The organism is Pseudolactococcus chungangensis CAU 28 = DSM 22330, from assembly GCF_002441885.1.
Lineage (GTDB): Bacteria > Bacillota > Bacilli > Lactobacillales > Streptococcaceae > Pseudolactococcus > Pseudolactococcus chungangensis.
The window spans coordinates 171,795-228,709 of record NZ_JXJT01000001.1 but is presented as its reverse complement, the minus strand read 5'-3'; the positions used below and the strand labels follow the sequence as shown (position 1 = coordinate 228,709).

The window sequence follows — 56,915 nt, the reverse complement described above, 5'->3', positions numbered from 1 at the left end:
AAATGGATAATGCCCATCTGGATGTTCTGGGTGAATAATGGCGTAGGCATCCGGTAACGTTTCTGGTAGTGAATGGTGGTCGGTGATGATGACATCACAGCCACTTTCCTGGGCGTAAGCTACCGCTTCATGACCGGCAACACCATTATCCACCGTAATAATCAGGCCAATCCCTTCATTTTCAATGAAATACTTATAAACATCTAAATTTGGGCCATAGCCGTCGGTAAAACGATTAGGTAAATAAACCAGACTTTCAGCACCAATTTCATCTAGTGCTGTTTTCATAATACTCGCACTTGTCATGCCATCCGCATCATAGTCACCATAAATCAAGATAATTTCTTGATTGGCAACTGCTTGACGGATGCGTTCAACCGCTCGGCTCATGCTATAAAATAAGAATGGGTCATGCAAATTATCAAGTGACGGATTTAAAAAAGTCGTTAAGTCTTCTTCTGTTCGAATTTGACGTTTCCAGAGCAATCTAGCTGAAAGGTCATCTAGTTTTTGTTTTTTGACTAACTTGACAAATTCATCTGACGGTTCATCCGTATTGACTTGCCAATCATAGGTAGGTGTAATCATTTTAGATTAAAAAACCTCCGAGTTATTTTATCTGCTAGACTTGGAAAATTCATTGAAAAAATGCGGGCCAAGTTTAGCTGCCAAGGTAAATTTAATTCTCGCTTATTAGATCCGAGATGATAAACGATTTTTTTCGCAACAACTGTTGCAGTCACCGCATTTTTCCCAACTTTTTCCAGATACTCAGGATTTGCGGCATGAAACTTAGTTAAGACAGGACCAGTATTGACAACTAGCACCTTAATATTGGCATCAGCGACTTCTTGACGTAGTGCATTTGAAAAGCCACGAACAGCAAACTTCGTTGCGGCATAAGTGGTCGTTTTAGCTGTCGCCATGTAGCTTGCAATAGAGGCAATGTTAATAATCTGACCCGATTTCTGGGCTATCATATCTGGTAGAAAAGCACGTATGAGACGCATCGTAGCTAAGACATTAATGTCAAACATTTGACGAACATCATCAGTATGGTCAGACAAAAATGGCTTAAAATAACCATATCCCGCATTGTTAATCAGAACATCAACCGCACCAAACTGCTCTGAAATATGTTGACATGTCGCCATCACAGCCACTTCATCCGATATATCAACTTGATACAGGTACTCAGAAATATCTGTTAGACTGCTGACATCTCGTGATAATAAAATTAAGCGATAGCCTTGAACCTGTTTGGCAATTTCGCGCGCAATATCACCTGTCGCACCTGTTATCAATAAATTTTTCATGACTGAATCACTTCTTCATACAAGTCTTTGACAACATAACTATTCTCAAAAGTCTGTTTTGCCTCTTGAACAAGCTGTGTCACTAAAGGACCGACATAACGTGCTGAGATGTGTGTCAGTAACAAGCGCTTGACATGTGCTTGTTTGGCGACTTCAGCAGCCTGTTTTGTCGTCGAATGTCCATGACTTCTAGCAACTTTAGCCTCACCAGCTTCGTAAGTCGCTTCATGTACGAGCACATCACTACCGATTGCCAAGCGAATCGCTTGGTCTGTCTGGCGTGTGTCCCCTAGTATCGTCACCACACGGCCTTTTTTATCTGGGCCTATAAAATCTGCTGCTTTAATCAATTCACCATTGACTTCAATATCTTGACCATTTTTTATCTTCCCAAAAAGTGGACCAAAAGGCACACCCGCTGCTTTGAGTGCTTGTGCATCTAGCTCGCCTTTTTTGTCTTTTTCGACGATGCGGTAACCCATACAATAAATCGTGTGGTCGAGTGTCGCCATGTGGACTTCAAAGGTCTCATCTGAGTAAATTTTCCCAGCATGACTGGCGTCTAGCTCATGAAAATTAATCCGATAGCTGAGTTTACTGCCTGATAGTCTGAGAGAGGTCATGACATAGTTTTTGATGCCGACTGGCCCATAAATATCTAAATTTTGCGGTTGATCAGCTGAGGAAGATGTCTGAAAGCTTCGACTAGACAAAAAACCAGGCAACCCAAAAATATGGTCGCCATGCATATGCGTGATAAAAATTTTAGTAATTTTTCGCGGGCGAATACTCGTCTCTAAAACCTGGTGTTGGGTTGCTTCACCACAATCAAATAGCCAGATTTCATTACGCTCAGCAAGTAATTTCAGCGCAATTGAGGTCACATTTCGTTGCTTGGCTGGTTGCCCAGCGCCCGTTCCCAAAAATTGTATTTCCATGGTTTCCTTTCGCTCTTCAAGCTTATGACACCTTTAAAAATATAGCTTTAACACTTTGCAAACATTTCTAGAGATGCCTTTATAAAAGAAAAAAATCCGTCCTGAGGGAATCGAACCCCCATCTCAAGAACCGGAATCTTACGTGATATCCATTACACTAAGGACGGAATTTCTGTTTGACAACTACTATAGTTTAACAAATTTTTCGCTAAAAGGCAAAAAAACTTCTCCGTTTGGGAGAAGTTTTTCTAATTTAACAATTGATGACAAACTGCGACTATACTTCTACGCTTTCAGAATTAACCTTTAGCTTGTAGTGCTGTCAAAATTTGTGTACGAATATCTTCGATACCATCAGGTTGACTTGGTAAGAAAACTGACGAATTACCATTATTAGCAAATTGGTTCAAGGTATCCAAATATTGGTTGGTCAAAAGAATCGACATGATTTGATCTTCTGAAATATCCACACCCGTATCTTTCATTTCCTTGATTGAAAGTGCTAAACCGTCAACAATCGCTTTACGTTGCTCAGCAATCCCGACCCCGTGAAGGCGGTCTTTTTCAGCATCGGCTTGAGCTGCTGTCACGATTTTAATTTTGTCCGCATTGGCAAGTTCTTGCGCTGCCACACGTTTCCGTTGTGCCGCATTGATTTCATTCATCGATTGTTTCACTTCAGCGTCTGGTTCAACTTTAGTAATCAAAGTTTTCACGATGATATAGCCATAAGTTGACATTTCTTCAGCCACTTGACGTTGCACTTCGAGGGCAATTTCATCTTTTTTCTCAAAAAGCTCGTCCAAGGTCAATTTAGGCACACTTGACCGCAAAGCATCTTCAATGTAAGACTTAATTTGCTCACCTGGATTCATCAGCTTGTAATAAGCGTCTGTCACGTTCTGCTCATTTACCCGATACTGCGTCGCCACCGTCATTTGGACGAAAACATTATCTTGTGTTTTCGTTTCAACATTCATATCGTTTTGGAGCAAACGGAGTTGTACGCGTGCTGCAATTCGGTCAATGCCAAAAGGTAATTTAAAGTGGAAACCTGAGTTTGCAATCGTCGTAAACTTACCAAAGCGCTCAATAATAACAACGCTTTGTTGTTTCACGACATAAAACAAGCTCGAAAGACTCGCCAAAACCACAATGATAATGATGAGTAGAAAAATAAGGAATACTGCTGTCATTTTAAGCCTACTTTCTGGATATAAAGTGAAAATGTTCTATGACTGAATTGTACCATTTTTCGCTGACTAATGCTATGATTTACCAGTTTATCGTACTGTGCCAAGCCATCTGCAATATTCAAGGCAGTTATTTTAATATATGATTCATTTTCAGACTTAGTTGTCAGTTCATCCAGAGCAATCACCTCATCAAACTCACCAAAGTCATGTGTCGCCATCGTTAATTGGTCTTGCTCTAAACAAATGATATACTGTGGGAAAAGCTGAGCAATTTCAAATAACAGCTCATCTGTCATTGCTTCATCAGGATTTTCACTAAAGACAATCGCTTGCCCATCAGCATTTTCATAGGCAAAACCAAAAGATTTACCCAATAAATTCAAACGAATAAAGCGAAAAGTCGGGGCATGACTCGCACCTTCTAAGTCAAAACTAGGTGTCGCTGAAAAACTCTTAAAGGTCGTTGACAACTCTAAAAAGTAGTCTGTCGCAACTCCTGGTCCTTGTTTTTGATACAGCTCAGCAAAATAAGCATTAATCACGCTTGCCGGCGGACAAATATAAGCTAACTTCTCCTGCTCCGTTTCTAAAGTTGCCAACCGATTGGTTAACAAGACGCGATCCATAGCCATAAAACCGCCTGATTTAATCGCTAACTCAACATAATCCATCTTCTGTTAACCTCCATTTTTCTCGCTCAGAAATACTACCTGACACATAGTAAGTCTCAGTCTCATCTTCTGCAACAACCGTATCAATTAAAGCAATTTTTCTAAGTATTGGTAATTGATACGCTGCCTCATAAGGTAACGTCAGTTCAAAAGGTACAAACAGTTCCTTAATTTTAGCAATAATAGCCTGTCGCAGTTGCTGAACTCCCGCTTCTGATTTAATTGAAATCTGAACATTCGGCAAAATAGTTGGCGCAAAATCATCCGCCAAATCCAATTTATTATAAACAGTCAAAACCGGAATATCTGACATTTCCAAATCTTTCATGATGCTCTCAACAACATCCTCATGAATCTTATGATTGGCATCTGACGCATCAATCACATGTAGCAATAAATCCACATTTTTCGACTCCTCAAGTGTCGATTTAAAGGCCTGCACTAGCTCCGTCGGTAAATCCTGAATAAACCCAACCGTATCGGTCAATGTGACTGTAAATTCATCTTGTAGTGAAAAGTCCTTGGTCGTTGCATCCAAAGTCGCAAATAATTCATCTTGTTCATACTGAATTTTTTGCGTTAAGGCATTAAAGACTGAGGATTTTCCTGCATTGGTATAGCCAATTAATCCCAATTTAAAGACATTTGATTGATTGCGTTTTTGACGGCTATTTTCTTGGACTTTCTCAGCCTTTTTAAGCTGTGCTTCAATGATTTCAAGGCGGTGACGAATATGTCTGCGGTCTGTTTCTAATTGACTTTCACCTGCACCGCGCGAGCCAATACCACCCGCTTGACGACTGAGTTCTAATCCCTTACTTCCCGACAAACGTGGCAGCAAATATTTCAACTGTGCCAATTCAACCTGTAGCATGCCGACGTGCGACCTCGCTCTAAGGGCAAAAATATCTAAAATCAACTGCATCCTATCGATAACTTTAACACCTAGAAAGCCTTCTAGATTTACATTTTGTCGCGGTGTCAATTTTTCATTAAAAATGACCATGTCGGCTTCATCAGCTTCTAAGTTATCTTTGATTTCTTGCAATTTGCCAATTCCGACTAAGTATTTCCCGTCTAGTCGTTCTTTCTTTTGCGTGAAAATTGTCGTTACTACCGCACCAGCTGTCGCTGCTAAACTAGCTAATTCTGTCATAGATGCTTCGAAGGTTTGATGATTATCAAATGTTTCAACACCAACTAGGACAACTTTTTCTTGCATTTTCTCAGTTTTTATCATCTAAAAACCTTTCTATTTTTCGCTCAACCTGTTCTTTAAAATCTGGTGCCAAAATATCCTGAAAATCAACAGCCATCCGATTTTTGAACCAAGTAATTTGCCGCTTGCTGTATCGTCTCGAATTTTGCTTAACAGCCTCAACCGCAGTCTGTAACGTGATTTGTCCATCAAAATAAGGGAAAAATTCCTTATAACCGATAGCACGCGCCACTTGTGCCTCTCTAAAGTGCTCATAGAGCATTTTAGCCTCATCGAGTAGTCCTGCTGCCATCATCAGTTCAACACGGTGATTAATCCGCTCATACAAAACTTGGCGTTCCGTGTTTAACCCGATAATTAGATAATCATAATCTGATTTTTGATTTTTTAGCTCCTCACCAAATTGGGCAATTTCTAAAGCTCTAATTGCACGACGACGATTCAATTCTGGGATCTCAATCTGATGTGCATCAAGTCTTTCAAATAGTTGTTCATCTGTTAATAACTCTAGTCCTTCACGCAAGGCTCGCATCTCCTCATGATGCCCCGCACCACCTAAATGATAACCTTCTATCAGGCTTTGCAAGTATAAACCTGTACCACCCACAATAATCGGTAATTTGTCACGTGATACTATATCGGCAATTGCTACATTGGCTTTTCTTACAAAATCATATGCACTGAATGATTCTGTAAGTTCACGCATATCAATTAAATGGTGACGTACAGCAGCTTGTTCACTTTTTGTCGCCTTTGCAGTTCCAATATGAACTTCTTGATAAACTTGTTGACTATCGCCATTAATAATCTCGCCGTTATACTTTTTGGCAATATCAATTGACAAGGCAGTTTTACCTACTGCTGTCGGTCCTGCAATGATTAAAATTTTATTTTTTGTCAAATTTTTCACTTTTTTCATTTTTTTTGTTATGATTAAATTATAGCATATAACTGAGGAGGATTTTCAAATGAAGAAATTTAGTAAAGGTATCATTACTGGCGTTATCGGAACTCTCGTTGCAACTGCTGCAGGCGTTTTCGCTGTCAAGAAAACAATCATTGACCCTGAACTCAGAAAAGAAGCATTCATTAACGAAAATCGTCGTAAAGCTGCACGTAAACGTGTGTCACATTAATTTATATTAACTTGGCTAGCTTTTGAGCTAGTTAGGGTGATACGTCTCGGCTACATTAAACTAACCAATTAAAAAAAGAGCTGTCAAAATCTTTTGACAGCTCTTTTTTGTTAGCTTATTTTAGTCAGCCAATTTGTCAGAAACTTTATCTGCAGCTTCACCAACCTGAGTCGCTGTCTTAGAAACTAACTTGTCTGCTTTGGCAGAAATTTCATCTGCTTTTTTGACCAAGTCTTCTTGCTCTAATTCCAATTCAAACTCGTCTTCTACTTCTTCTGTCTGTTCAGCAACTGTAGCTGAAAGTTCACTAACTTTATCAGCAATTTTTTCCTTTGTCAGCGCTAGGAAATCTAGTACTTTTTCTTTTGACAATTCACCTGAGTCGATTTTAGCTTTAATATCATCTTTTTTTGCGACTAAAAAATCTTTTGCTTTTTCAGCTGAAATGTCGCCATTATCAAATTTTTCTCTGATGTCATTATATTTCTCAGTTGAAAAATCAACCAATTGACCAGATTTTTCATCATAAAAATTAGCTGCTGTATCTTTGACTTCATCAAATTTAGCTTTAGGATCTTCTTTATAATCTCGATAAAAATCTTTAACGTCTTGACGTAATTTTTTACCTTCTTTTGGTGCTGTCGCCAATGCTGCTGCTGCACCAGCCAAAGCTCCTAAGATTGCGCCTACCAAAAAACCTGTTTTCTTAGCCATTATTTTTCTCCTTTTTGAAATTTCACAAAGTCAAGTCTTAAAACTTGACCTTCGTTGTCATGTCGCCTAAACGGCATCATTTACAAATTTCATCCACTCAAAGTCTTTAAGATGTATACTCCAAGTTAAACTAGCATTATGCTCTGCTTTTTTTTCGATTAAAGAATTTACCGGCACTACGTCCCAAGGTAACGATAGCTGTTGCTTTACCTGCATTGGCTGCCTTTCCTTTAAATCTGGTTGCAAAGTCGTTACCAGAGCGATTCATTTTAGAGACGCTTTCAGATAAATCTGCAACAGCTGTAAAAAGTGGGTCAATTGTGGCGATTTTTCTATTCATATCGTCAAGCAGGGTGTTCGTCTTAGCCATTAACGTATCTGCTTGTTTAAGTAGAATGTCTGTATCTTGTGTCACAACTGCAATCGTTCGATTCATTTCATCAACCGTTTTCATGAACTTGACAATTAAAACGACCAAAAATATCACTAAGACTGCTGCAGCAACAGCGATAATAATCAATGCTATCTCTCCCATACCTACCTCTTTCTATATATGTTACTTTCGTTTTCTTGATACTAATAACAGCTTAATCTCGCTAAGCCACGACCATTATCCAAAACGACGATACTTCTACTTGAATTATAACAAATTACTGCTTATTAAGGAAATATTTGCTTATTTTATGATTGACTAAAACTAGGATGATGCCACCTACGACAAGGACTAGCGATAGGGCTTGTGAGATGCGGATTGGGCCTAGCATGAGGCTATCGGTTCGCATCCCTTCAATCACGAATCGTCCGATGCCATACCATACAAGGTAGAAGGCTACGATATCTCCTGATTTTAATCCTTTAAGTCGATGGCGTAGACTCATGACGAGAATGAACCCGATGAGATTCCATGAGGATTCATAGAGGAATGTTGGAGTTCGGTAGCTGTTGTCAATATACATTTGTTTTTTTATAAAGCTAGGTAGGTAGTCTAATGAGTTGACTGCTTTACCGAATGCTTCTTGATTAAAGAAATTGCCCCAACGTCCCATGGCTTGTGCAACTAAGACACCCGGCACGGCAATATCCAGAAAATCAAGAGGTGCAATCATTTTGTAGTATGAAAAAATGAATAGTGTGGCAGCCCCTGCAATCAAGCCACCATAAATAGCGAGTCCACCATGCCAGATGACAAAAATCTCAGCCGGATTCTGACGATAAGTGTCAAAATCAAACAAGACATAGTAGAGGCGTGCGCCAATTATTGAGACTGGAAAAGCAATCAAAATAAAATCTAAAATATCATCTGGCTTAATTTTTTGACGTGGTGCTTCTTTCATTGCCAACCAAACAGCCACTACAACACCTGTCACAATACACAAGGCATACCAACGAATTTCAAATGGTCCAAGTTTAAGTGCGATTGGACTAATCGCTAAAAATAATTGTCCCATTATGAATTCTTCGCAATCAGATTAGATAGACGTTCTTCAAACATCTTTGTTGCATCAAAGCCCATATTTTTTGCACGGAAATTCATGACCGCTGCCTCAATAATGACTGACACGTTTCGACCAGTTGTAACTGGAATTTTAACTTGTGGCACAGGAACACCTGAAAAATCAATAGTCGTCTCTCCGTTACCGAGACGATCATAAGTATTACCTTTTTCAAATTTTTCCAAGTAAACGCTCAAATCAATTTGCGAGCTATCCATGACAGCTCCAGCACCAAAAAGACTCATCACATCAATAATACCAACACCACGTAGTTCAATCAAATGCCGAAGGATTTCGGCAGGTTCACCCATGACTGTAAATTCATCTTTTTGGTAAACATCAACACGGTCGTCTGCGACTAAACGATGACCGCGCTTGATAAGCTCCAAACCAGTTTCAGATTTCCCGATGCCAGATGACCCTTGAATGAGCACACCCACCCCAAAAATATCCATGAGCACACCATGGACGGTTGTCCGAGTTGACAGTTTTTCATCTAGAAAGGCTGTTATCGCGCCATTCAGTCGACTTGTTGGTTCTGTTGATTGTAAAAGAACAGTATCACGTTTTTTAGCCACGCTAATCATTTCATCTGGAATCGGTAAGCCTCTTGCAACGATAATGGCAGGTGTTGCATCTGTCACCACATTTTTTAGTAAATCATAGCGATTATCACCAATGACATTTTGAATATAAGACCATTCTTTCATCCCAAAAAGTTGAATCCGTTCTGGCGTATAGTATTCTAAATAACCCGTCATTTCTAAGCCTGGACGAGTCACATCAGAAGTCGTTATTTCTTTTTTCAATGCGTCTTCCGACGTATAAATCACATCAAATTTAATTTTTTCAATTAATTCAGCGACTGTTATCACCATAATATTTCCCTTTCTGCGCATTCATTTTGATGAATGCTTGAAACTTGATCTACGCTATTGCTACATCCAAGGGGGGCATTCGCGAACTCTGTCCGCTCAAAGTCTTTCTGCGCATTATTCTAGTAAATGCTTGAAACTTGACCTACGCTGTCGCTATATCCAAGTGGCACATTCCTTTTTAAAGGCATTTCCCATCATTCTTTATCTGAACAGATAAAATAAGATTGACTTGTTTTTATTATATCAAAAATTATAGAAAAACGTTCCATCTGTGGTCAGATGAAACGTTATTTCTGCTGATATGTTCGCCTTTAGAATTGTGACCAATCGTCATCATCATCAAAAGGTGTCACATCTTTCTTTTTATTTTTTTGTGTTGGCTTGTCTCCAGGCCATTGTGAAAATCCAGAAAAATCCTGTTTATTTTTCCATTCATTTCGAGTTGGTTGCGGCATGACAATTGCTGCGACAATATAAATTAGTAGGAGAGAGCCAAAGCTTGTCAAAGCTAAAACAGCATAGACAATCCGAACGATAGTAATGACATCGGAACTCCAACCAAAATACTCACCAATGCCACCAATCACACCTGAAACTTTTTTATTGGTTCTTGATTTTGTCAATTGTTTACTCATGGTTTTGCTTCACCTCACTTTCATCATCTGGTTTGTTTTCTAAAATTGTATCAAATTTTGAGTTATCAACTTCTGGAACAACCGTTGGCTCAGATTGTTCAATTTTTTCTGGTATTGTTGTTTCTGGTGTTTCAGTTACCTGTCCCGATTTCGTTTCCTCAGTTTGAACTGGTGTGACAGGTGCTGTTGCAGTCTCTTGATACGCTACCTCACCATCTTTTAACCAGATACTACCCGTATTGGTTGCAATATCTAGGGTCAAACTGTTGGTCGCTGTTCTGATTAGAGCAGCCCCATTTTTGGTAATTTCAAGTGGGTTATCAAGTGCAATACGTGTTTTATACTTGCCAAATGTTGTTTTAACATAACCAACAACACCAATGTTGTTAGGTACTGAGATTTTGACATCTCCGTTAACATTTTTAACTTTGAGATTTTCAGCAGACATTGATGTTGCTGTCACTAAAATCTCACCATTGACGCTGTTAATATCAGCTGTATCAAAGTTCGTGACCAATTTGAGTTCACCATTGACTGCTTTAACAGTCACGTGCTCAAAATTACCACCTAAAATGCTCAAATCACCATTTGCTTTTTTAATATTGAGGTCTTGTGCGACAAGGTCTTTAATAATCGTCGTACCATTAACTACATCAAACTTAGCATCTTCAATTTGACTAGCAGCGAGTGTAATTGTCATTTCAACAACAATCCGTTTGCTCTTAACGTTGACAACTAATTCACCTTGATCAAGTTCAATAATGACATTATCACGTAAGAAATCTTCCAAGGCATCTTCTGTCACACCACCGTATACTTTGTAAGTTGTTTCGATAATCGTTTTGTCGATATCTTTTGTGATAACTGTCACATCACCAGATGTTGCTGAAACTGTGATATCTTTAATGTCCCCTTCAAATGCCTTGAAATCTGATTTTGAGACATATTTAAGGCTTGGAAAACCGTTACTGAAATCCACATTATTATCGACAGATTTTTTAGCGGATTGGAAAAGACTTTTCACAAGAGAACCTGCTTGATTGACAAACTGTTTAACCGCTTCTGATGATTCTGTTTGATAACCATCTTTATCAGTTTTTTGTCCTGTCTCATCGCCAGATACTGTTTCTTGATTTAACCCAGCTTTTTCTAGCAATTCTATTGCTTCACTTTCGGTAATGATGCCTTTACGCATCAAATCCATGATTCTTTCTTTTTGATTATTCATATCGTCACACTTTCTTTTGAGTTGTTATTGTATCAGATGTCACATTTTTTAGTCTGTTGTCCATCGTGATACATTAATTTACATGAGTTAATTCTGTAGATACCCTTATCTACACTCTTATTATCGCATTATCAAACTCAAAAAAAATCAGGCGTAAGTCTGATTTTTTTTTGCAACATTATTTCACTTCAAACCCCTCAGCAACTGCATCAGGAAATTCTGTAGCAACAATGCTCGCACAATGATCACAAAATTCTGCTAAGTGTGGGTGAGCATTTGTGCCAACTGTTTCATCAATTCGACGACAACGTTGACAAACTTCACCACTAGCATGTGCAACCGTAAGTGCTGTATCTCCTACTTTTACAGCATTTTCAGGTGCTGCTTGATGAGAGACGATAAATTCTGAGACGATCAGTAGTGTTGCAACATTTTCTGTCTCTGCAACACTTGCTAATAAGACGCGCGTCGCTTCATCTGGATAGACCGTCACGCTAGCCTCCAAAGATTTACCGATGACTTTCTCATCACGTGCCATTTCCAGGGCCTTGTGTACACTCGTACGGAATTCCAAGAATGCTGACCAGAAATCAAGCATTTCCGCTGCATCTGGGATAAGCTCAGCAGATGGCATCTCAGTCAAGTAAGCGTAGGCTTCCTCTTCTTGCTCAAGGTAAGTCCAAATCTCCTCAGCAGTATGCGGTATAATGGGCACCAATAATTTTGTCAATTTGACTAAAATAGCATACATGACTGTCTGCATACGTCTGCGCTCAGTTGAATTTGCTGTTTCAATGTAGACAATGTCTTTGGCAAAATCGAGATAGAAAGCTGATAAATCATTCGTCAAGAAGTTAAAAATTGTCCGGTAAACTTCCATGAAATTATAACGGTCATAGGCTTCACGAACAGCTTGGATAACTTGGTTCAATCTCACGAGTAAGTATTTATCTGAACCTTTTAAATCTTCAAATGCAACTGCATCTTTTGTTTTATCAAAGTCTGATGTGTTGGCAATCAAGAAACGAAGGGTATTTCTGATTTTACGGTAGGCTTCTGATGTTTGCCCAATCAAATCCATTGAGACACGCACGTCAGATGTGTTATCAACACTAGCCACCCAAAGGCGAAGAATATCTGCGCCGTATTGTTTTGTGACATCTTTTGGTGCAATCCCATTACCTAATGATTTAGAGAATTTGCGACCTTTAGCATCTTGGACAAAGCCTTGTGACAAGACGGCTTTATAGGGTGCAATGCCGTTAACCGCAACGGAGGTTGTAATTGATGAATTAAACCAACCCCGATATTGGTCAGAACCTTCTAGGTAGAGGTCAGCAGGATAGGTCAACTCTGGACGAGCATTCAAAACACCGTTCCAAGATGAACCACTATCAAACCAGACATCCATGATATCCGTTTCTTTAGTAAATTCACCGTTTGGTGAGCCTGGGTGTGTAAAGCCTACCGGCAACAGGTCTTTCGCATCACGCTCCCACCAAATGATAGAACCATGTTCAGCGAAAAGCTGGGCAATGTGTTCGGTCGTTTCAGACGTAATGATGGCCGTTCCGTCTTCAGCATAGAAGATTGGTAGTGGCACACCCCATGCGCGCTGACGGCTGATCACCCAGTCGCCACGGTCACGAATCATGTTGTAAAGACGTGTTTTACCCCATGGCACAATCCAGTCAACGTTTTCAACTTCGCTCAAGATATTTTCGCGGAATTTGTCAATTGAGGCGAACCATTGTGGTGTGGCCCGGAAAATCACTGGTTTTTTCGTACGCCAGTCATGTGGGTAGCTGTGGGTGAAGAATTCAAGTTTCAATAGTGCCTTGTTTTCTTCCAGCCACTCTGTGACTTTTTTATTACCTTCATCGTAGAAGAGCCCTTCAAGTCCTGGTGCTTCATCTGTATAGTAGCCACGGTCATCAATTGGTGATAAGACACCAAGTTTGTATTTACGACTGAAGAAATAGTCATCTTCACCATGACCTGGTGCGACATGGACAAGTCCCGTACCAGAATCAAGGGTCACATATTCTGCGTTCATAACTAAGGTATCACGGTCGTAGAAAGGATGTTTGGCAACCATACCATCGAGCTCTGAACCTTTGATTGTTTGTAGGACTTTATAATCTGTCCACTCTAGTTTTTCAGCAACTGTGTTCAATAGTTCTGAGGCAATGACAAATTGACGGTCATTAACTACAACAAGAACGTAATCATAATCAGGATGTGCAAAGATACCCAAGTTTGATGGAATTGTCCATGGTGTTGTTGTCCAGATGACGAATTCCACACCTTCAGGCAAAAGTCCTTTGGTATCTGTTGCCTTAAAAGCGACATAAATCGATGCAGAACGAACATCTTGATATTCAATTTCTGCTTCTGCAAGCGAACTTTCAGATGATGGTGACCAGTAGATTGGTTTAGCACCTTTATAAATATAGCCGTTGTCAGACATTTGACCAAAAACGCGAATTTGCGCTGCTTCAAATTCCGGCTGCAAAGTGACATAAGGATTTTCCCAATCGCCTAAAACGCCCAAAGACTTGAAACCTTTGCGTTGCAAGTCTACTTGCGTCAAGGCATAATCGCGACACATCCGAAGATATTCAGCACGATCAAGTTCCTTACGTTTAATCCCTTTTTTCGTCAACACTTGCTCGATAGGTAGACCGTGTGTGTCCCAACCTGGTACGTAAGGCGCACGGAATCCAGCCATATTTTTATAACGAATGATGATGTCTTTAGAAATTTTGTTCATCGCATGGCCGACATGGATATCACCATTAGCATAGGGAGGGCCATCATGAAGGACAAACGATGGTTTCCCTTCGTTTTCCTTCAAGCGATAAGCATAAAGATTAGCTTCATCCCAAGCTTCTTGCATTTTTGGCTCTTTGTTAGGCAAACCAGCACGCATTGGAAAAGCTGTTTTTCCTAGATTCAAGGTTTCTTTAATTTTCATATTCAGTTATGAGCTAACCGTGATAATTTCACAAATTAGCGCAACGCCTCACTTTCTTTTATTTTTAATTTATAGTTTACGTAAACTAGCAGCTGTGGTACTTTTCAGTAGTTATAAGATGAAATCTACCGAAATCTCCGCATATTATAACTTATAACCAGTTTTTAATTTTTGGCTCGAGAACAAGGCAGATGAAGCGACGCAACCTTGGGGTTGGGAGCTGAAAGCTAACGCAGTTATCGCGCCAAAAAAACAAAAAAGCCCTTCGCAAGGGACGAAAAGCCGTGATACCACCCTAATTCACCTGATGACTCAAGCCTCAAAAGTCAGATAAAGTAGACCAAACTATTATTTTCTCTCAAACTAGACTTTCCTGCTAAATAGCTAAGCAAGCATGAGTTGTAAACAAGGTGATATTCAAAAACGAAGGGATTGCAAGGCTTCCACCATCTCTTGCTCGCTGGACATATTCGTTTATGAACTGTGCTTGTTTTTTAAACTTCAGAATCTGTTGTTTCTTTTTCTGAATCACCTGAGTCAACCGCTTCGACTGTTTCTGGTGTTTCTATCCTTGTTTCATTTTCTTCTGCATCAAGAATATCTGAAACTTGACTAACGGTGTGACTAATTTGCACCGTATTTCCTTCATGGCTCTCAATAATTTCTTTCAATTTCTCTTCACCATCTCCGATATAAGTCGCGGTTGGTTTAAGAATTTCTTCCCATTCGTGAGATTTGATACCTTCGAGTTGTGCTTCTACCATCAGCATCATACGTTGGTGGTAAATACGCATTTTCCGTTTTAATTCATCGGTTTCTTTAACCAAACGACGGGCATCGTCTGAGGCTGAATTGAGAATAACGCCAGCTTCTTTTTTAGCAGATTCCAAAATATATTGTGCTTTTTGACCCGCTTCAGATGTCACGCCATTTGCCTCGTTGATTGCTTGTTCTTTCAAATTATCTGCGGCACTTTGTGCAACAACGATTGACTTATTCAACGATTCTTTCATACCTTCAAAGTATTCTACACGTTCGCGTAGACTTTTCAATTCACGTTCTTGGTCTTTTATCTTTTCGGCAAATGTGTCATAGTCTCGAATAATTAAATCGAGAAAGTCGTCAACGTCAGCTTTATTGTAGCCACGCATCTTGGTTGGAAACGTTTTATTTTGAACATCTAAACTATTTAAAGTCATAGGTGCTACCTCCTATTATCATTCATTTTTGTTACCTTAAAATTTGTGACTCAATATCAAAACAAATTTTAATGAGATACGTCACACATCGTCAAAAGTCAATTTACTTTTTGTTTGAGATGAATTGGACTTCAACTCTGACTTTATCTTTTTTCGTTAACCCGAGTGTTTGTCCGATTTCTATTCGGCCAAGACCTCGAATACTAACCAAATCACCAGCAACTAGCTCAAAATCATTTCGCAAGACTTCTGTATAATTGACTTTAGCTTTATTTGATTGTATCAAATTTTGTGCTAAATTGCGAGACATATTGAAGACACTTGCAATGGCTTTATCTAATCGCAAACTTGATAAGGTAACAGTTTTCGTAACAGCTTGTTCAGTTGTGCTCACGAATTTTGTCACGTCAATTTCTCGAATTTTAACACCGCTGCGCGCAATTTTATGAATGCTGTCCGTTATCAATGTTGCTAATTTAGCATCCATAAAAACTTGCGCAAAAGTGTCATGAACGACGATATCGCCAATTTTAGAGCGTTCAAGTCCCGTCTCACCTAATAAGGTGCCAAGGATTTGTGAATGTTTGAGTGTGACAAATTTACTGGCAAAGTCAATCTGTAGGCAAGCCATCTCAAAATCAGCTTTCTCCAGTTGATAATAAGTCGGTGCTAAAATCACCTTCACATACTCTGTTTCAGCGATAATTGAACTAGTGAACATCTGAATGTTCGACGCATGTTGCCCCTGCACCAAAGTCGTTAAAATAAAGACTTGTCTCGGATTTAAAAAATCTGTGGTAACTAAGCTATAGCTGTCAATTACGCTCGTAAGCCAGTCAGAGGCTTTATCAATAAAAGCTCGTTCTGTGGATCGAAAGTGTTGATAAATTGCTTGTGTCATCAGAAAATCATCAACAACAAACGTTGGATACAGTTCAGGGCGATAACGGCAACGACAATTGTAAAGTCGAGCCCGGCAAATTGAAGGGGTAAACGGTCAAAAATCGACAAAAACGGACGAGATAACTGTCCGATGATTCTGCCAACTTGACTATTTCTTAAATCCGGTGCCCAACTCAGTAAAGCATAGATAATCAAAAGCCATTCATAAACTGTGATGAGGCGATACAATAAATATATAATCATCAGTATGTATCCAAACCTTCAAAGTTGCGACCTGCAAGAATGCTTAATTCTTTCTCCGCATCTACTGTCATACCATTTGGTGTGAGTAAGAAAATTTGACCCCCAACATTTTGGATATCGCCATCAAGTGTGAAAACAACACCTGTTAGAAAGTCAATTGAGCGACGTGCTTGTTGATCACCCATGTTTTTAAAGTTGACCAAGACACTCTCACCATTTCGAATCACGCGTGCTGATTCCATAATGTTATCATAAGCAGCCGGTTCTTTAATAGCAATCGTTGGTACGATGCTAGAAGAAACTGGGCGTTGCTGTGATGTTTGACGTGTTGTATTTGCAGCAATGTCAGACTGACGACTTTGCTTACGTTCTGATTTTATTTCTGCTTTAGGTGAAACGTTTGTCACAACTTGCGGGCGGGCTTGCGCTTGCGGTTGTGCTGATGCCTGATTAGGCACCACTTGTGGACGAGCGGCTGGTGCCGACTCTTCCTCTTCTCCTAAATTAAAATAATCTTTTGCTTTCTCAATGTAATCTTTTAAAGCCATTAATTTCTACCTACTTATTTTAGTCATCTCTAACATTTAGAGGCGTTCTTTATTTAAAAAACTTGCTACCAATTCTAACAAAAGTTGCACCGTGCAAAATCGCCTGCTGATAATCCTGACTCATCCCCATTGATAATTCTGTGCATGGGATACGAGCTAAATTTTGACTGGCAATCTCTACTTGTAAACTTTTTGCCTTGTCAAAAATTTCAATCAGCTCTGTCTCACTCGCATCAATCGGTGCCATTGTCATTAAGCCAACAATTTTAACTTTTGATAAGTTAGAAATTTCCGGCAAAACATCTGCTAATTCATCTGGAGAAAAACCATGTTTACTAGTTTCTCCTGAAACATTTACCTGTAAGAAACATTTGATGACATGATCTGCACGTTTGTCAATTTCATAGGCTAACTTAATCGAGTCTAGCGCATGGAAATAATCTACATGGTTAATGACATCTTTGACCTTGCGACGCTGTAAGGTGCCAATTAAATGCCAAGTAATTGGTAAATCAGACACTTTCTCCTGTTTGTCCAGAAAAAGTTCCGTCCGATTTTCTGCGATATGTGTGATACCAGCTTCAACCAATTCTCTAGCTTTGTCTGCATCAACGTATTTAGTCACACCAATAACGGTTGTCTTGTGCCCTGATTTGTTTTCAGCGGTGATAACATGATCCAGAACAGCTGCAACATTTTCAGAAATTGTCATCGCTTAACGTTTCAAAAATGGCGGGATATCAAGGTCTTCATCGTTTGATGAAGTTGTTGTCCCCCCAAAGCTGCTAACACCAGTTGTACTTGTTGGCTCTGACGGTGTTTGACGAACTGTGTTTTCTTTACGAATATCCCAGTTACCAAACGCTGACTCAGGAGCTGAACTTTCAGGTGCTGCTGTTTTTTGACGTGTCGCAAAATTATTATTTGACAAATCAAGGTTTGATGAGCCTAATACACGACGACGAGGTTGTTCAGCAACTGGCGCTGCTGTTTGTGTTTGACGTGTAGCTGTTTGTTGCAAGTCATCTTCAGAAACGCCAGTCGCAACAACTGTTACACGGATTTCATCTTTAAGTGACTCATCAATAGATGTTCCCAAAAGAATGTTGACATCATTACCTGCTGCTTGGATAACTAACTCTGACGCATCTTGTGCTTCAGTCAAGCTCATATCCATACCACCTGTCACATTTAGAAGGACATTTTCAGCACCTTCGATTGTTGTTTCAAGTAATGGCGAGTAGATAGCTTTACGTGTTGCTTCAATGACACGGTCTTCACCAGAGGCAGTACCGATGCCCATAAGCGCATCACCTTTATTTGCCATAACTGTTTTCACATCCGCAAAGTCAAGGTTAATCATACCAGGATTTGTAATCAAATCAGTGACACCTTGCACACCTTGGCGTAACACGTTATCGGCTTCTTGCAAAGCTTCTTTCAAAGGTGTTTTCTTGTCAACGATTTCAAGCAAGTTATTATTTGAGATGATTAGTAAAGTATCTACAGAGGCTTTAAGTAATTCAATACCTTCTGAGGCAAAGTAACCACGTTTTGACCCTTCAAAACCAAATGGGCGTGTGACAACACCCACTGTCAAAGCGCCTAAATCACGAGAAATTTGCGCAATCACTGGTGCAGCACCGGTACCAGTGCCGCCCCCCATACCAGCAGTGATGAAGACCATATCTGCACCTTCAAGTGCTTGTTGGATGGTTTCAGCTGATTCTTCCGCAGCCTTTTGACCAACTTCTGGTTTTGAGCCTGCACCCAAACCACGTGTTAATTTTGGTCCAAGCTGAATCACTGTATCTGCTTTTGAAGCACGAAGTGCTTGAACATCTGTATTTGCTGCGATGAACTCAACGCCTGAAACACTTTCTTCAACCATTCGGTTGATGGCATTGCCACCTGCACCACCGATACCGATAACTTTTATAACTGCGCCTTGCGTGAGCGCTTCATCAAATGAAAATTCCATTGTTTTATATCTCCAAATTCATTTTTTACCATAACGAGTCATAAAGTTTTAGACTTGACTGCTAAAACTCTTTAAACCAAACCCTCAACGGCTCTGTTGAGCAAGATTAAGCAAGCTTATTTTATGTTGTTAACATCTACTTAATCAAACATACTACCAAACATATTGCGAACCTTATCAACAAGACCCTCTTTTGGTTCAGTGTCTTGGACTGGTGCACTCGATTGTGGTTGTGGTGTAGGCACTACATAACCCATGTCCTCAGTTGCTTGCGGATAAACATTATCTGCAAAAGTTGCAACAGCAGGCTCATGATATGTCTCAACGATTGGTTCTGTGAAGACAGCATTACCTGCTGCTGCTGACGTCACCAAAACTTCAATGTCCGAACGGCTGCCAACATAATCCACAATTGAAATCACTTGTGCAAAAGTTGGGTTGCGAAGTCCCATTTCATTTGGGACATATAGGCGAACATTGGCACCGATAATTTTTGTTGCCAACTCTGTTACACCTGGCATCGCAGCAGCACCGCCTAGTAAAACAATACCACCAGGCAGTTCAAGGCCACGTGAGCGTTCTAAGTCTTGACGAACACGTGAAAAAATTTGCGTCAGGCGTGCTTCAATAACTTGTGATAAATAAAACTCTGTGATTTCAACTGGTTCTGTGTGTCCAACCACATCTACGGGGAATTTTTCTTCCTTGCTAGCGCGTTCTGTAGAGGCTTCGCCATAGTTAAGTTTTAAATTATTAGCTTGCTCAAGAGATGTATTTAAAACTGTTGAAATATCTTTTGTGATATAGTCGCCACCTTCAGGAATGATATGAGCAAACTGTAATTCTTGGTCACGAACTGCGATAACAGTCGTTTGACCCGCACCTAAATCGATGACAACAGTCCCAAATTCACGTTCTCCTTCATTTAACACATGATGTGCTAAAGCAAGTGGCGCTATCACGATGTTATCAACTTTAAGTCCTGCACGTTCAACTGCACGACGAATATTGTGTACTAATGTTTTAGGACCAGTATAAACTAGTCCTTTCATTTCAAGGCGCACACCAAACATACCACGCGGATCTGAGATACCAGAAAAACCGTCAACTGTGAACTCTTTTGGTTCGACAGCGATGATTTCTCTTTCAGGCATCATGCCACGCATGAGGGCGCTAGCAACGACTTGGCTGATGTCGCTTTCTACGACCTCTTTTGAGTCGCTATTAATTGTCACCATACCCTGACAGGCATCAACTTCAAGACGATTAGCTGGAACTGCGACATTCAACCCTGTAATTTGGATGCCTGCACGTTCTTCAGCTGCATTTACAGCTTTGCGAATCGCTTGCGCAACTTTCTCAATATCAACAATTGTACCGTTTTTTAAACCGTCAGATTTTGCATTTCCGACGCCGATTATATTCATTTCACCAGAGACGTATTCGGCTACCAACACTTTGATCGTGCTAGTTCCAATATCCAATCCCGTATAAAGTCCACTTTTGGCCATTAAAGTGACTCCTTCCATTATCCATTCATCATTTTCAATTTTAATTATGTAAAAAGTTGCCTAATATCCGATTATCGGCATAAACACTCTTTTTTATTTTAACACAAAATCACAGCAAAACAAGATATTTGCTGTGATTTTCGTTATTTATGCATATTCTTTTAGAGACGCTGTGTTCTTCCTATTGAAAATATAGCAATCGTACCAGTCCCTGTATGTGTAGCAATCGTTGGTCCTAAAGGCGTTAGAGTCACTTCCGTAATCAAATTTGATTGCAGTAATTCTGCTTTCACCTCTTCGGCAACATCAGGCTCTCCAGAATACCCAACCATGACATGAGGATAAGCCGGGTCAAAATCAGTCAGGGTATTTGTCACTAAGGTTTTCAAGGCTTTTTTCTTGCCTCGGATTTTGCCAACCTGACGCAGTTGACCTTCTGGGTCAACATCAATAATCGGCTTGATATTAACTAGAGTACCTACGGTAGCTGCAGTTTTAGAAATTCTACCACCACGCGCCAAGTGATATAAGTCATCAGCCATCACCCAGCTACGCAAACGCGGTATCAAATCTTGCATCGCTGCCACAACTTCATCTAAACTCGCACCATTATCCCTAAGTTTAACTGCTTCTTTGACCAAATAGCCTTCGCCTGATGCTGCTGCTAAAGTATCAACTGTCGTAATACGGGCTGAAGGGATTTCATCTAAAACAAGTTGTTTAGCCATTTCAGCACTTTGATAGGTCCCTGACAAGCCTGATGAAAATCCAAGATAAAGCACATCATTTCCAGAATGGATAACTGATTTAAAAGTCTCTGAAAACTGTCCGACATTAATTTGCGAGGTAACAGGTTTAGCACCTGCTGCCATTTTTTCAAGCAAAACATCACTCGTGAGGCGATCAAGCCCGACGGTTTGATAAGTCGTTTCATCAAGCGTTACGGTCAAACCTAACATTACAACATCATGTGCTGCCATATAAGCATCCGATAAATCTGTCGTCGAATCTGTGATGATTTTATAAGTCATGATCACTCCAATTTGTTTAGTATCTATGCGTTATCTCCGCATCTTGTGTCACTCAATTTCAAACATTAATTTTTTGAGCTCATCTAACTGAGCATCCGCCCAAGAAGTACGTGGTTTTTGCGTTGTCATTGTCGTGGCATGTCGCGTCAAATCTTGTTTTCTGAGATTCACACGTTCTTCAAGTTCACGCGCCGGGATTCGCATTGCACCTTGTGAAAAAATTACCCATTGCTCAGCCAAATCACTCGTCGCAACATAAACCGTTGTCAAAGCATTATGACATTTACCAGCCAACTTTTCAATGTAACTATCTGCTGTTTCATCTTCTTTTGTAAAAATCACAAGCACATTATGCACCTGAAATTTACTCGTCACGCCTGGCACAAATTGGGCATCAAATACACAGATAATTTCTAGTCCCTCAAAGCCAGCATAATCTGACAACTTTTTTAGTAGCAAATCACGCGCTTGTTCCAACTCATTATTTTGAAAAAGCCGATGTGTCTCTTGCCAAGCGCCTATCATGTTATAGCCGTCAACAATTAAAAGTTGTTTTTTCATAGCTGTCTGCCTTTAACTAGTTTGATTGCCCGAAATTTCTGGCCCACTCATACATCAAAATCCCCGCAGCAACACCAGCATTTAAACTCTGAACATGCCCCTTCATAGGAATCGTAATCATCTCATCAACTTGCTTTTTAATGTTTGACGTAATGCCAGCACCCTCAGCACCGATAATCAAAGCAACCTTCCCTTGCGTTTGCCATTTCGCATGCGGCGTCCCATTCATATCCGTACCAAAGACCCAAAAACCAGCAGCCTTCAGCTTATCCAAGGTTTGCGATAAATTCGTCACCCGAGCGATTGGAATATGGTTAATGGCACCAGTAGATGTTTTGACAACAACCGGCGTCACGCCGACCGAGCGATGCTTGGGGATAATAACGCCCGAAACTCCAGTCGCGTCTGCTGTTCTAAGAATACTACCCAAATTATGAGGGTCAGTTAAACCATCAATCACGATTAACAAAGGATTTTCAGCATCTTCTGTTAACGCCAATAAGTCTGACAATTCTTTATAGGCATAAGCACTTGTTTTGAGAACAAACCCTTGGTGAACACCGCCATCTGACATCTCTTTTAACTTTTCTTTGCTAACAAAAGAAATACCGACTTTTTTCTCACTTGCCAGCGCCTTGATTTTATCAACATTTTTACCGCGTAAATCGTCTTGAATATAAAGTTTATTGCCTAAATTTTCTGTCAACGAATCTACGACAGCGTGAACGCCGTAAATTGTGTCATTAATGTTTTCTGTCTCGTTAAAGTTTTCCTGATTTTTTTTCATAGTTCTATTATAGCAAATATTAAGCCACAATGTTTAATACACCCTTTATCAACTTAAAAATCCGACGATAATATAGCCCTCATGACGCGATTAACGCTTTCTATTTATCTTAATTTAATTTATAATAAATTAAACCAAAAAAGTGAGGGGTAGAAAATGAAAAACATAAGTAATCATTTTGGTGTGTATGGCGTTTTTGTCAAGGATGATAAACTACTCTGCATTAACAAAACAGCTGGCCCTTATCAAAATAGATATGATTTACCTGGTGGTAGCCAAGAGGTGGGGGAAAGTTTATCCGAAACACTTGTAAGAGAAGTCAAAGAAGAAACTGGTTTCCCTGTGATAGGTTATGACAACAATAGAGTTTACGATGCCTTCGTCAAACCATATAATGATGTAAAGACAGTACACCATATTTTTGCTGTTTACGATATCGAATTAGATTTTGAAAATCCAACAACCATTCCAAGTCAAGTCATAGATGGCGACAACGACTCTGATGGTACAGCTTTTATTGCATTTGATACGATTAATAAAACTAATGCTTCACCATTAATTTTAAAAATTGTAGATGAAATTCATAAAAAAGAAGGGTATTTAGACAGAAGTGATTTTCTAGATTGGCATATCAAAGCTTAAATACTTCAAACTAATAAAGTCGCTTAAAATTAAACCTAACAGTTTAAATTTAAGCGACTTTTCAGAATGTGCTTTAAAATGGGGATATCCTTTTTTACCTTACTTTGTTCTAATTCCATACCTATTTAAAATTATTGTCGTCAAAATTAGCATCCAACCACTACATAAAATTCTGCGGTTCATTATCAATGATAATCCGCAATTTTTTATTTTCAGGCACTTGTGTCAAATCCAAAACTTGATTCAGTGCCTGCTCTAAGTTGGCCTCAAAACGATATTTAATCAGCAGTTGATAGTGATATAAATTATGCGTCCGAGCGATGGGTTTTGGAATAGGACCCAAAATGCGTGCTTGCTCTGATAAATTTGCCTTGAGCAAGGCCATGATTTCATAGGATTTTTTGACGACTTCGTCTTCATCTTGATGCGATATGACGAGCTGTACGGTATAAAAATAAGGAGGATAATTCAACTTCCGTCTAAAGTCCATCTCTAGCTGATAAAAGTCTTCATAATCTTGCGCTTGCGCTAAACGAATGGCGTAATGATCTGGGTTAAAGGTCTGAATCAAGACTTCGCCTTTTTTATCTGCACGACCTGCACGACCTGCTACCTGAGTCAGTAATTGGAAGGTGCGTTCAGATGAGCGAAAATCGGGTAAGTTCAGAGCTGTATCAGCATTAATCACGCCAACCAAAGTAACGTTTGGAAAATCAAGGCCTTTGGCAATCATCTGCGTCCCTAGAAGAATGTCTGCTTCACCTGCACCAAAGCTTGACAAAATGCGCTCATGGGCGCCTTTTTTCTTAGTGGTATCAACATCCATCCGTAAAATTCTGGCTTCAGGCATGAGTTCTGACAATTCCTCTTCAACTTTTTGCGTGCCACTACCGTAATACCTAATTTTCTTGCTTTGACAATTGGGGCAAGTATGAGGAATACCTGTCGTATGCCCACAATAATGACAATTCAAGGTTTTAGTATCCATGTGAAGGGTTAACGAAATGTCGCAGTTTGGACATTCTGGTACAAAGCCACAATCCCGGCACATGATAAAAGAAGAATAGCCTCGCCGATTAAGCATGAGCACAACTTGTTCTCGTTTCGCTATTTTCTCAGCAATTTTATCAAGCAAGGCTTCTGAAAAAGAGGCCGACTTGTCGTTCAAGTGCTTGCGCATATCGAGAATTCTAACTTCAGGGATTTCAGCCTGATTGTTGGCACGTTGCGTTAGACGCAGGAGTTGATACACATTTTTCTGCGCTCGTGCACGCGTTTCAAGGCTAGGTGTCGCAGAGCCTAAGACCAACGCCGCACCATGGTACTGCGCACGCCATATCGCAACATCTCGCGCATGGTAGCGGGGATTGCTATCTTGTTTATAACTGGTTTCGTGCTCTTCGTCGATAATAATCGCACCGATGTTGTGCAAAGGTGCAAAAATTGCGGATCTTGCCCCAACAACAACCTTAGCTTTTCCAGATTTGATTTTACGCCATTCATCATACTTTTCGCCATCGGATAAGCCCGAGTGCATGATTGCCACATGCTCACCGAAACGCGCGATAAAACGATTGGTCATAAGCGGTGTCAGAGAAATCTCCGGCACTAACATAATCGCCGTTTTGCCTTGTTCAATCATGTGTGCAATGACTTGTAAATAAACCTCTGTTTTACCAGATCCGGTCACACCTTCTAAAAGAAATGGTTTATCTTGTCTGTCAATAATCGTCTCATAAGCGGCTGCCTGTTCAGCATTTAAAAGCTTGTGTTCATCTGAGACAATAGCATCAAAATAAGCTTGAGCACGAGAAACTTCAACTTCTGATAAGCTTAAAACGCCCTCTGATATGAAAAATTTAACAGCTTCTCGTGAAAAAGTCTTGACCAAATCTGTGTAATCCCAGATACTTTGTGCGACATGGTTTTGTTCTTGTAGAAACGTTTGTAGCGCCAAGCGCTTTTTAGCACGAGCAGAAATTGACAACTCGTCTAACTTTTGCTTGTCAACCAGCGTTAACCGTTTCTTAGTCTTAACGGTTTCTTTAGACTGGGCGACATACTCAACTGAAATTTTACCTTCACGATGAAGTTTCATCATGACAGCCTGTTCACGTTCATCCAAACTAGAGAAATGTAAAGCCTGATTGTCATAAAAATACTGCTTAGCGATGTTTTCATCTTCTGTCGTCAAAATTTTATCATAAGATGAGTTAAGTAGATTGGGTAACATAGCTTTAAGTATCGATATTTTATACGAAAAAACCGTTTCTCGCATGGTATCAGCTAAAGCAAGTTGTTCAGCATCCAACACAGGCTCAAAATCTAAGATCTCGGCAATTGTTTTCAGTTCTTGCTCAGCCGATTCCTGTGATGTTTCAACTTCAAAGCCAACAACAAAACCTTGCATCAAGCGGTTACCTCGCCCAAATGGCACATGAACACGCATGCCTATCTGGATTAGGGTGGCAAGTTCTTCTGGTATCCTATAAGAAAAGGGCTTATCTGTTTGCATTGTCGGTACGTCGACAACCACTTGCGCGATGTTTTGAGACATAGCAACTCCTTTATTGCATTTTAATGCGGCAGTATTTGACTATCACAATGTTTAGCGCCGTCTGCTTGGTTTGCGTAAAATAAAAAACTGCCAAAGCAGTTTTTATTTTACTCAGCATCAGCGTCTACTTCAACCGCAGCAGGTGCCTCAGGTGTTTCTACTACCGCTACAACTGGCGTTCCAGCAGTAACTTTTTCAGTAACACCCTTATCTTTACGTTGTTTTGCTTCTTCTTCTGCTTGTTCTTTAGCGATTTGCTCTTTGATTTTACGTTCTTCATCAATTTTACGCAAACGTTCTAATTCACGTTTTTCTTTCAAAGCTGTACGCTTTGCTTCAGGTGCTGGGTGAATGCTAACATTACCTTCTGCCAATTCTTCCAAGGCTTGCAAAGTTGGTTTTACAGATGAAAATGATTGCGTCGCAGCTTCACCATCACGTAATTCATGCGCACGTTTTGCTTCTAAAACAACAAGTGAGTATTTTGAATCGACTTTGTCTAACAAGACATCGATTGACGGTTTTAACATCATAATTTGATAACCTCTTTATCATTTATAATTCTAGTTTCTCAAGTTAACTGGCTCTATTCGATAGCTAACGGAGTCACAACAGTTCAGGATTTAATTTTTAACTTGCAGATAAGCTTACGTCTTATAGGTAATCCAAACACAATCACTTGTCTACACGAATACCATTATTTAATTTTTTGTGTTGCAGCATCCAGCATTGCTTGATAGCGACCAATCACACGGTCCACACGGAAGTGTTCTGCCTCTACGATTTTTTTCACGCGTTCAACAGCAAGTGGTACTTCATCGTTAACAACAGCGTAATCATATTCACTCATGAGTTTGATTTCTTCACGCGCTTTTGCCATACGCTCATTAATCACTTCAAGACTATCTGTACCACGACCACTTAGACGGTCACGTAATTCATCCAAATCTGGCGGAGTCAAGAAGATAAAAACACCATCTGGCACTTTTTCCTTGACTTGTAAAGCACCTTGCACTTCAATTTCAAGAAATACATCCTTACCTTCATCCAAGGTTTTATTGACATATTCTAAAGGCGTACCGTAATAGTTGCCTACATATTCCGCATATTCCAGCATCTGACCGGCCTTGATTTTCTCTTCAAACGCCTCACGCGTACTAAAAAAGTAATCTTTACCGTCAATTTCACCCGGACGTTGTTTCCGTGTCGTCATTGACACTGAATATTCAAATTGATGTTGGCTTGATTCAAAAATCGCTGCCCTGACAGTTCCTTTTCCGACCCCAGAAGGCCCAGAAAAAACAATTAATAATCCACGTTCTGGCATGTTTGCACTCTTTCTTTCAGAGAATCACACAAAAAAATTAACACTTTTCGTGCGTTCATTTAGTTATTTTTACATTTTACCATAATATCTTTAATTTGAAAAGGTGCTTGAGTGATTGAAACGACTAAACTGTGATTTTAAAAATGATATCTTATCACCTGCTAATCGCCACTCAGTCACGCAATGCCATTCCTCAGTCATCAAAAAAGCGCCACCTCACAGGTGACACTTTTTTATTTGGCATAGTCAATCGCGCGAGTTTCACGGATAACGGTTACCTTGATATTTCCTGGGTAGTCCATATCATTTTCGATTTTTTCTTTGATGTCATGTGCCAGAACTGTCATTTTATCATCTGACAATTTAGCTGGATTAACCATGACACGAATTTCACGACCAGCCTGTAGTGCAAATGATGTGTCAACACCATCAAAGCCATTTGAAATTTCTTCCAAGTTTTGTAGGCGTTTGATATAGTTTTCAATTGATTCACGACGAGCACCCGGACGGGCAGCAGATAAAGCATCCGCTGCTGCCACCAATACTGAGATGTTATTGGTTGGCTCAGTATCACCGTGGTGACTGGCAATTGCATTAATCACAACTGGATTTTCCTTATACTTCTTGGCTAATTCGGTTCCAATCTCAACGTGACTACCTTCAATTTCATGGTCTAGTGCTTTACCGATATCATGTAAGAAACCGGCACGCTTAGCCAAGGTAACATTTTCACCCATCTCGCCAGCAAGATTACCAGCAAGGTTAGCCACTTCAATCGAATGGTTTAGAACATTTTGACCATAAGAGGTTCTAAAATGTAAACGACCCATGATTTTCATGAGGTCAGGGTGCAACGTGTGTGCTCCGACTTCAAAAGCAGCTTGCTCACCATACTCACGAATTTTCCGATCCAAATCTTTCCGATTTTTTTCGACCAATTCTTCAATACGTGCTGGATGAATACGACCATCTTGGACCAATTGTTCCAGGGTTAAGCGGGCAATTTCACGACGAATCGGGTCAAAGCCTGATAAGATAACCGCTTCTGGTGTGTCATCGATAATCACATCAATACCTGTCAAAGCTTCAAAAGTACGGATGTTACGGCCTTCACGACCAATAATCCGCCCCTTCATGCCATCATCAGGTAGTGTCACGACACTAACCGTCTGCTCACTCACGAAATCTCCTGATACCCGTTGCATTGCCAATGTGATGATATCTTTGGCTTTTTTATCTGCCTCGGCCATCGCTTTATCTTCGCTCGTACGAATCAACTGTGCCATTTCTTTTGACAACGATTCTTTAGTTTGACTCAGCACAATATCTTTTGCTTCATCATGGCTCAGACTTGCAATCCGTGCAAGCTCCGCAGCCTTTTCTGCTTCAATTTGCGACAATGCTTCTTCGCGCTTGTTGAGCGTGTTAGTTTTGTTTGATAGATTTTCTTCTTTTGAATCCAAAGATTGTTCTTTACGCGTTAAAGTATCATCCTTACGATCAAGGATTTCTTCACGTTGTTTCAAACGTTTCTCAGTTTCTTTTAACTCAATACGAGTTTCTGCAAATTCATTTTCTATCGACTCACGACGTTTTTGACCCTCTTCTTTCAGCTCTAAAATCTTTTCTTTTTTCAGATTTTCAGCTTCTTTTTTCAGGTTTTCAGCCTCGGCCTTAGCCTGTCTTGTGAGTTCATTCGCCTTATTTTCAGCATGTTCAATTAAACTCTGACTATCTGCCTGAGCACTCTTTAATTGCGCATTGCGGAAAATAAAACCAATTCCTAATCCAATCAACAAGGCAATGATGATGCCAGCAACTAATGCTACAACCATTGTTTACCTCATTATTCTAATATCAGATCATCGTTAAAACCTCTATCTTATAAAGAATGTTTAAAATTCAATTTATCAATCAGCCTGCTAGTTTAAAATATCCTTCAAACCCTTGCTAAACCTGATTTATTATAAATTTCTAAACATCTTCGTTACCATATCAGCTTTAGGGATGTCTAAAAAAATTCGTAGTTTTAAGCAATAGCTTAACACATACGAATTCATTATATCACATTATAAGATATTTCACAAAAGCGAACGCAGAATATCAACTTTATCTAATTTTTCCCATGGTAATACTACATCAGTTCTACCAAAATGCCCATACGCAGCCGTCTGACGATAAATTGGGCGCTTGAGATCTAACATTTTAATAATCCCAGCAGGACGAAGATCAAAATTTTCACGGATGGCTGTGATTAAGCGCTCTGAAGAGACTTTCCCAGTGCCAAATGTCTCCACATGAATCGAAATCGGGTGTGCAACACCAATCGCATAGCTAAGCTGAATCTCAGCTTTTTCAGCAAGACCTGCAGCCACGATATTTTTGGCAATGTAGCGTGCCGCATAAGATGCCGAGCGGTCAACTTTCGTCGCATCTTTACCTGAGAAAGCACCGCCACCATGATGCGCATAGCCACCATAAGTGTCAACAATAATCTTACGGCCTGTCAAACCTGAATCCCCTTGGGGACCACCGATCACAAAACGACCAGTCGGATTGATGAAATATTTGGTTTTATCATCTAATAGCTCAGCAGGAATCACTGCTTTAATAACTTTTTCGATGACATCCGCATGAATTTGATCATTGGTCGCCTCGGGTGCATGCTGTGTTGAGATGACAATAGTATCAATGCGTTTTGCTCTCATCTTTTCATCATATTCAACCGTAACTTGACTTTTAGCATCTGGACGCAGGTAAGCAATCTCACCTGCTTTACGCAAGTCAGCCAATTTTTTAACCAACTTGTGGGACAAGGAAATGGCAAGTGGCATATACTCTGGCGTTTCCTTGCTGGCAAACCCAAACATCAGGCCTTGATCACCTGCACCGATTAAATCAAATTCGTCTACTTGCTCACCTTTTCGCACCTCAATCGCTTCATTAACGCCTTGTGCAATATCTGGTGATTGCTCAACAATAGACGGATGAACGCCAACTGTTTTGTAGTCAAAGCCAAAGTTAGCATCGGTGTAGCCGATTTCTTTGATCGTATTTCTGACAATTTCGTCAATATTGACATAAGCTGTCGTTGAAATTTCACCAAACACATGAACAGAACCCGTGTAAACCACGGTTTCAGCTGCCACATGGGCATCTGGATCTTGAGCGAGAATGGCATCTAATATGGCATCTGAAATCTGATCGGCGATCTTATCTGGATGACCTTCTGAGACGCTTTCGCTGGTAAATAGAATTTTTTCTGACATCATTTTTTCCCCTACTTTTCTAGTTTTTCGGTTACAGGAAACGGTTTTTGGAAATTTAAGGGTACCTCTATCAACTGCTTTTACACCTTTTGAGATAAAAATAGTCGGTACAAGGCAGAGCGACAAGACATTTCTGTACACGGCACGGAGCACTATCGAAATAACCGAGTATTTTAACCAAAAGATGTGAAACTTATTTTTTAGAGATAGCCTTATAAACCACCTTCGGAAAGTAACACTCCTATTCTACCACGTCCAACTTTTTTTCGCCATCATTTCTGGCTAATTCCGTGATATAATTTAAGCATGATTAAAAGAGAAATGATTCTAGCCCAAAATCCTTGGCTAACAGACGTATCCGTCGTAGCTGAAACTACCTCAACACAAATTGATGCCAAAAATGACCTAGTCGACAAAAAATTATTCATCGCAGATATGCAGACACAAACACGTGGTCGCTTTGGTCGGCAATATTTTGCCTCCAATGGTGATGGCATCTATATGTCGCTTGTCCTTAAAATATCGGAAGACGTCAAAGACTATACCATATTAACAGCAGCTGCCGTCCTTACAGCAATAGAAAATTTAACGACAAAAAAACCACTCGTCAAATGGGTCAACGATATTTATTTAGATAATAAAAAAATCTGTGGCATCCTCGTCGAGCATCTACTATCAAGCAACTCAATTATCATCGGTGTTGGCCTAAATTTTAATATTGAAAGCTTCCCTATTGCGTTAAGAGAAAAAGCAGGCTCTCTCTTTACAAATGAAACACCTACCATCACACGTGATATATTAATTGCTGAAATCTGGTCACAATTTCACCAGTTAAGTAGCAGTCAAGACTTTTTCAACATCTATAAATCACATTCTTTCATCCTCGGCAAAACGGTCGAATTCGAAGAAAACGGCCACACAATTATCGGTACTGCGACTGATTTAACAGAAACTGGCGAGCTAATTGTCAATTCTGACGGCCTAGTCAAAGTCCTATCTTCTGGCGAAATTTCTCTAAAAAAATGGCTCTGATACCTATCAATGGTGTCAGAGCTTTTTCAAGGCATCACAAAACTGCGATTATATCTCTTGTTATTTACTTTTACTGTTCAAACGTATCCAGCGATCTGCGCGATAAGCAAATCTTAATTTTCTGAATAACAAAAAGCTCCAAAATCCTAACAAAAAGAGGCGGCCTGTCAATAAAGCATCCGCAAAAAACCAAGCATAGATAATTGTTCCGAATATAAACACGTAAAATTGTTCTTTTATCATATAGGTCTATTCTAACAAAATCCCGTAAAATTTCAATTCCGAAGTATCTTACAAAAATTAAAATCAAACTGAACAGCATAATTGCACCTGATAAAAGGTTGACAAATAGTTATTTTTTAGTCTGAGTCAAAATGCTTGCACTATTTTCTGAAATAGTTTATCATTAACTCATCATTAGAGTTTACAAACGTAAACGATGTATAATTTAACTGATTTTTAATTTGAGGTTTTAAAAAAAAAAAAGGAGCTTGTTACCATGAAAGATTCAACCATTAAAATTGACGACCGTTACCCACTTGGTGGTATTCACCATGTCACTGCTATTAGTTCTAGCGCCCAACATATTTATGATTTCTTTACCAACATCTTGGGCTTACGCCTTGCTAAATTAACCGTCAACCAGGATGATTATGAAACTTATCACCTCTATTTTACCGATGAAGATGGTAATGCGGGTACTGATATGACCTTCTTTGACTTCCCAGGTATCCCTAAGGGAACTAAAGGCACTAACAATATTGACCGCGCCTCTTTCCGTGTCCCTTCTGATGACTCCTTAACATACTGGTTGACACGTTTTGAACAGGCAGAAGTCATTCATGGTGAAATTAAAACACGTTTTGGTAAGAAATTTGTCGAATTTGAAGACTTTGATGGTCAACAATATCAACTCATTTCAGACGAAACAAATGTTGGTGTCCCAGCAGGACAACCTTGGCAATTATCAAATGTACCTGATGAGCACGCCATCGTAGGCCTTGGCCCAGTCTTTGTTAAAGTTGCCAACTATGAACATATGGATTTAGTGTTGGATAAAGTCTTAGGTTTCCGTAAAACAGGTGATGAAGGTGCCTTTCATCAATACGAACTCGCTGAAGGTGGCAATGGTGCAACATTAATAATTGAAGATGCCCCAAATGAAGGTGTTGCTTGGCAAGGTTTTGGAAATATTCATCATTTAGCACTTCGCGTGAAAGACCCTGAAAGTCTTAGCTATTGGATTGAGCGTATCAAATCTTTCCGTTTCCCTGATTCTGGATTGGTTGACCGTTTCTACTTCTCAAGTGAATATTTCCGCGTCGCACCACAAGTATTGTTTGAATTAGCGACAGACACACCAGGAATTGGTGCCCTTGATATGGCTAAATCTGGGGCAGGTAAAGTTGATTCTTACGAAGAAGCTTTGATGACAAGCGGTTTCTGGATTGACGAAACGAAAGAAGAAGCTGGTCTCGACCTCAGCTTACCACCACATCTTTTCCCTGGTGATGAAGCGGTTAAAGCAGCAACTGTCGCTCGCCTACGCCCACTAGATACATCAGATGCTCATGACAAACGTGATGACAATGACATCTGGACGATTTCACGGGTCTTGGCGCACAATCCGCAAGCCATCCATAACGATAAATAAATCAAGTAGATTTTGAAAATGACGACTCATGTCGTCGTTTTCATTAGCAAAGGACAATTTTATGAAAAATTTCACGACTGATGAACTTAATCGTCACAATCCTTATCTAGCTTATAAACTACTTTCAGGTAGTGTCATCCCACGACCTATTGCTTGGGTGACGACACAATCAGCCAATGGCGTTGTTAATGCTGCACCTTTCAGTTTCTTCAACGTTGTAAGTAGCCAACCACCATTGGTCAGCATCTCAATGTTAGGACAAAAAGATTCAGTCAATAATTTGCTAGCAACGAAAGAGGCTGTGATTCACTTCATCTCACCGGATAACGTTGAAGAGATGAATCAAACTGCAGCCAGCCTACCAAGTCAAATGAGTGAGGTTAGGACTTTCGACATTCCAACTGAGCCGTCTCGAACAGTTAGCGTCCCGTCTATTATCAATGCGCCAATCCGATTTGAAGCGAAGTTATTCAAACATATACCAATTGAATCCAATGGCTATGTTGTCAGCAATCTCATGCTACTTGAAATCACCAATTTTGCTTTCTCTGATGCTGTATTTGACGCTGAAAAATTCTATGTCAAACCTGATGCCTTTCAACCCATTGCAAGACTTGCCGGCAATACCTATGCTGAATTAGGTGATTTGTTTGATTTAGAAAGACCTCAATAAAATGACAGACAAAAACGATGCCAATTTCACTGATTGACATCGTTTTTTCTTATCTTTTTTTAGGCACCTATATGCTCTTTTTCATCCTCCAACCAGTGTTCCAATAATTCCGCAAAGTTTTCATACATAATGTGTTTGGTTTGGGCAATTTCAGCACGGTGAAATTCTTGATTGCCAATAAAAATTTCAGCAATTTTAGCTTGATTATGTCCGAGTTGCTTGAGTTTGTAGACCATTTGTTCTTTGTTCATACTCTTGCTCCATTCTTTTGATAATTATATTTGTAAGCGTTTTCTATGCATTTATTATAACATAAAAACGCCCAAATGAGCGTTTAAAGTATTGCCTCGATATCTTTTGCGATATTTTCAGGTTTTTTAGCTGACCCATAGCGTTTCACGACTTTACCAGTTTTATCGACTAGGAATTTCGTAAAGTTCCATTTGATGTCAGATGACACAGCACCGCCTTGCTCATCCTTTAAGTAAGTATAAAGCGGCTCAGCGTTTTCACCATTGACATCAATTTTCGCAAATTGTGGAAATGTCGTGTGATAGCGCAATTCACAAAATTCAGCGATTTCTTCTGAGCTACCAGGAGCTTGTCCGCCAAATTGATTAGAAGGAAAATCTAAAATCGTGAATCCTTGCGCCTTGTAAGTATCGTAAAGGGCTTGAAGCCCTTTGTATTGTGGGGTAAAACCGCAACCTGTCGCCGTATTGACGATTAGAAGAGCCTGACCCTCATAGTCAGATAGAGAGACAATCTCTCCTTTATTGTTGGTTACTTTAAAATTATAAATTGTCATAGTTTTATTATACGCTTATTTCGTCAAATCGATGCGTTTCGAGACTTGAGAAATAATTACCGCACCAACCAAAAGTGATAGCAACTCTCCTAAGCCACTTGTCAACCACGTGAAGAAAAAGGGTACTTGGAACATGATGGCAAGCTCGGCAGCAATTGTGACCATTGAGAGAGAAAAAAAGATAGCAAAGTAGATAAAGGCTTTGTTGGTAAGACCTTTGAGTACCTCTTCGTTCAGATATTTTTTGAAAAGATAGACACCTAAGCTGACGAAAACGAGAGTGGATAAGCCACCAACGATGACATCGACAATCCCAAAGACCATATAATTTGAAATCATACAACCAATGGTGACAGCCCAGATGTATTTTCTATTGTAGAAGGCAAGAAAGTTAAATAATTCCGATAGCCTAAATTGTACGGCACCAGAACCTAATGGTCCTAAAACGACCGTAATAATAACATAGAGGGCGATGACGATGGCAATTTGCACCATGTCAATCACTTTAAAATTTTTCATGAAAGTCTCCTTTATCGCATTTGCGAGTATGATACGCTCTGTCAAAGTGAGAAAGTACAGAGGGCTTGTTTTCTAGCAAGTATAAGTATAGCAGATTTATCCTAAAAATGATATACTTCTAGTATGAAAATAACACTGAAAAAAATCATTGCTAACCAAGTTTTTAAGTATCTCGTTGCAGGTGTCGCAGCAACTCTCATTTTTTTTATATTTAAAATGCTGACATTTTCTATCTTTCAAAACGGTGTGGCATCAGAAATTATCGCTCAAACCATTTCTATCATTTTTGCTTTTGTGAGTAACAAATTTTGGGTCTTTGAACGGACAACAAATTCACTTCTACACGAATTTATTAAGTTTGTGACTAGCCGTATCTTTGTAATGCTCCTATCCGTTATGGCGAACTGGTATCTCATTGACACGTATCCGGGTATCATCACGAATGCTTTTCATATCTCCCTCACTCAAAGTGTCTTCTTACTGACACTATTCCTCCAAGTCTTAACCATCGTCTTAAACTATATCTTCTCTAAATTTTTGATTTTTACAAACCAATAATGATGATAAATAGAGACATCCCTAACGTCTATACTGTTCCTGAATTTGCGCCACTATCTTGAGCACCACCCAATGGATGCCTTCATTTTCACTGATATTGTTAGCAACAATGTCGTTTTTTAGGCTGTTAAAGACTTTCTCTGCTAGTTATCAGGCGATTAACAATCCCTTTTCCAAACAAAAAAGACAAGGTTTCATTACCTTGTCCCATTACTTAGCCAAATCAATTTGATTTGGTTTTTTCTTCTGATTTTTTACTATTTACATTTTTGATAATAGCGACGATTTCACCTCGTCTGGTTTCAATGTCATCATGGCGTTTCAGATAAACTGCATTTAAAATGGCACCGAAAATGAGTACTTTGGCGATAAAGATAAACCAAAGCATCAAGGCGAATATCACCAAACTTCCGACGATTTTCAAGTCTGCCATGGCATCTGTTGTTCTGCCGATGTATTTCCCTAGGACATTGGTCAAGAAAACTAAGACAAAGGTTGAAAAAATAGCACCAGGTAAGACGTACTTGATTTTGCGAATTTTAACATTCGGCATAATAAAATAAAGTAGGGCTAAGGCGCAAAACACTGTGATGGTGACTGCGGGTATCGTCATATTATGCAAAGTGGCATAGAGTTGTGGGTCAAACTTGATATACTTGTAAATTTTAGCTAGTACAGTCTGCCCAAATGTCGACAGGAGCACCGCAGCGAACAAGAAAACGATAATCGCAAAACTCGCAAGAATTGAAAAGAATTGACTGACAAGAAAATCACGATGATGACTCACTTCATAAGCTTTGTTCATAGCCATTTGCAAACTTGTCATGGCTTTAGAAAAGGTCCAAAATCCAGTCAAAACTGAGACTGAAAGCAAACCCTTACTCGGATTGGATAAAATATTCTCAACAATATTAGCTACCGTGGCATAGAGTTGATGTGGTAGATTATCCTGCAAAAACTCCAAAATCATAGCAGTATCCAGATGAAGAAAGGGCAAGATATTTCCGACAATCATTAAAACTGGAAACAGAGACAAGAGCAGATAATAAGCGACTGCAATACTCGACAAATTCATCTCAGCTGATCTATAAAAAAACATAAAATCATTGAGACGCCTGGATTCTCGAACTTTTGCAATTAAATTTTTCATGCTACTCATTTACTGTCCTACTTAATACGTCCCTTCTTCACCTTGACTCGTCAAAATGACTGGACCTTCCTTAGTAATCACAAATTGGTGCTCGTATTGGCAAGAAAGACTGCCATCAAGCGTTGTATAACCGCGTTCATTACTTGGGTGGTCAATCTCCCAATCACCTGTGTTAATCATCGGTTCAATGGTCAGGACCATCCCTTCACGCAAACGAAGACCTTTCCCTAGCATGCCATAATGTGGTACAAGTGGATCTTCATGCATCGTGGGGCCAACACCGTGACCAACCAAATCACGAACAACACCATAACCAAAGCTCTCAGCATAGGATTGAATAGCATAGCCAATATCACCAATCCGGTTACCAACTTGCGCCGCCTCAATCCCACGGTAGAGACTTTCTTTAGTGACAGCCATGAGCTGTTTGACCTCATCAGAGACTTCACCAACTGCATACGCCCAACACGAATCCGCAACGCCACCCGTAAAGTTGTCTGCCAGAGCCTTCATCGCCATACCATCATCAAAATTAGCTTTGCTCATGTCAATACCGCCACCTGTACCAATGACCATGTCGACTTTAATCAAATCACCTGATTTCAAGATGTGACCTTTACGCGGAAAACTGTGAGCCACTTCGTCGTTGAGGCAACAGCAAGTGGCATAAGGGTAGGGGTCAACATTGCCTTCGTCGACACCAATTTGCAATGGGATGGCATTTTTTTCTTTACAGATGCGGCGCACATAGCTCTCAATTTCCCACATATCAATACCTGGTTTGATGATGTCGCGTAACCCAACATGGATGCTCGCTAAAACGTCTGAGGCGTCCTGCATCATAGCAATTTCGCGAGGTGATTTAAGTGTAATCATTTAATAAATTATCCTTCTTGTTTTTTTAGTCTACTTCTATTTTATCAAATTTCTAGCACCTTTAGGGAACTATTTAGCTAGTAAATACATTTCTATCACTTAAATGCTGAATAATATAAAGCGAGTTAAAGTCGGCACCGCACTAAAAAAGACACAAAACTTGATTTTTTAGCGCAATTTGGTATAATTTCCTTAATATAAAATGTAAATTGGAGATTATTATGGCTTTGGCTAAGATTGTATATGCTAGCATGACGGGTAATACTGAAGAAATTGCTGACATCGTTGCGGAAAAACTTGAGGCACTTGGTCTCGACGTTGATATTGACGAATGTACGACTGTTGATGCATCTGATTTTGCAGATGCCGACATCGCAATTGTCGCTTCTTACACCTACGGCGATGGCGAATTACCTGACGAAATCGTTGATTTCTACGATGATTTACAAGATTTGGACCTTTCAGGTAAAATCTTCGGTGTTATTGGTTCTGGTGATACTTTCTACGATGAATTTTGCAAATCAGTTGATGATTTTGAAGCTGCTTTTGCTAAAACGTCAGCTGAAAAAGGCGCTGACAGTGTCAAAGTTGATTTGGCCGCTGAAGAAGACGACATCGTTAAACTTGAAGCATTTGCTGAAACACTTGCCGCTAAAGTTAGCTAATTAAACTTGTTCAAAAATAAAAAAAATGCGAGATTGTTCTCGTTTTTTTGTTGATTTTTGAAAAGGCAGACCCAAATTTGAGACCCTAAAAGAAAAGAACCCTTTATTTATAAGGGTTCTTTTGCTATACATGGAGCCGGTGGGAGTTAATAGAATGCTGTTTTATATACGTTTTTATTACATTAGTGTCTTTTTTTGTGTCCTTTTATTCAATACTTGGCGCTTTACCCATTTTAACATTTTTCAATGCCTTTTTATACTTTATTTTTTCACAAACAAAAAACCCTTGCAAACACTAGGCTCACAAGGGTTTTATATCGCTATATTAAAAATTCAATACTTGACCAGCATAAATCAAGTTATGATTACTAATCCCATTAACTAAAACAAGACGCTCAACTGTCGTGCCAAACTGTGATGCAATACTACTCAAAGTATCACCATACTCAACTACACAATATCCTGTTGTGTCTACTGATTGCCCGCCTACAACGTTTAAAGTTTGCCCTTGATAAATAATATCAGGATTGCTTAAAGCGTTAATACGCGCCAATTCTTGCCATGTTGTGCCATACTTCGCAGCAATACTACTTAAGTTTTCGCCATATTGCACGATATGAGTTTGACCAGCATTTACAGTTGGTACGATCGTTGATGCGTCCAATGTCTCAACGTCATACACACTCAACCAGCTCATAATACCATCAAGCAAGACTTTATCGCCTGATTTCTCAATGATTTGGTAAGGTGTCCCTTTAACCCAATCTGGAATCGCTTCACCAGTAGAGTAGTTGTTAGCGCTGAAATTGACTTTGACGGTCATACCAACTTCTTTAGCGCTACCTTTGACCTTGTCGGCTTCTTTACCTGCATTAATTGCTGGTGTTTCGGTAACTGGTTTAGTGGCATTGCCATTTTTATATCCATTATCTGTCACACCAGTTAAATCAATGTTCCCATCAAGGCCACCTGCCACATATGTTGATGTAAACTGGAAAATCTGGATGTTATCCCATGACGGAAAGTAATTGTAATTTGGAGTTGGTGTCACATTGTAGTCTGGGTACTTCGCCATCCAGAGACCAAACTTACTAGAAATCCGATCGAGATCTAGATTATTGACTAGGAAACTCTTATAGCCATATAACAATGGCGTATAGCCTCTATCCTGAATATACTGCAAAGACCACAGAATCACATCTGTATTGGCCACACCGTCCTCAACGTCAAGCGCTACAATCGAACCCTTAGGCGTTTGGACTTGGGCAAGCATAGTATCAAGAACATTCTTTGCCAAGTCCGTATTAGTAACACTTTGATACCAAATATAGGTGTGTGCCCTCTTACCTTGTGCGATTGATGACTGTACCTGTGATCCATATGTTGATTGCCAGTAAATTCCAGCACCGTTATAACCGCCAATCTGTGAGATTGAAAACTTGTCGTGGGCATAACCGAATTGTCCTTGGTCTTTTTGATAGACAGACCAATCCACGCCTTGGTCACCAACTGCTGCGAAAGCTGGATTAGCGTAAGCAAAAAGTCCTAGCCCGATGGCTAAGACTGCTACTGTTTTTCTTAGTTTTTTCATTTATTCACGTCCTTATCGTATTTTCCATGCGATGTAATTTGAAATCATGTTCTTTCTCCTTCAAATATAATCTTCTGGTGCTGGTGCCCAAGGTGTTGCGGTTGAGCCTATTTCAAGTTTTATAGTAGAATACACAAATCCCGATATGTTTGACGCTTGTCTAATGGTAATACTCACAGTATTAGCTAGAGCAGCATCAAAAGATTGATAACTAGATATTTTTTGTACCGGAATATTTACGCGGATTGTAGTACCTAAATCACTTTGTTTAATAGCATAATTAGTATTAGAGATAATTGTGTTATAAGCGTCAGTTCCAACATTTGTAGCTTGAGAATTTTGACCTTTAAGTTGAATAGGAATGTTACTTCCGACACTAGCATTCAAAGGTACATACACGTTGAAACTAAAGTTCATTGCTGAAACCCATGATAAAGACTTGATTCCAGGATTATATATTTGGCTAGAATTAAATAGAGTACTCCAAGCTGTTGTAGTAGAAGTTGACGATAAATTTCTCGTGTTTTTCAACAAATTCCTACCATATATTTGCCTGCCATTGCTGAAAACCTTATCAACTACCTCACCGTCTTTGACAAGCGCCTTGCCATTTATAACTGCCATATTAACCTCCTATAAAGTAAACGCCTGTCTTATCAGGTAGTGCGTCATATTCTGCTTGCGTAACAACGTTGATGACGGCGTCTTTACCATTAGTGCCGTTTATACCAGCTACTCCCTGGATGCCCTGAATACCTTGTGGTCCAGTATCACCCTTAACGCCTTGTTCGCCTTGTATACCCTGCTCGCCAGTGTCTCCCTTGATACCAGTAGCACCTGACATATCAGTAATGAAAGTAAATTCAGTGCCATTCCACAGATACATTTTTGCATTGTCTGGGTCTTCGACAGTTGATGAAATCATAACAAAGTCGCCAGTTGTTAAACCTGCACCGCTCATTGACGCAACACTTGAAAACGTCTCAGCAATTGAAAAATCTTTACCAGATACTCCTTGAATACCTTGTAAGCCTTGTTCTCCCTGCTCTCCGCGCTCACCTTGGATGCCTTGAACGCCTTGCGGTCCAGTGTCGCCCTTTTCACCTTGTGGGCCAACTTTTCCCTCTGGTAGATTGTCAATTAGCTCTTCGGCTAAGTCACTAAACTGTTGCTGAAATTCTCCTAAAGTAATTGACGAAATCAAGTTACCTGAAATGCCGGTGGCGTTTTGATTGATGTATAAATTGACGAAACCAGAATCGGGATAAATCTCATATCCGCTTGAACTGCTCAACCACAACTCTAGTGAGTAACTACCAACGGGCAAGTCACTCAAATCACCAGAACTAATTACAATACGCTTATCGACCCATTTCGCTGAAACACTTTTGAGGTAGCCGACATCAACTTGTTTAATTTTGATAGTGGCTGATAAAGTGCTGTCACTGATAATCACACCGTTTTGCGTTGCTCTAAAACTTAAGTCTGTCTCATTATCTGCGAACTTAAAGCTAGTAACATCTAATGTTAATGTTTTAGTCATAATACCTCCTTGTCATACTTTCCTGCGATATAATTAAGCGTAATACCAGCAAACACTGCAAGTAGTGCAATCGTGCCTGTGATTTTATCCGTGCTAAATCCATAAATAGCACCAATACCAGTAATTAGTGCAGATGCCCCTGGTACGACCATTAATAGAAACTGTTTGATGCGGTCATATTGACCATTGGTTAATTTTGGAAATTTCATTTTTATTACCTTTCTTTAAATAGTGTTTTTAATTGCTCGTCATGAGCAACCAGTTTCTCGCTGTGAGAGTCCAATTTCTCGTCATGTTTCCGCAATTCATCATGCATAGACTGTCGATCGGATTTACTAGCTTCTAAATCTTTATTTAGTAAATCTAAATTACGATTAACTTTGCTTAACGTGTCTGTTATCTCGCTAAATGAGCTGACGACAGGTTTTACAAAATATGCAATTAGTAAAATAATTGCCATCAATGAACCAGCATATGCGCCCAATGTTTCAATACTCAAATTTTAAACCTCATTTCAATTAATAGACCCCTACGATTTTATAGATAAAAGTAGCTGTAGATGAACTAGCTGACCAATTACCAGACCCATCACGATATCTTGCGTCAAGGTACGTGTTACTCTTGTCAAGTGTCGTACCAACCGCTAATTTCCACTCTCGGTTTGCAGCACCTTCTGCATGACTACCAATAGCGATATTGCTGACAAAATCTCTGCCACCCATCTCGCTTGATGTGAGTTGCTTCGTCAAATCCAATTCTAAAATGAATTGAGTTTTATTTTGAGAAATTCCGTAACAGATAAGCGATCTGAATCTGCTGAAATTGTCGTATATAGCAGTACCTGCAGTCAAGTTTCCTGTCCACGCAATCTCTTTTGCGTCGTAGAAAATATTTCTAAAACTAACACTATTTTTTGTTAAAGCTATTGACGAACCAGTTGAAACATAAGAATAGATTGGGAATGTGTAGATTAACCCACCAGAGTTCAAATCTTGTTGATTAAGTGTATCAACTAGCTCTAAACGTAACTGATTGTTGATAGGTACATAATCGCTAGTGCCAGGTGTTCCAGTAGACGTGTTGTCCTGAGTTAGGTCAATCGTGATACATACATAACCAGTCTTATTAGCCTGTGCTGTTAACTGCACTTGTTGAGCATTCTCAATCAATCTACCTTGAACCAGTGCCTTTCCTGCAGCAACATAGACATTAAGTCCTGTTGCGTTTGCAGTCAATCCTGAGATAACTTTATTGTCTGACGTTTGAGCCAGATAGCTGTATAACTGCGCATCAGATTCTGGTGTGACTTTTGCCTTATCAAATTGATAGCCTTGTATTGTCATTGTTTTCCTCCTTTAATTTAATAATTCACTAAGTCGACTTTTGACATGTCCAAATTTCAATTTGACACGGTCAGAATCGCTCATATATTCATATCCAGTTAAGACCGATTTATAAAGTCTTTCGTTACTATAGATTGTAGCTAACGTACCAAGTTTTAAATTTTCTATATTGAAAAATTCATTTACTTTAGACATCGTGAAACTAATCTCGTGTGAGTAGTAGTTGCCTTTAAGCTCGCTGTTGGCTAAATCGTCATAACTAGGCTTATCAGTCGCTGTCGTATCGTATATAGCTACTTTGGTGATTGTTGGTTTCACGACAGCAGTGTCAGCATAATTACTTGTGATGTCGTTATTAGTGGTCAAATAGCGTTCAGCTAACACATTCGGACCTTCTGAATTTGTCGTATTTTTGTTGACGATAAGCAAGTGATTTTGGGTATTTTTTCCAACTTCAGTTGTGGAAACCTCCCAATCTTGAAAATCTGCGATATTGTCCTTAAGCTGCATAGTGTCTGTAATAGCTTCAATGACTGTCTTAATACGACCATTCTCAAACTTGTCAAATTTCCATACAACATTGTACTTCTTGAAACCATTAATTGCATAGCTCATCAAGTTTGTCGCTTTTGGTGGCTCAGCTGGTTGATAGATGTGTGGGGTATTTGTCTTGACTTCAATATCTAAGATATTCAAATCCTTAGACGCATCCTGCAAGAGATACCTATTGACCAAGTTCTTGAAATGTTGCTCAAAGCTAGACCCACTCATTCGAGTTGCTGGAAACTCAAAGTTAACTAGACCTAACAGGTCTTTGGCAACAACCTTTTTATCTTCATAACTTGAGATCACCCCGAAAAATGAAACCACTGCGCTGTTCATTACTTTAGCTAAAATGAAATCGCCACGGACAAATGACGCATCATCTGGCAACTCAAATGTGCTGGCATCCTGTGTAATATAGTCTGGTTGGATAGCGGCCTTAGAAACGATGATAGGCTCTTGTGTGATTACTCCTTTTCGGTCAATTATCCAAATATTTACTTGCTCACTCATACTGTGATATACTCCTCTCTGTAATTGAATGACACATCACCAACATTGTGAAATGCTAGTGTGACATGCCCCTCTGGTATTGTGACGAAATTAGATTTAGACAGGTCTTGCTGTTGATAGACATCTGATATCGTTCCGTCAGGCGCTATTAGTTTGACACGTTGCTTTTGAACAACACTTGACACAACCAATTTATACCATTCAGGCACATCAATATTATAGCCATCAGACTGTAATACTTTAGACCCGTCCAATATTTCCCAATATGGATTTGTGCATGGACCATGTACGGTAATTTCAACTGGTGACCCTTTTGCTGACCCAATATACACTGAATTATTTTCAATCTGGAAAACACCAGATTTACCGTTATAATCTGATTCGTACACAAATGGATAAACATAGTAATTGTTACTTGGTTTGCCTGAATAGAAGTCAGAATGCATATCAGACACATCGCCACGAATCAGCATTGGCTCACGGAAATATGTCGACATCGTACCAATCGTTGATAAGTTTTGATTAATTAAGTACAACTTGAAAACACCATCTTCTGGTACTAAAAATGATATTGCAGTAGTCTTGAAACTTGATGAACTAGCTGTAATACCTAAATCTGAGTACTTGTAGTTCTTCTCACTAGTGCCATAAACAACTCTTATCACTGGTCTGTCATAGTCTGGATTGTTTTCAGTTTTGATATCAACACGAAAAGATAGACGTTCGCCTTTTCTGACATTGAGACCCCAAGAGTTGGCGAAACTTGATAGCTTATTGTTGCTTGATGTCAGTTTCAGAATGTTAGAATTTGGCTTATCAGATGTCGGTACTTGTATCTGATAAGTACCTTCTGGGTCGCTAACATTCGACCAATACTGCATGCCATCCAAGAAGTTAGGATTAGCTATCAAATTTCTCGGACGATTCATACCGATATAAATCTTTCCATCACCTTCTGTATCAGAATTTGGCTTGTATGTCTCGTAAATTTCTTTATAGAAAGGAGTTGTGAAATCTAAAGTCAAACTTTCAGCTAAAACGTTAGTAACTATTTCGCCTTTTGACAGCTCGGAAAGCACGCATTCTCTTTTAAATGTTTTTCCGCTTATTTCGTAAACTAGCTTAAATGGAGGTTTATTCAGAAATTTTACAAATTCTTCATATTTTTCGTATGGAGTTGTAGAATTTCTGCTGAAAATAATATCTAGCTTTAAACTAGCGGAATTTAGCACAGTCTTTTCTTGTAAAAAATTAGCGCTGACATTTGAAAAACTGTTAGAAAAAGAAACACCTAATCCTGTTGGATTCAAGACGAAAATTTCATGATTATTCAAATCTACCAAATCATCTTCGCTATTATAAAGCAAAAATTTTCTTGATGTCATACATTCCCCCTTAATATCAGTTTTTCAGTTTCTTTATAAGAAATTCTAGCTAAATCACCACCAGGGAAATCCAATGCAAGTTCTTTACTTGCAATAATCGATAGTAGCTGAATCATTTGAGCAAAATTACTACTCATATCTCCAATTTGATTAGCTACTGCTGCTTCGACGTATTCCATTAGATCAGAAAGTGGAGCTACTGCTTCTTTACCAGCTTCCCCACCAACCATAAGGCTATTTCCGTTTTGACCAAAGATTGTAGGTTTGGTCAAAATACCCCCATCTGCGAACCAGTCAACACCTAAACTCGGTATCTTACCTTTAAGCAAGTCTCCTATTTCCCAGCCAGCAGGGTTGATACTAAAATGTGGCATCGGTATTTTTGGCCACGTAATACTGAAACTAAAGAAACCTTTGATCGCGTCTACAATTCCTTTGATAACGCCTTTTGCTGTTTCTAATGGATTTATAAAAGCATCTTTTATACCGTTGAAAATACCGCTTACGATTCCAACTATTCCGCCAAGTATTCCACTAAAGAAGTTAACGATTGCACTTAAAGACGAAGTAATGAAATTAATTATTTGAGAAAATACACCAGACACAATTCCGATGAGCCCTTGAAACACTTGTGCAAATCCTTGACCGATTTGTTCTCCGTTCAAAGTGAAGATGCCGATGACTATACTAAATATACCTTGCAAAACGCTGACAATTCCATTGAATATTGTCATTACATTTGTTACTGTATTTTGAAAGAACGAAACAAATACATCTAACACAGGCTGAAAACCACTAAAAATACTTGCTAGAAATCCAAAAATTGAGCTAAAAAACGGCGATATTGAAGACCACACGCCTTTTAACCACTCGACTATTACCACCCAGTTTTTTATAGCCAGTACTATTGCTGCTATTACAGCTATAACAGCAACAACAACACCAATTATTGGTAGCAAAGTCCCTGTTAAAAATGCCATTCCGCCACCAGCAACTACCACAGCTCCACTTAATGCGGAAAATATGGTTATCATAGCCGCTATAAACGGCGCTAGAGTGGTAAATGCAACCAATAGCGCACCTAAGACAACAACAAACGTCTTAATTCCAGTTGGCATATTTGAAAATATATCTCCAAGAGATTTTAAAACTGGTATTAGTGAATCTAAAATTGGTTGTAACCCTTCAGCAATCGTTGCGCCGAGTTCGCTAAAAGACAACTTAGCTGACTGTAAAGCCACTGCCTGCTTGTCTATTGGATCCTCTGTTGACTCGAATGTCTTTTTAACGGTTCCGCTAGATTTTTCAGCAGCACCGCCTAATTCATCTAGGTTAAATTTACCGCGTTGTATAGCGTCAACCATACGAGTAGCGCCTTTAGTCCCAAAAACTTCACTCGCAATAGTAAGCGCCTCTGTTTGGCTTTTTGCTCCTTTTATGGAATCGATAGTCCCTTTCAATCCTTCTTGTAAAGTTTTGCCATCTTTTGCATACACAACATTAGCTTTTGATAGGCTACTTAATGCTCCAGCACCATCAACGCCAGCTTGTTCAAACTTACCTAGCATTTCTGTTCCTTCGCCAAACGATAAACCTAAAGCTTTTATTTGTGGTGCTCCTTCAACAGCTTTTGTCATCAGGTCATCAACACTAACGCCAGTTTTTTGAGACACTGTAGTGACTGTATCTAACACACTACCTAAGTCATCGTAACTTAAGTTGTAAGTCTCAATTGCGCTTTTTGCATTATCAATACTTGATTTAACATCTGTATTATTGATTTCTGCGAATTGCATTAATTGTGTACCATACTCAGTTAACTTATCGCCTGAAAAACCGAATTGTTGAGTGAGCGAACCTAGTGCTTGACCTAAATCAGCGGTACTTTCTATTGGCATCGAGGTATAAATCTTATCAAATGAAGCTTTTATAACATCTGAATTTTGACCTGTTGTGGTTGTAAATGTGTCCATACCATCGTCAATATCTCTGAAAGCGTCTTGGGCTGCTGCTGCAACTTCTTTTAACTTTTCGCCAACTTCTGCAACTTTATCAGTGGCGTTCATTAAATTGCCACTTGTTATGCCGTTGCCTAATTTACCAAGTTCACCATCGGTCTGATTAGATGTAGTTTTCAGATTTTCTAAGTCATTTTTAACTCCTTTAATAGACCCGCCATCATCAACTTTATCAAGGGACTGTTTCATCTCTTTTAAATCAGTACCAGCGCCAAGCGCTTCTTTACCAATTTTATTAAGCACCATTTCTAATTGGTCACTTGTAGCCGTCCCGTTCTTTATAGAGTTAACTAGCCTAGTGCCTAGAATATCGCTGAAGTCATCGATTGATTTTCCGCTTGCTTCAAAAAAAGTGTTTAGTCTTTTGGTATTTTGTCCTAATTTTTCTTGTTCAGTTTGTAGTCCGCTTAATTGAGACTTGTATCCCTTCAGACTTTGTTCGGTAGTCGCAATCTCACGCTGAAATGCTCTATACTGTTCTTCTCCGATATTCCCAGATTTATACTGAGCTTCTACCTGAGATTGAGCGGATTTAAGCTGATTGAGTTTATCAGATGTGTTCTCAATCGATTTAGTTAACAGCTCTTGTTTTTGAGATAGCCCCGTGACGTTAGAAGGGTCAAATTTAAGCAGTTTATTAACCTGACCTAATTCTGAATTAAGCTTAACAGACGTGCTGTTAACTCCTTTCAAAGCCTTATCTAAACCAGTTGCATTCCCGTCAATCTCAATCGTGATACCTTTTATATTTTTACCTGCCATTTTTCTCCTTTCATTTAAAATTTATTGAAATCACTTTGAGTAGCCTTTCTTTCAGCGCCACCTGTGTTTTCTTTGTCGTTATTTTGAATCCATTCCTGAATGTAATCTAAACACTGACCGATATTCATATTGTCTAAATCTTCCATAGTCAATCCGCATTGTCTACATACATAGAAAAACGATTCCTCTGTAAATAATTCGTCAGAACCGCTTTTCTTATCTACTTTTTTTTGGACTCAATAGAACCGTGCAATAGCTCTGTTACCTCAGGGAATACCTCTGCGATAGGCATTGAATCAAATCCATCTAGCCATGTCATGGGTTCTGGAATTGATGGATTTGCAGTTTTAGCAAGAACCCAAATGAAGTTATAAAATACCTCAAAGTCAAGGAAATTCAAATCTTCAAAAGAGATATTAAGCAAGTCAAATTCTTTGCCTTCTTTTCCTTGAAAAAGTTTAGAAAGTTTCAAAAGCTCGCCAAAATAGTCTTTTTTAAATTGAGCCTTATAACGAAGTGGTGTTGCTGCCGTGGATTTCAAAAGCACTGGTTTGTCGTCGATATAAATTGTTTTTTCCATGTTTTTCTCCTAAAAAAAAGGCAGCCTTAGCCACCTCTTTGAACTATTATGTCATCCTGCGGCAGGTTGTGCGCCTTTTACATAGACCGCTTTAAACCAGTCGTTGTATTTCGTTGACTCTGCACTAGTTGTCTGAGTCTTGATGAGTTTTTCATCACCAATTACAAGCTGTTTAGCTTTGAAAGGCAACTCTACGCCAGAAATATCCTTACCTGTTTTAGATGAGATACTAGCGCGGCTACCGTTGCAGTAGTAGAGTACATGCCGTGTTTTCGTCTCGTCTCCATCAAATTGGAAAAGTAAGGCGAACGGGCTGAATTTTGCATCAGCTAGTTCGGTAATTGTCCCGTCTGTTTCGTCTAGCACCTCACCAAGAATATCCGAACGGAAAGATAAAGGCATATTAGCGATTGTAAGAGTTCCGCTATATCCGTTATTTTCGTCTTCTGTGAAGTACTGCGAATCGTTATCCGCTGCAAATTCAACTGAATTTGTCTCTGGATCCATTTTAAATTCAACGGAACCTTTTAAAGCGACTGGCGGTGCAAATGTAGGTGCGCCGTTTTCACCAAACGTCAACTTGGCATAGTGTGCGTTTTCAAGTCCGTAAACGACTTTGTTTTCTTTTGCTGGCATTTAAGCCCTCCTTAAATCGTAATATCATAAGCCACTTCGTACATGCTTTCTGTATCTAAGTAGCTCTCAAATGTGTCATACTCGATATTATTCATATCAAGTAACGCCTCGAGTTTTTCTTCTAATTCGAGGTCTTTTTCTTCGCTATATAATTCAAGTGTTAAATTATAAACCTTAGCATAGTTATGATTATCAGCCTTCAAAGTGCCTTGATTATCAGTTGTATAGTACAGTAAATAAGGTAAGCCAGGAACTTCACCAACATTAAAAGCGCGATATCTAACTGGTATATCAAGCGTTCCGAGAGTTTCTCGCAATTCAGAAATATTCAAGTTTGAATCCTCACTCCTATTTTTTCAATAGCTTCTCTCTCAGCTTGCGCAATATGAGGTTGCGCTTTTGTGCGTCCGCCGTCAGCTTTGGCATGGCCTCGCTCTAACAAATGGGTCAGACGATAGTCGGTAGCGTTATAGACATAATAACCAGTTCCTTCTTTTTTCAAGCGCCATCCTTTGGCATACTTTCCACGCCTGCCACGAGGACTGGTGCGCTTTAATAATTCAACCGTATCTTCGGCTACTTCTTTTTTGATAGCTTCTAAATTTTCAGCGACTTCTTCCGAATACTCAGATAAAGCCTTTGTGATTTCATCTGCGATATCCATTAAGCACCGCCTTTTTTAGATTTCAATTTAAGCTCTAATTCCTCGTTTGAGATTTTGTAAGAGCTAATCACTTGATATCTAACTCCGTCAATTTCCAAAAGCTCCTCGTTTGAGTACTCAAATCCGTGAATAACAACGATTTTAGAAATTTGAATATTAGATTGACCAGCGATAATCAGCTCGCCACGAGTTATTGGCTTTTCAAATGCTAGTATCTCAACTTTTTCATAAGTTGGGATTTTGTCTCCAATCTTATTTTCAGTCTCGCCAGAAACTTTCAGCAGAGATACTTCTAAATCCCAATTAGACAATTTGAGTACCTCCACCGAATTTAATGATTAGATTTCTGAGACGATATTCTAAATTTCTAGGCATCATACCACCACCTTTATTTTCGTATCTAAAAGCTGACAAATCAACGACAAACATTAAATGAGATGAGTTATCAAAATCAATCAATATTCCTTTTTCACTTGTCAATTCATCAATAACTCCTGATACGATTATCGCCAGTAGCTCATCTCGGACATTTGACTTATAGCCTAAGGAGGCTTTAAGCAAGTCCAAGGCTGCTGCCTTAAACTCTGTTTCATTCATCTTCACTCACTTCCTTAATTAATGGAATTTTACGCTGATTGCTAGAAGATGCTAGCTCATCTAATCTAGCTTTTTTAGCTTTTCCTTTCAAAGGGTACTTATCTCCAACATAATAAACATCTCCTGTATATTTGTCGGTGAAGTCAACAATTGTCACATACTTCATAACGTCGCTCCTTATGCTCCAGCAGGTGCATTCGTGTAAGTGATGTAGAATCCAGCTTCTGTGTCTGTAGCTTTAACATCATAGCGCACTACGCCAGCAAGTAATTTACCGTAAATTTGATTATCGATCCAAGCTACTGTTGTTTGTTTGCGGTCAAAGTAGCTCATGAACGCTTTGGGGTCTCCTAAGAAACCTACTAAGTTACCAGATGCCGAACCGATAATGTCATCATCTAACACAACAACTTCTTTACCAAGCAATACCTTACCACTTGCAGCGGTAATGGAATCTTGAAGAAGATAGCGTCCGTTTTTATCTTTCAGTTTGTCAAGTTCGTTGTAAAGTGATGCAGATACAATCAACTTGACGTTATAGACACGTTTAATCGCAACGTTAATAGTGTCTTTGATGCCGTCAACACCTACGACAGCTTTAGCTGTTGCCGTTTTCAAAACAGTTGCAATATCTGCATTCGTTGTGTTCAACGTTTGGTCTGTGATTTCGTCAGCAATAAGACCAGTTACATCATAAGTAGCATCATCGACAATCTCTTGTGAGATTGGAATATATCCACGACGAGTAGCGACGCTAAAATCAACCTCTGTGAATGTTGGGTTCGCTAATTTAGGGTTAGCTTCTAATTCGGCAACTGTTGACATTTTAGCACCTGACTTTGCAATCACTGGATATTTACCAGATGCCGTGTTGACTTGGATAGCATTTACATATTTTTTCAAATCAACGACATCTTCAGGAACAATCGCAGGTGCTAAGAGTTCCTCTGGAATCAATACGCCACCTTCGACAGATGTAAACCCTGTAGATGCACGTTGTTGCCCTTTAGAGTGAATGAACGCATTGATAGCTGAGCGTGTTTGCTCTAGTTTTTCACCACCTTCACGGGTTGAGATATTTTTATTTTTCATAGATCGATTACCACCTGTTCCTGTTCCTGTTGTATCAGTAGCGCCAGAATTATCTGCGCTAGAGATTGCTTCTAATTCTTTTTCAAGACCTGCTTTTTCATCTTCTAATTTTTTGATTTGTTCATCTAAATCTTTAATTTCTTTTTCAAGCTCATCAGCCGACTTAGAGACTTGATTAACATCTTCTGTACTTACAGCTTCTTCGAGAGCTCGTGTAATTTCTTCTTCTCGTTTTTCTAAAGATGAGCGTTGCTCTAACAATTTAGAAAGTTGAGTTGAACGCTCGCTAATTTTACGAGACAAAATAAGTTGTTTTAATGCCATTTAATTTCTCCTTTAATTCATCCTTGCGTGTTTGCAAGGTACGTTTTTGCGCATCTTCAATTTGTTTACTGCGTGCTTCTACAGCCGTTTCTTGATAAGCCGGAAAAGTCACAACAGAAACTTCATAAAGATTGATTGACTTGATAATAAATTTGACAGTTCCATCAGAATTTTGAATCATTTCTTCATTCAGAATTTCAAAACCAAAAGAACACTGGTCAACATCTCCACGTTGTACACGTGAATATAGATTCATGGCTTCTTGGTCTGATTCATTTACGATGATTTCGCCATAAAGTCCTTTAGAATCGACTGATAAGCTCAGTGTGTTCGCTTTAGTTCTTCCTAACACTTTAGCAGTGTCATGGTCTATAAGCGCTTTAACGTCGCTTAAATCAACGCCTACAAGTGCATCTGGTGAAACTTCTTCTCGAACGCCTGGATAAAGCTCTGTTTCAGTGTCAAAGACAATAAAATAACCACTGATAATCTTCTTATCAGTAGCTTCTTGATTATTGTCTAACTTTCCGATGTCTCTAGCTTGCAAAGACTTACGATTGTTCATTATTCTCACCTCCTTTCGATTGGTTCTGGACTAATTTCATTTGATTTTGTACGTCATGCGCTTGTATATAATTTTCAAGCACTAACAAATCATCCATTTCGGCATCTGGTGGCAAGGATACCCAATTACGTAACTCATTACGTCTTAGAGCATTAACGCTGACCATTTGTACACCAGCAGTTACTAACTCAGTGAGCGAGTAATTATATAAACTGCGTGGATTGAAATTAAAGTACATTGTAGGGTCTAGAATGAGTTTGTTTAAGGTTTGCTGAATAGATTGGGCTATTGACAATATACGAGTATTCACAAAGTTGTTATACTCGTCTTTGTTGTAAGTCCCGACACCCAAAAGAAAAGGAGGAACACCAAGCAATGATGCTACCGTCTTTTTATCGATTTCTACAGCGTCGTTTAAAGCCAAATCATTTAGTGTGAGAGGCTTTATAGTTTGAACGTCGATAATACCTTGCGGCGTTATCCAAGGAGCTCTTGAATTTTCACGCTTTAAATACTGCTGTTCAATCTTCTTACGTCCTTCTTCGTTTGAAAAAGTGTCAGAATCAGCATCAACTGACACGATAAGACTTGGCATGTACTCAGATTTCATAAAAGATTTCTTAGTAACATAAGACTGTTTGAGATTATCTACTAAATCTTTCAATACAAATTCATAGCTACTTCCGATAAATGGATTGTTAGGTCTTGGATTTATTGAAAAATGCAACAAAGTATCTGGACTATATTCTTTTCCACTGACGTTGATTGAATACTCATAATCATCAGTGTTGAAAGTTGTTGCATTTGGCGGAATCGGCAAAAGCTCTTTTAGTTTTAAGCCATCAAATATTGGCTTAACAACAGCATTACCACCGCCTTCTATCAATAAAGTTCTCACAATCCATGCAATGAAATTCTTCCTCGTCATATAAGGATTAGGTTCAATGTCAACAACTCTTGATAAGCCATTAAATATCCTTGTATCTCCTTTTTCGGAATTTTTCATAAGTTGAATTGTCATGCTAGAAACCATGTCGACGATTCTCTCAACTCCCATGCGGACTTCTGGGTTATCAGCAAGCCTGACATAGCTGTCTGAAATTGATTCGATGAATTGAATTGGTGACACGTACTCTACACTTATAGCGCCAGGATCTGACCTGACCTGCTTCTTTTTCATAAAATTAAAAGCCATTTACTTAATTCCCCATGCTTCTTTTTGTTGTTTAGATTCACCAGCCTCAAGACTTGCAACACAAGCAAATACACTTGCATCGAATAAGTCAATACGTTGATTTGGCAAAACTTTTTCAAACTGAATCATATCATCAGTTTTTTCAATTGCTACCACATTGCTAACACAATACTCATAAGCTAAGCTGTGGACGTAGTACAGCTCAGCATTCTTTGCCTTAACTTCAATATGCCTAAACCCCTCTGATTTCCTATAAAAATATTGAGGAGCATCTAGCATTTTGAATTTGGCTTTTTTCATCTTCAAGAAAAACTCACGCCCAAATTTTTTATCAAAATGTACTTCACGAATTTTAAAACCTAAACCTCGCATATTAATAAACCACTTGACAACATCATCATATAGAACTGTAGGCGTATTACTCAACGTTGCCCAACCTTCCTCAGACCATTCGAACAGTGGTATATTATCAACCTCAGCTTTTTCAATGGCTCTTGCGCGAGGAAAGAAAGCGTGAGTGATCGAAATGTCTATATTTTTGACATGTTCTACACCTTCTGTGTCAGTGTATTTATGGTCTTTCAGCGTGCCGTATAATGCAGCAGCTGTTAAATCGTGCAACTTAGACAAGTCAGCCCCGCCATACCAAACAATCGGCAATTTTGATAACTCCTCAATCGTCCAATCGAACTGGCTATCAGAGTATTTAAATTCGTCTATATCAAAATAAGCGTTTTCGGCAGTCGTAAATACATTTAAAGTCTTGTTTAAAAACTCTGACTTTAATTGAGGCTCTAACATTGCTTGTCTTGCATCTGCTAACAAATCGGATAGCGTTGTCGTCTGATTTAATGATGGTGTCAAAGATTCTAAAACTTGTGGGTCATCAATCGTTGTAATCTCGTGCGTTACTGGATTTAAAATGTTACCCTTTTTATCTTGTTCAGCCATGCATAAAAAAATGAAATAGCTGTCATAGACGGGATCGTTTATCTGGCCGTCAAGAAATTTCTTAAGAGTTTGAATCCTCATTGCAAGGAAACCATTAGCAACGTCACCAGCTGTTGAAATACCGACCAATAATTTATTACGATATGCTTTCATGGCATTCTTCATCAGTGTGTACTTCTTTGCGCCAGCCTTTTTCCACGAGTGTATTTCGTCAAGTATCAATCCGTTACAGTTGAATGAATCTAACTTGTCCTCTTGATTAGCCTTGGCAATAACTTCTATCTTCCCGTCCGAAAACTCGGCTTTGATAGAGTGTTCTTGATTATTGTCTCGCAACCTGAATTTTTTAAATCCTTTTCTTACTAAAGATAGGTTATAAGACAAAAACCCAAAAGCTTCTTTGGTTTGGTCTATTGAGTTAGCTAGTATGTAAACTTTACTCCCTGATTTTCTATCAACAACACCTTTAGCCCAACTCAAAGCGCTAGAAAAAGCCGTTTTGCCTTGTTTTCTGGGTAAAAAAATAAGCGCTTCATTAAATCGCCTAATACTTGTTCCTTTGTTAAAGAAACCGAACAAATTAACTATAATGAATTTTTGCCAAGACAAAAGCAAAAGAGGAGTTCCAGATAAGTCAACTCCATTTAAGTCTTGTCCTTGCTGGTGCTTTATAGTACCTTCAATAAGCCCTATAACAAAATCAAACTGATCGCTCCTAAAATCCCATTTACCAGATTTCAAGTCGTCAATAAATCTTTGAGCGGCTTGAACTTGTTCTATATTAGCTAGTTTCTTACCACTGACTAAATCGTCTGCGTATTTTTTAGCTTCTAAAAAATTGTCGCTTAATTTTTCCATTCCTCACCTCCTTTACTTTATGAAATTTGCGAACGGGTTCGGTTCGTCATCATCTTTAATTTGGCCAGCATTATTTGACTTGGGGTTAAGCATTAGCTGATTAGAGTAAGATAGTATATCTTTCCTTAATTTTTCGATCTGATCAAGTGACGGATGCTTCTTAAGAGTACCTGCAGCACTTTCAACAGTTGCAGGGCAACCGTTTTTCTCCCAATCGTTGACTAAAATATAATATTGCCTTAACATTCCAGCGTAAATCCCGACAATTCTGTTGTACGCAACATCATGCACTTTTAACGCCTTCATTTGCTTTATCGTATAGTCGTAAATCGTGCGTTCTGTAGGTATCTTCTCCAATCCATCACCTCCTTTCAGATTATGAAAAAAAGTTTTTCAAAATTCTCGTAAATTTGGAAAAGACTACCCTAGTCGTTCCCTTAGAACCTCAATTTTTATTACAATTAATAGGGGGGTTAACCAATTTTCAAATTCTTTCTTTTTCTTTTCCTGCAAAATAATTCCTAACTTAGTAGGCGTATCGTCAAAGCGATTGTGCATTTTATTATGACACTCATTACACAGACTGATAAGGTTCCAGCTAACCAAAGATAACTTAGGATAGTCCTCATAGAAGTATATATGATGTACAGTCTTAGCTTCTTTATTTTTAAAGTACCTTTTGCAATTCTGGCATTCGTACTTGTCACGCCTCAGGATAGAGTCACGTTTAGCTAACCATCTCGGAGACTTATAGAATTTTACATCAGTCATAACCTATCCTATATCCTTTCCTTTATCAGTACGTCAATTGAACGCTATCTTCTCCCGATAATACTAAATCCCTTAATATTTCAACGGCA

64 protein-coding genes, 1 tRNA gene, 2 pseudogenes and 1 riboswitch (2 of these 68 cut by a window edge) are annotated in these 56,915 nt (G+C 39.2%); of the genes and pseudogenes, 7 read left to right on the top strand and 60 right to left on the bottom strand.

Annotation, left to right across the window (positions count from 1 at the left end; genetic code table 11):
• From recJ to miaA, 8 genes are all read right to left on the bottom strand, one after another.
• Positions 1–588, bottom strand: the start of a protein-coding gene (recJ, locus tag RR45_RS01195; protein ID WP_031366125.1) for a single-stranded-DNA-specific exonuclease RecJ. The gene continues 1,638 nt to the left of window position 1, outside the view; only the first 588 of its 2,226 coding nucleotides appear in the window; the start codon lies at positions 586–588; the stop codon falls past the left edge of the window.
• Entirely contained in the window at positions 585–1,316 is a 732-nt protein-coding gene (locus RR45_RS01190) for an SDR family NAD(P)-dependent oxidoreductase (protein WP_031366126.1), read from the bottom strand. The genes recJ and RR45_RS01190 overlap by 4 nt, the downstream gene beginning before the upstream one ends.
• Complete coding sequence (rnz, locus tag RR45_RS01185) at positions 1,313–2,254, bottom strand: ribonuclease Z (RefSeq protein ID WP_031366127.1); 942 nt, start codon at positions 2,252–2,254, stop codon at positions 1,313–1,315. The genes RR45_RS01190 and rnz overlap by 4 nt, the downstream gene beginning before the upstream one ends.
• Before the next feature lie 95 nt (positions 2,255–2,349).
• Positions 2,350–2,421, bottom strand: a tRNA-Arg gene (locus RR45_RS01180).
• 132 nt (positions 2,422–2,553) lie between these two features.
• A complete protein-coding gene (locus RR45_RS01175) occupies positions 2,554–3,450 on the bottom strand; it encodes an SPFH domain-containing protein (RefSeq protein WP_031366128.1) in 897 nt (298 codons plus the stop codon).
• A complete protein-coding gene (locus RR45_RS01170) occupies positions 3,447–4,121 on the bottom strand; it encodes an HIT family protein (RefSeq protein WP_072353555.1) in 675 nt (224 codons plus the stop codon). The genes RR45_RS01175 and RR45_RS01170 overlap by 4 nt, the downstream gene beginning before the upstream one ends.
• A complete protein-coding gene (hflX, locus tag RR45_RS01165; protein ID WP_031366130.1) occupies positions 4,108–5,361 on the bottom strand; it encodes a GTPase HflX in 1,254 nt (417 codons plus the stop codon). Before hflX ends, RR45_RS01170 begins: the two co-directional genes overlap by 14 nt.
• Complete coding sequence (miaA, locus tag RR45_RS01160; RefSeq protein WP_031366131.1) at positions 5,348–6,241, bottom strand: tRNA (adenosine(37)-N6)-dimethylallyltransferase MiaA; 894 nt, start codon at positions 6,239–6,241, stop codon at positions 5,348–5,350. Before miaA ends, hflX begins: the two co-directional genes overlap by 14 nt.
• Positions 6,242–6,308: 67 nt before the next feature.
• Between miaA and RR45_RS01155 the strand changes: the two genes are divergently transcribed.
• Positions 6,309–6,476: a DUF3042 family protein gene (locus tag RR45_RS01155; protein WP_072353553.1), complete on the top strand. Its 168-nt coding sequence runs from the start codon at positions 6,309–6,311 to the stop codon at positions 6,474–6,476.
• A 120-nt stretch (positions 6,477–6,596) separates the two neighbouring features.
• On the opposite strand, the gene RR45_RS01150 is transcribed toward RR45_RS01155, so the two are convergent.
• From RR45_RS01150 to rlmB, 17 genes and pseudogenes are all read right to left on the bottom strand, one after another.
• The gene (locus tag RR45_RS01150; protein ID WP_031366132.1) at positions 6,597–7,190 is read right to left on the bottom strand and encodes a YtxH domain-containing protein; all 594 of its coding nucleotides are present in this window, start codon (positions 7,188–7,190) and stop codon (positions 6,597–6,599) included.
• A gap of 136 nt (positions 7,191–7,326) precedes the next feature.
• On the bottom strand, positions 7,327–7,725 hold the full coding sequence (locus RR45_RS01145; protein ID WP_031366133.1) for a DUF948 domain-containing protein: 399 nt from the start codon (positions 7,723–7,725) through the stop codon (positions 7,327–7,329).
• A gap of 115 nt (positions 7,726–7,840) precedes the next feature.
• Positions 7,841–8,638: a prolipoprotein diacylglyceryl transferase gene (gene lgt, locus RR45_RS01140; RefSeq protein ID WP_031366134.1), complete on the bottom strand. Its 798-nt coding sequence runs from the start codon at positions 8,636–8,638 to the stop codon at positions 7,841–7,843.
• Positions 8,638–9,561, bottom strand: coding sequence for an HPr(Ser) kinase/phosphatase (gene hprK / locus RR45_RS01135; RefSeq protein WP_031366135.1), 924 nt, complete (start codon positions 9,559–9,561; stop codon positions 8,638–8,640). Before hprK ends, lgt begins: the two co-directional genes overlap by 1 nt.
• 311 nt (positions 9,562–9,872) lie before the next feature.
• Positions 9,873–10,196: a PspC domain-containing protein gene (locus RR45_RS01130; RefSeq protein WP_031366136.1), complete on the bottom strand. Its 324-nt coding sequence runs from the start codon at positions 10,194–10,196 to the stop codon at positions 9,873–9,875.
• Positions 10,189–11,424 (bottom strand): DUF4097 family beta strand repeat-containing protein, encoded by a 1,236-nt coding sequence (locus tag RR45_RS01125; protein ID WP_072353552.1) that lies wholly within the window; start codon positions 11,422–11,424, stop codon positions 10,189–10,191. The genes RR45_RS01130 and RR45_RS01125 overlap by 8 nt, the downstream gene beginning before the upstream one ends.
• Positions 11,425–11,602: 178 nt before the next feature.
• Positions 11,603–14,401 (bottom strand): isoleucine--tRNA ligase, encoded by a 2,799-nt coding sequence (ileS, locus tag RR45_RS01120; protein WP_031366138.1) that lies wholly within the window; start codon positions 14,399–14,401, stop codon positions 11,603–11,605.
• Between the two features lie 494 nt (positions 14,402–14,895).
• Positions 14,896–15,600, bottom strand: a complete 705-nt coding sequence (locus RR45_RS01115; protein WP_031366139.1) for a DivIVA domain-containing protein — start codon at positions 15,598–15,600, stop codon at positions 14,896–14,898.
• Positions 15,601–15,703: 103 nt separating this feature from the next.
• Positions 15,704–16,501: a YlmH family RNA-binding protein gene (locus RR45_RS01110; RefSeq protein WP_031366140.1), complete on the bottom strand. Its 798-nt coding sequence runs from the start codon at positions 16,499–16,501 to the stop codon at positions 15,704–15,706.
• The gene (locus RR45_RS01105; RefSeq protein ID WP_031366141.1) at positions 16,501–16,746 is read right to left on the bottom strand and encodes a YggT family protein; all 246 of its coding nucleotides are present in this window, start codon (positions 16,744–16,746) and stop codon (positions 16,501–16,503) included. Before RR45_RS01105 ends, RR45_RS01110 begins: the two co-directional genes overlap by 1 nt.
• Positions 16,746–17,294 (bottom strand): cell division protein SepF, encoded by a 549-nt coding sequence (locus tag RR45_RS01100; protein WP_031366142.1) that lies wholly within the window; start codon positions 17,292–17,294, stop codon positions 16,746–16,748. The genes RR45_RS01105 and RR45_RS01100 overlap by 1 nt, the downstream gene beginning before the upstream one ends.
• Before the next feature lie 49 nt (positions 17,295–17,343).
• Positions 17,344–18,006, bottom strand: a complete 663-nt coding sequence (locus RR45_RS01095; protein WP_031366143.1) for a YggS family pyridoxal phosphate-dependent enzyme — start codon at positions 18,004–18,006, stop codon at positions 17,344–17,346.
• Positions 18,007–18,323: 317 nt separating this feature from the next.
• Positions 18,324–19,275, bottom strand: a pseudogene (gene ftsZ / locus RR45_RS01090) (cell division protein FtsZ); the annotation flags it as partial.
• A gap of 140 nt (positions 19,276–19,415) precedes the next feature.
• Complete coding sequence (ftsA, locus tag RR45_RS01085) at positions 19,416–20,786, bottom strand: cell division protein FtsA (protein WP_031366145.1); 1,371 nt, start codon at positions 20,784–20,786, stop codon at positions 19,416–19,418.
• Positions 20,787–20,947: 161 nt separating this feature from the next.
• The gene (locus tag RR45_RS01080; protein ID WP_031366146.1) at positions 20,948–21,817 is read right to left on the bottom strand and encodes a DegV family protein; all 870 of its coding nucleotides are present in this window, start codon (positions 21,815–21,817) and stop codon (positions 20,948–20,950) included.
• Positions 21,818–21,865: 48 nt separating this feature from the next.
• Complete coding sequence (locus RR45_RS01075) at positions 21,866–22,378, bottom strand: NYN domain-containing protein (protein ID WP_031366147.1); 513 nt, start codon at positions 22,376–22,378, stop codon at positions 21,866–21,868.
• A 16-nt stretch (positions 22,379–22,394) separates the two neighbouring features.
• On the bottom strand, positions 22,395–23,165 hold the full coding sequence (rlmB, locus tag RR45_RS01070) for a 23S rRNA (guanosine(2251)-2'-O)-methyltransferase RlmB (RefSeq protein WP_072353551.1): 771 nt from the start codon (positions 23,163–23,165) through the stop codon (positions 22,395–22,397).
• 156 nt (positions 23,166–23,321) lie between these two features.
• Here rlmB and RR45_RS01065 point away from each other — a divergent pair, with 156 nt between their 5' ends.
• Positions 23,322–23,807, top strand: coding sequence for an NUDIX hydrolase (locus RR45_RS01065; RefSeq protein ID WP_031366149.1), 486 nt, complete (start codon positions 23,322–23,324; stop codon positions 23,805–23,807).
• Between the two features lie 160 nt (positions 23,808–23,967).
• Here RR45_RS01065 and RR45_RS01060 read toward each other — a convergent pair whose 3' ends face one another.
• From RR45_RS01060 to metK, 5 genes and pseudogenes are all read right to left on the bottom strand, one after another.
• Positions 23,968–26,364: a primosomal protein N' gene (locus tag RR45_RS01060; RefSeq protein ID WP_031366150.1), complete on the bottom strand. Its 2,397-nt coding sequence runs from the start codon at positions 26,362–26,364 to the stop codon at positions 23,968–23,970.
• 221 nt (positions 26,365–26,585) lie between these two features.
• Positions 26,586–26,897 (bottom strand): annotated as a pseudogene (gene rpoZ / locus RR45_RS01055) (DNA-directed RNA polymerase subunit omega); the annotation flags it as partial.
• A gap of 164 nt (positions 26,898–27,061) precedes the next feature.
• Complete coding sequence (gene gmk / locus RR45_RS01050) at positions 27,062–27,691, bottom strand: guanylate kinase (protein WP_003137362.1); 630 nt, start codon at positions 27,689–27,691, stop codon at positions 27,062–27,064.
• A gap of 233 nt (positions 27,692–27,924) precedes the next feature.
• A complete protein-coding gene (gene rny / locus RR45_RS01045) occupies positions 27,925–29,526 on the bottom strand; it encodes a ribonuclease Y (RefSeq protein ID WP_031366152.1) in 1,602 nt (533 codons plus the stop codon).
• Positions 29,527–29,772: 246 nt separating this feature from the next.
• Positions 29,773–30,960, bottom strand: coding sequence for a methionine adenosyltransferase (gene metK / locus RR45_RS01040; protein ID WP_031366153.1), 1,188 nt, complete (start codon positions 30,958–30,960; stop codon positions 29,773–29,775).
• Between the two features lie 306 nt (positions 30,961–31,266).
• Here metK and RR45_RS01035 point away from each other — a divergent pair, with 306 nt between their 5' ends.
• Positions 31,267–31,992 (top strand): biotin--[acetyl-CoA-carboxylase] ligase, encoded by a 726-nt coding sequence (locus tag RR45_RS01035; RefSeq protein WP_031366154.1) that lies wholly within the window; start codon positions 31,267–31,269, stop codon positions 31,990–31,992.
• Between the two features lie 60 nt (positions 31,993–32,052).
• On the opposite strand, the gene RR45_RS01030 is transcribed toward RR45_RS01035, so the two are convergent.
• Positions 32,053–32,235, bottom strand: coding sequence for a DUF3272 family protein (locus tag RR45_RS01030; protein WP_072353549.1), 183 nt, complete (start codon positions 32,233–32,235; stop codon positions 32,053–32,055).
• Between the two features lie 256 nt (positions 32,236–32,491).
• Here RR45_RS01030 and RR45_RS01025 point away from each other — a divergent pair, with 256 nt between their 5' ends.
• Together RR45_RS01025 and RR45_RS01020 are read left to right on the top strand one after the other, a co-directional pair.
• Positions 32,492–33,646 (top strand): ring-cleaving dioxygenase, encoded by a 1,155-nt coding sequence (locus RR45_RS01025; protein WP_031366155.1) that lies wholly within the window; start codon positions 32,492–32,494, stop codon positions 33,644–33,646.
• 61 nt (positions 33,647–33,707) lie between these two features.
• On the top strand, positions 33,708–34,319 hold the full coding sequence (locus RR45_RS01020; RefSeq protein WP_031366156.1) for a flavin reductase family protein: 612 nt from the start codon (positions 33,708–33,710) through the stop codon (positions 34,317–34,319).
• A gap of 59 nt (positions 34,320–34,378) precedes the next feature.
• On the opposite strand, the gene RR45_RS01015 is transcribed toward RR45_RS01020, so the two are convergent.
• From RR45_RS01015 to RR45_RS01005, 3 genes are all read right to left on the bottom strand, one after another.
• Entirely contained in the window at positions 34,379–34,570 is a 192-nt protein-coding gene (locus RR45_RS01015; protein WP_031366157.1) for a hypothetical protein, read from the bottom strand.
• Between the two features lie 83 nt (positions 34,571–34,653).
• The gene (locus RR45_RS01010; protein WP_031366158.1) at positions 34,654–35,127 is read right to left on the bottom strand and encodes a glutathione peroxidase; all 474 of its coding nucleotides are present in this window, start codon (positions 35,125–35,127) and stop codon (positions 34,654–34,656) included.
• A 15-nt stretch (positions 35,128–35,142) separates the two neighbouring features.
• Complete coding sequence (locus tag RR45_RS01005) at positions 35,143–35,646, bottom strand: QueT transporter family protein (RefSeq protein WP_031366159.1); 504 nt, start codon at positions 35,644–35,646, stop codon at positions 35,143–35,145.
• Positions 35,644–35,741, bottom strand: a riboswitch (PreQ1 riboswitch). (Overlaps the previous gene by 3 nt.)
• Positions 35,742–35,769: 28 nt before the next feature.
• Between RR45_RS01005 and RR45_RS01000 the strand changes: the two genes are divergently transcribed.
• Positions 35,770–36,204, top strand: a complete 435-nt coding sequence (locus tag RR45_RS01000; RefSeq protein ID WP_031366160.1) for a GtrA family protein — start codon at positions 35,770–35,772, stop codon at positions 36,202–36,204.
• Positions 36,205–36,427: 223 nt separating this feature from the next.
• Here RR45_RS01000 and RR45_RS00995 read toward each other — a convergent pair whose 3' ends face one another.
• Together RR45_RS00995 and RR45_RS00990 are read right to left on the bottom strand one after the other, a co-directional pair.
• The gene (locus RR45_RS00995; protein WP_031366161.1) at positions 36,428–37,354 is read right to left on the bottom strand and encodes a YihY/virulence factor BrkB family protein; all 927 of its coding nucleotides are present in this window, start codon (positions 37,352–37,354) and stop codon (positions 36,428–36,430) included.
• Between the two features lie 21 nt (positions 37,355–37,375).
• The gene (locus tag RR45_RS00990; protein ID WP_031366162.1) at positions 37,376–38,230 is read right to left on the bottom strand and encodes a methionyl aminopeptidase; all 855 of its coding nucleotides are present in this window, start codon (positions 38,228–38,230) and stop codon (positions 37,376–37,378) included.
• A 221-nt stretch (positions 38,231–38,451) separates the two neighbouring features.
• Here RR45_RS00990 and RR45_RS00985 point away from each other — a divergent pair, with 221 nt between their 5' ends.
• Positions 38,452–38,895, top strand: coding sequence for a flavodoxin (locus RR45_RS00985; protein WP_003137336.1), 444 nt, complete (start codon positions 38,452–38,454; stop codon positions 38,893–38,895).
• A gap of 325 nt (positions 38,896–39,220) precedes the next feature.
• Here RR45_RS00985 and RR45_RS00980 read toward each other — a convergent pair whose 3' ends face one another.
• The 24 genes from RR45_RS00980 to RR45_RS00870 form a co-directional block, all read right to left on the bottom strand.
• Positions 39,221–40,486 (bottom strand): LysM peptidoglycan-binding domain-containing protein, encoded by a 1,266-nt coding sequence (locus RR45_RS00980; RefSeq protein ID WP_031366163.1) that lies wholly within the window; start codon positions 40,484–40,486, stop codon positions 39,221–39,223.
• 60 nt (positions 40,487–40,546) lie between these two features.
• Entirely contained in the window at positions 40,547–41,110 is a 564-nt protein-coding gene (locus RR45_RS00975) for a DUF7013 family protein (RefSeq protein WP_072353548.1), read from the bottom strand.
• A 1-nt stretch (position 41,111) separates the two neighbouring features.
• Positions 41,112–42,029, bottom strand: coding sequence for a collagen-like domain-containing protein (locus RR45_RS00970; RefSeq protein WP_031366165.1), 918 nt, complete (start codon positions 42,027–42,029; stop codon positions 41,112–41,114).
• Positions 42,026–42,238 carry a phage holin gene (locus RR45_RS00965; protein WP_072353547.1) on the bottom strand — a complete coding sequence of 71 codons (213 nt, stop codon included), beginning with the start codon at positions 42,236–42,238 and terminating at the stop codon, positions 42,026–42,028. The genes RR45_RS00970 and RR45_RS00965 overlap by 4 nt, the downstream gene beginning before the upstream one ends.
• 5 nt (positions 42,239–42,243) lie before the next feature.
• Positions 42,244–42,489, bottom strand: coding sequence for a hypothetical protein (locus RR45_RS00960; RefSeq protein WP_072353563.1), 246 nt, complete (start codon positions 42,487–42,489; stop codon positions 42,244–42,246).
• Between the two features lie 58 nt (positions 42,490–42,547).
• Positions 42,548–43,372 (bottom strand): hypothetical protein, encoded by an 825-nt coding sequence (locus RR45_RS00955; RefSeq protein ID WP_072353546.1) that lies wholly within the window; start codon positions 43,370–43,372, stop codon positions 42,548–42,550.
• A 12-nt stretch (positions 43,373–43,384) separates the two neighbouring features.
• On the bottom strand, positions 43,385–44,428 hold the full coding sequence (locus tag RR45_RS00950; RefSeq protein ID WP_072353545.1) for a hypothetical protein: 1,044 nt from the start codon (positions 44,426–44,428) through the stop codon (positions 43,385–43,387).
• On the bottom strand, positions 44,425–45,813 hold the full coding sequence (locus tag RR45_RS00945) for a phage distal tail protein domain-containing protein (RefSeq protein ID WP_072353544.1): 1,389 nt from the start codon (positions 45,811–45,813) through the stop codon (positions 44,425–44,427). Before RR45_RS00945 ends, RR45_RS00950 begins: the two co-directional genes overlap by 4 nt.
• Positions 45,810–48,593 (bottom strand): phage tail tape measure protein, encoded by a 2,784-nt coding sequence (locus RR45_RS00940; protein WP_031366170.1) that lies wholly within the window; start codon positions 48,591–48,593, stop codon positions 45,810–45,812. The genes RR45_RS00945 and RR45_RS00940 overlap by 4 nt, the downstream gene beginning before the upstream one ends.
• A 14-nt stretch (positions 48,594–48,607) precedes the next feature.
• Positions 48,608–48,739, bottom strand: a complete 132-nt coding sequence (locus RR45_RS11485; protein ID WP_096823126.1) for a hypothetical protein — start codon at positions 48,737–48,739, stop codon at positions 48,608–48,610.
• A 74-nt stretch (positions 48,740–48,813) separates the two neighbouring features.
• Positions 48,814–49,173: a hypothetical protein gene (locus RR45_RS00930; protein WP_031366172.1), complete on the bottom strand. Its 360-nt coding sequence runs from the start codon at positions 49,171–49,173 to the stop codon at positions 48,814–48,816.
• A 51-nt stretch (positions 49,174–49,224) separates the two neighbouring features.
• On the bottom strand, positions 49,225–49,809 hold the full coding sequence (locus RR45_RS00925) for a major tail protein (RefSeq protein ID WP_031366173.1): 585 nt from the start codon (positions 49,807–49,809) through the stop codon (positions 49,225–49,227).
• An 11-nt stretch (positions 49,810–49,820) separates the two neighbouring features.
• Complete coding sequence (locus tag RR45_RS00920) at positions 49,821–50,141, bottom strand: hypothetical protein (protein ID WP_031366174.1); 321 nt, start codon at positions 50,139–50,141, stop codon at positions 49,821–49,823.
• Positions 50,138–50,473, bottom strand: coding sequence for an HK97 gp10 family phage protein (locus RR45_RS00915; RefSeq protein ID WP_031366175.1), 336 nt, complete (start codon positions 50,471–50,473; stop codon positions 50,138–50,140). The genes RR45_RS00920 and RR45_RS00915 overlap by 4 nt, the downstream gene beginning before the upstream one ends.
• Positions 50,473–50,784 (bottom strand): phage head closure protein, encoded by a 312-nt coding sequence (locus tag RR45_RS00910; protein WP_072353543.1) that lies wholly within the window; start codon positions 50,782–50,784, stop codon positions 50,473–50,475. The genes RR45_RS00915 and RR45_RS00910 overlap by 1 nt, the downstream gene beginning before the upstream one ends.
• Entirely contained in the window at positions 50,777–51,070 is a 294-nt protein-coding gene (locus tag RR45_RS00905) for a hypothetical protein (RefSeq protein WP_031366177.1), read from the bottom strand. Before RR45_RS00905 ends, RR45_RS00910 begins: the two co-directional genes overlap by 8 nt.
• On the bottom strand, positions 51,063–51,236 hold the full coding sequence (locus RR45_RS11105; RefSeq protein WP_167362583.1) for a hypothetical protein: 174 nt from the start codon (positions 51,234–51,236) through the stop codon (positions 51,063–51,065). Before RR45_RS11105 ends, RR45_RS00905 begins: the two co-directional genes overlap by 8 nt.
• Positions 51,237–51,247: 11 nt before the next feature.
• On the bottom strand, positions 51,248–52,486 hold the full coding sequence (locus RR45_RS00900) for a phage major capsid protein (protein WP_031366178.1): 1,239 nt from the start codon (positions 52,484–52,486) through the stop codon (positions 51,248–51,250).
• Positions 52,455–53,051, bottom strand: a complete 597-nt coding sequence (locus RR45_RS00895; protein ID WP_031366179.1) for an HK97 family phage prohead protease — start codon at positions 53,049–53,051, stop codon at positions 52,455–52,457. The genes RR45_RS00900 and RR45_RS00895 overlap by 32 nt, the downstream gene beginning before the upstream one ends.
• Positions 53,038–54,246, bottom strand: a complete 1,209-nt coding sequence (locus RR45_RS00890; protein WP_031366180.1) for a phage portal protein — start codon at positions 54,244–54,246, stop codon at positions 53,038–53,040. Before RR45_RS00890 ends, RR45_RS00895 begins: the two co-directional genes overlap by 14 nt.
• The gene (locus RR45_RS00885) at positions 54,247–56,055 is read right to left on the bottom strand and encodes a terminase large subunit (protein WP_031366181.1); all 1,809 of its coding nucleotides are present in this window, start codon (positions 56,053–56,055) and stop codon (positions 54,247–54,249) included.
• A gap of 12 nt (positions 56,056–56,067) precedes the next feature.
• A complete protein-coding gene (locus tag RR45_RS00880; protein ID WP_031366182.1) occupies positions 56,068–56,412 on the bottom strand; it encodes a P27 family phage terminase small subunit in 345 nt (114 codons plus the stop codon).
• A gap of 63 nt (positions 56,413–56,475) precedes the next feature.
• Entirely contained in the window at positions 56,476–56,826 is a 351-nt protein-coding gene (locus tag RR45_RS00875) for an HNH endonuclease (protein ID WP_072353542.1), read from the bottom strand.
• Positions 56,827–56,851: 25 nt separating this feature from the next.
• Positions 56,852–56,915 carry the final stretch of a hypothetical protein gene (locus RR45_RS00870; protein ID WP_031366184.1) on the bottom strand. It continues 368 nt past the right edge of the window, so 64 of the gene's 432 nt are visible here — the last part of the coding sequence; its start codon lies beyond the right edge, outside the window; the stop codon is at positions 56,852–56,854.

Excerpts from the sequence above, each read along its gene's own strand:
- lgt (WP_031366134.1), bottom strand. The coding sequence starts at position 8,638 with ATGGGACAATTATTTTTAGCGATTAGTCCAATCGCACTTAAACTTGGA.
- RR45_RS01010 (WP_031366158.1), bottom strand. The coding sequence starts at position 35,127 with ATGACAATTTATAATTTTAAAGTAACCAACAATAAAGGAGAGATTGTC.
- RR45_RS01080 (WP_031366146.1), bottom strand. The coding sequence starts at position 21,817 with ATGACTTATAAAATCATCACAGATTCGACGACAGATTTATCGGATGCT.
- RR45_RS01105 (WP_031366141.1), bottom strand. The coding sequence starts at position 16,746 with ATGATTATATATTTATTGTATCGCCTCATCACAGTTTATGAATGGCTT.
- RR45_RS00960 (WP_072353563.1), bottom strand. The coding sequence starts at position 42,489 with ATGGCAATTATTTTACTAATTGCATATTTTGTAAAACCTGTCGTCAGC.
- RR45_RS11485 (WP_096823126.1), bottom strand. The coding sequence starts at position 48,739 with ATGGAAGATTTAGACAATATGAATATCGGTCAGTGTTTAGATTACATT.
- RR45_RS00940 (WP_031366170.1), bottom strand. The coding sequence starts at position 48,593 with ATGGCAGGTAAAAATATAAAAGGTATCACGATTGAGATTGACGGGAAT.
- RR45_RS00980 (WP_031366163.1), bottom strand. The coding sequence starts at position 40,486 with ATGAAAAAACTAAGAAAAACAGTAGCAGTCTTAGCCATCGGGCTAGGA.
- RR45_RS00990 (WP_031366162.1), bottom strand. The coding sequence starts at position 38,230 with ATGATTACACTTAAATCACCTCGCGAAATTGCTATGATGCAGGACGCC.
- RR45_RS00975 (WP_072353548.1), bottom strand. The coding sequence starts at position 41,110 with ATGGCAGTTATAAATGGCAAGGCGCTTGTCAAAGACGGTGAGGTAGTT.
- RR45_RS00895 (WP_031366179.1), bottom strand. The coding sequence starts at position 53,051 with ATGAACAATCGTAAGTCTTTGCAAGCTAGAGACATCGGAAAGTTAGAC.
- RR45_RS00890 (WP_031366180.1), bottom strand. The coding sequence starts at position 54,246 with ATGGCTTTTAATTTTATGAAAAAGAAGCAGGTCAGGTCAGATCCTGGC.
- rnz (WP_031366127.1), bottom strand. The coding sequence starts at position 2,254 with ATGGAAATACAATTTTTGGGAACGGGCGCTGGGCAACCAGCCAAGCAA.
- RR45_RS00900 (WP_031366178.1), bottom strand. The coding sequence starts at position 52,486 with ATGGCATTAAAACAACTTATTTTGTCTCGTAAAATTAGCGAGCGTTCA.
- gmk (WP_003137362.1), bottom strand. The coding sequence starts at position 27,691 with ATGCCAGAACGTGGATTATTAATTGTTTTTTCTGGGCCTTCTGGGGTC.
- RR45_RS00930 (WP_031366172.1), bottom strand. The coding sequence starts at position 49,173 with ATGGAAAAAACAATTTATATCGACGACAAACCAGTGCTTTTGAAATCC.
- RR45_RS00955 (WP_072353546.1), bottom strand. The coding sequence starts at position 43,372 with ATGACAATACAAGGCTATCAATTTGATAAGGCAAAAGTCACACCAGAA.
- RR45_RS01150 (WP_031366132.1), bottom strand. The coding sequence starts at position 7,190 with ATGGCTAAGAAAACAGGTTTTTTGGTAGGCGCAATCTTAGGAGCTTTG.
- RR45_RS01015 (WP_031366157.1), bottom strand. The coding sequence starts at position 34,570 with ATGAACAAAGAACAAATGGTCTACAAACTCAAGCAACTCGGACATAAT.
- RR45_RS00875 (WP_072353542.1), bottom strand. The coding sequence starts at position 56,826 with ATGACTGATGTAAAATTCTATAAGTCTCCGAGATGGTTAGCTAAACGT.
- RR45_RS00970 (WP_031366165.1), bottom strand. The coding sequence starts at position 42,029 with ATGACTAAAACATTAACATTAGATGTTACTAGCTTTAAGTTCGCAGAT.
- rny (WP_031366152.1), bottom strand. The coding sequence starts at position 29,526 with ATGGTTGTAGCATTAGTTGCTGGCATCATCATTGCCTTGTTGATTGGA.
- RR45_RS00950 (WP_072353545.1), bottom strand. The coding sequence starts at position 44,428 with ATGAGTGAGCAAGTAAATATTTGGATAATTGACCGAAAAGGAGTAATC.
- RR45_RS01020 (WP_031366156.1), top strand. The coding sequence starts at position 33,708 with ATGAAAAATTTCACGACTGATGAACTTAATCGTCACAATCCTTATCTA.
- RR45_RS00915 (WP_031366175.1), bottom strand. The coding sequence starts at position 50,473 with ATGGATATCGCAGATGAAATCACAAAGGCTTTATCTGAGTATTCGGAA.
- RR45_RS01170 (WP_072353555.1), bottom strand. The coding sequence starts at position 4,121 with ATGGATTATGTTGAGTTAGCGATTAAATCAGGCGGTTTTATGGCTATG.
- hprK (WP_031366135.1), bottom strand. The coding sequence starts at position 9,561 with ATGGTGATAACAGTCGCTGAATTAATTGAAAAAATTAAATTTGATGTG.
- RR45_RS01100 (WP_031366142.1), bottom strand. The coding sequence starts at position 17,294 with ATGGCTTTAAAAGATTACATTGAGAAAGCAAAAGATTATTTTAATTTA.
- RR45_RS01005 (WP_031366159.1), bottom strand. The coding sequence starts at position 35,646 with ATGAAAAATTTTAAAGTGATTGACATGGTGCAAATTGCCATCGTCATC.
- RR45_RS11105 (WP_167362583.1), bottom strand. The coding sequence starts at position 51,236 with ATGAAGTATGTGACAATTGTTGACTTCACCGACAAATATACAGGAGAT.
- rlmB (WP_072353551.1), bottom strand. The coding sequence starts at position 23,165 with ATGAAAAAAAATCAGGAAAACTTTAACGAGACAGAAAACATTAATGAC.
- RR45_RS00995 (WP_031366161.1), bottom strand. The coding sequence starts at position 37,354 with ATGAAAAATTTAATTGCAAAAGTTCGAGAATCCAGGCGTCTCAATGAT.
- RR45_RS01190 (WP_031366126.1), bottom strand. The coding sequence starts at position 1,316 with ATGAAAAATTTATTGATAACAGGTGCGACAGGTGATATTGCGCGCGAA.
- RR45_RS01025 (WP_031366155.1), top strand. The coding sequence starts at position 32,492 with ATGAAAGATTCAACCATTAAAATTGACGACCGTTACCCACTTGGTGGT.
- RR45_RS00985 (WP_003137336.1), top strand. The coding sequence starts at position 38,452 with ATGGCTTTGGCTAAGATTGTATATGCTAGCATGACGGGTAATACTGAA.
- metK (WP_031366153.1), bottom strand. The coding sequence starts at position 30,960 with ATGTCAGAAAAAATTCTATTTACCAGCGAAAGCGTCTCAGAAGGTCAT.
- RR45_RS00905 (WP_031366177.1), bottom strand. The coding sequence starts at position 51,070 with ATGAATGAAACAGAGTTTAAGGCAGCAGCCTTGGACTTGCTTAAAGCC.
- RR45_RS01130 (WP_031366136.1), bottom strand. The coding sequence starts at position 10,196 with ATGAGTAAACAATTGACAAAATCAAGAACCAATAAAAAAGTTTCAGGT.
- RR45_RS00965 (WP_072353547.1), bottom strand. The coding sequence starts at position 42,238 with ATGAAATTTCCAAAATTAACCAATGGTCAATATGACCGCATCAAACAG.
- RR45_RS00925 (WP_031366173.1), bottom strand. The coding sequence starts at position 49,809 with ATGCCAGCAAAAGAAAACAAAGTCGTTTACGGACTTGAAAACGCACAC.
- ftsA (WP_031366145.1), bottom strand. The coding sequence starts at position 20,786 with ATGGCCAAAAGTGGACTTTATACGGGATTGGATATTGGAACTAGCACG.
- RR45_RS01060 (WP_031366150.1), bottom strand. The coding sequence starts at position 26,364 with ATGTCTCAAAACATCGCGCAAGTGGTTGTCGACGTACCGACAATGCAA.
- RR45_RS01175 (WP_031366128.1), bottom strand. The coding sequence starts at position 3,450 with ATGACAGCAGTATTCCTTATTTTTCTACTCATCATTATCATTGTGGTT.
- RR45_RS01155 (WP_072353553.1), top strand. The coding sequence starts at position 6,309 with ATGAAGAAATTTAGTAAAGGTATCATTACTGGCGTTATCGGAACTCTC.
- ileS (WP_031366138.1), bottom strand. The coding sequence starts at position 14,401 with ATGAAAATTAAAGAAACCTTGAATCTAGGAAAAACAGCTTTTCCAATG.
- RR45_RS01110 (WP_031366140.1), bottom strand. The coding sequence starts at position 16,501 with ATGACACAAGCAATTTATCAACACTTTCGATCCACAGAACGAGCTTTT.
- RR45_RS00945 (WP_072353544.1), bottom strand. The coding sequence starts at position 45,813 with ATGACATCAAGAAAATTTTTGCTTTATAATAGCGAAGATGATTTGGTA.
- RR45_RS01115 (WP_031366139.1), bottom strand. The coding sequence starts at position 15,600 with ATGACTTTAAATAGTTTAGATGTTCAAAATAAAACGTTTCCAACCAAG.
- RR45_RS01145 (WP_031366133.1), bottom strand. The coding sequence starts at position 7,725 with ATGGGAGAGATAGCATTGATTATTATCGCTGTTGCTGCAGCAGTCTTA.
- RR45_RS01065 (WP_031366149.1), top strand. The coding sequence starts at position 23,322 with ATGAAAAACATAAGTAATCATTTTGGTGTGTATGGCGTTTTTGTCAAG.
- RR45_RS00885 (WP_031366181.1), bottom strand. The coding sequence starts at position 56,055 with ATGGAAAAATTAAGCGACAATTTTTTAGAAGCTAAAAAATACGCAGAC.
- RR45_RS01000 (WP_031366160.1), top strand. The coding sequence starts at position 35,770 with ATGAAAATAACACTGAAAAAAATCATTGCTAACCAAGTTTTTAAGTAT.
- RR45_RS01035 (WP_031366154.1), top strand. The coding sequence starts at position 31,267 with ATGATTAAAAGAGAAATGATTCTAGCCCAAAATCCTTGGCTAACAGAC.
- RR45_RS01075 (WP_031366147.1), bottom strand. The coding sequence starts at position 22,378 with ATGAAAAAACAACTTTTAATTGTTGACGGCTATAACATGATAGGCGCT.
- RR45_RS01030 (WP_072353549.1), bottom strand. The coding sequence starts at position 32,235 with ATGATAAAAGAACAATTTTACGTGTTTATATTCGGAACAATTATCTAT.
- hflX (WP_031366130.1), bottom strand. The coding sequence starts at position 5,361 with ATGATAAAAACTGAGAAAATGCAAGAAAAAGTTGTCCTAGTTGGTGTT.
- RR45_RS01125 (WP_072353552.1), bottom strand. The coding sequence starts at position 11,424 with ATGAATAATCAAAAAGAAAGAATCATGGATTTGATGCGTAAAGGCATC.
- RR45_RS01095 (WP_031366143.1), bottom strand. The coding sequence starts at position 18,006 with ATGACAATTTCTGAAAATGTTGCAGCTGTTCTGGATCATGTTATCACC.